Consider the following 57671-nt stretch of genomic DNA (forward strand, 5'->3'; position numbering starts at 1 on the left):
TGGTTCTTTCGGATCTTCCGGTTTCACTTCTGGTTCTTTCGGATCTTCCGGTTTCACTTCTGGTTCTTTCGGATCTTCCGGTTTCACTTCTGGTTCTTTCGGATCTTCCGGTTTCACTTCTGGTTCTTTCGGATCTTCCGGTTTCACTTCTGGTTCTTTCGGATCTTCCGGTTTCACTTCTGGTTCTTTCGGATCTTTCGGTTTTTCCGGTTCCTTCGGCTTAATGGAAACTGTCGGTTCAAGCGGTTTGTTTGTTGTATCTTCCACAATCGCTTTATTCACAATTTCCTCACCGATTTTAACCGTTGCTTTTACCTTCGCTTTAAAAATAATACTACGTTCTTGTGTATCCATAATGTCTAAATACGTAGCAGTTACTTTTCCAAACTCCATTTTTAACTCTATTGGATTTGGCTCAGCACCTTCAAATCTCAGGCTGTCTTGCACGTATTCTAAACCGGCTGGTATTTCATCTTTTATCTTCACCACAGCTAATTCTCCGTTTTCTACCGTATTGTTGAAACTAATTCGGTATTCCACTTCTTCTCCTAGCTTCGGTTCTTTATTACTTACTGTCTTCGTTGCTTTTAACTTACCATCTTTATATTCTGGCTTTATTGTCGCTGTCGGTTCTATAACTGGATGGTCCGGATCATCCACATGAATAATCGCTTTATTTGTTATTTCCTCTCCAACTTTTACTGTTTCTTTTACCTTCACTTTAAAGATGATACTTCTTTCTTGCGTATCCATAATATCTGGATACTTTACTATTACTTTTCCACTCTCTACTGTAAGCTCTGTTGGTGCAGGCTTGTCACCTACAGCCTTCAAACTATCTTGCACATATTCTAAACCAGCTGGGATTTTATCTTCAATTTTCACATCAACTAACTTCCCGCCATCTACTGTGCCGTTAAAAGTAATTCGATATTCGATTTCTTCTCCTAGCTTCGGTTCATGATTACTTACTTCTTTCCTTGCCTCTAGTTTCCCATCTTTATATTGCGGGGTAATTGGTATAAGTGACTCAACTGGCGGAGTCGTCGGATTATTATCATCCACAATTGCCTTGTTTACAATCTCTTTTCCTACTTGTACCGTTTCTTGTACTCGCACTTTAAAGATGATACTTCTTTTTTTCGTATCTGTAATTTCCGGATACTTTGCTGTTACTTTTCCATTCTCAACATGAAGTTCTACCGGATTTGGTTGTGGCCCATCAGACTTTATACTATCTTGTACATATTCTAAACCAGCTGGAATTTCATCTTCTACCTTTACCTCAGTTAGTTTTCCGTTCTCTACCGTATTTTCAAAGCTAATTCGGTATTCTACTTCTTCTCCTAACTTCGGTTCATGATTGCTTACTGTTTTTTCTGCTTGTAATGCACCATCTTTATATTGAGGCTGAATAGCGATATTCGGTTGCTCTGGTGGGTTTATTGTATCTTCCACAACCGCCTTATTCACAATTTCTTCGCCAACTTTAGCTTTTTCTTTCACCTTCACTTTAAAGACAATGCTTCTCTCTTTCGTATCCGTAATTTCTGGATATTCTGCAAGGACGATTCCATTTTTCACTTTCACATGCAACGGTTTCGGATTCTCTCCCTCAGCTCTTTCACTACCTTCTACAAACTCTAAGCCACTTGGTAATTCATCCTTAATCTTCACCTTCGCTACTTTTCCATGTTCAACTACGTTCCGGAATGTAATTCGATATTCTACTTCTTCTCCTAATTTTGGAGCTGGATTATTTACTGTTTTCTCAGCTTTTAGTTTTCCGTCTTTATACTCCGGTGTAATAATCGCTTCTGGTTTTTGCGGTGGATTCTTCGGATTATGATCATCCACAATTGCCTTATTCACAATTGTCTTACCGACTTTTGCTGCTTCCGTTACTTTCACCTTAAAGCTAACACTACGCTCCACTGTATCAGTAATGTTTTCATACTTCGCTGTAATTTTCCCAGCTTCTTCTTTTAACTCTACTGGACTCGGTTCATTACCTTCTGCTTTTAAACTATCCTTCACATACTCTAAACCAGTTGGTAATTGATCCTCAATTTTCACCTCTGCTAGTTTTCCGTTTTCTACCGTGTTTTTAAAACTAATTCGGTACTCCACTTCTTCTCCTAGCTTTGGACCTTTTTTACTTACCTTTTTACCAGCTTTCACTTTACCGTCTTTATACTGCGGGATAATTTCTACTTCTGGTTGCTCTACTGGATTTTGTGAATCATCCACAATCGCTTTATTCACAATTGCTTTGTCCACTTCCACATCATCTTTCACTTTAAAGACAATGTTTCTTTCTTTCCTATCAGTGATATTTTCATACTTTGCGATAATTTTGCCAGCTTCTTCTTTCAACTCTACTGGCTCTGGCTTATCACCTTCTGCTTTTAGACTACCCTTCACATATTCTAAACCAGACGGAATTTCATCTTCTATCTTCACCTCGGCTAGCTTTCCATCTTTCACCGTATTACTAAATGAAATGCGGTATTCGATTTCTTCCCCTAGCTTTGGATCTTTTTTACTTACTTTTTTATCAGCCTTAATTTTACCGTCTTTATATTGCAGGGTAATTTTAGCTGTCGGTTCAGTTATAGGATGGTTCGGATCATCCACATGAATAATCGCTTTATTTGTAATACCCTTTCCTATTGCAACTGAATCTTTCACCTTCACTTTAAAGACAATACTTCTTTCTTTCGTATCCATAATCTCTGAATACTTTGCCGTTACCTTGCCATTTTCTACTTTCAACTCCACTGGTGTTGGCTCTTCACCTTCAGCCTTTTCGCTTCCTTGCACAAACTCTAATCCAGCTGGAATTTCATCCTCTATCTTCACCTCGGCTAGTTTTCCATCTTTCACCGTATTATTAAAAATAATTCGATATTCGATTTCCTCACCTAGCTTCGGTTCATGATTACTTACTTCTTTTCTCGCCTCAATTTTTCCATCTTTATATTGCGGGGTAATCGGTACGTAAGGCTCTTCTGGCAGATTCTTTGTATCATCCACAATCGCCTCATTTACGATTTCTTCTCCCGCTTTTGCGCTTTCTTTTACCTTCGCTTTAAAGACAATGCTTCTTTCCTCTGTATCTGTAATTGCTGGATATTTTGCCATTACCTCATTATTTTTCACCTGTAGCTCTACTGGTTTCGGTTTAGAACCTTCTGCCGCGATGCTGCCTTCTACATACTCTAAACCATTTGGTAATGTATCCTTTATATTTACCTCTGCTAGTTTTCCGTTTTCTACCGTGTTTTTAAAACTAATTCGGTATTCTACTTCTTCTCCTAGTTTTGGTTTATGGTTATTCGCCATTTTCTGAGCAGCAATCTTGCCGTCTTTATATTGTGGGGTAATTGCAACATGAGGCTTTTCTGGCTCATGTGTTGTATCTACTACAATTGCCTTATTGACAATTTCCTTACCGATTTCTGCTTCTTCTTTTACCTTCACTTTAAAGACAATGCTTCTTTCTTTCGTATCCATAATCGCTGGATACTTTGCCATGACCTTGCCGTTTTCCACTTTCAGTTCTACTGGACCCGGTTTAGAACCTTCTGCCTTCACACTGTTCTCCACATACTCTAATCCAGCTGGAATTTCATCTTCTACTTTAACCTCGGCTAGCTTCCCGTTTTCTACCGTATTTTTAAAACTAATTCGGTATTCTACTTCTTCTCCTAACTTCGGCTTCTTATTGTTTACAACCTTCTCTGCTTTCAGCTTACCGTCTTTATATTCTGGTGTAATCGTTACTTCTGAGGTCGTTGGATCTTTCGTATCATCAACAACTACTTTATTGACAATACCTTCGCCAATTTTGAAGTTTTTTTTTACTTTCGCTTTAAAGACGATACTTCTTTCTTCTGTATCCGTAATCTCTGGATATTTAGCAATTACTTTTCCATCTTTCACTTGCAGTTCTACCGGCTCTGGCTTAGATCCTTCTGCTTTCACACTTTCTTTCACATACTCTAATCCATTCGGTAAATCATCTTCTATTTTTACCTCTGTTAGTTTTCCGCTTTCTACCGTGTTTTTAAAGCTAATTCGGTATTCTACTTCTTCTCCTAACTTCGGTGACGGGCTATTTACTACTTTTTTCGCTTCCACTTTTCCATCTTTATGTTGCGGAGTAATTTCTGCTTTTGGTGTTTCTGGTTTGTTTTTTGTATCATCAATAATTGCTTTATTGACGATTTTTTCGCCGATTTTCACTTCTTCTTTTACTTTCACTTTAAAAGTGATACTTCTTTCTTCTGTATCCGTAATCTCTGGATACTTCGCCAGTACCTTACCGTTTTCCACTTTCAACTCTACTGGATTTGGCTTAGAACCTTCTGCTTTCACACTGTTTTCTACATACTCTAAACCTTCTGGTAGAGTATCTTCTATTTTCACCTCTGCTAGTTTTCCGTTTTCTACCGTATTTTTAAAGCTAATTCGGTATTCTACTTCATCCCCTAACTTCGGCGTTTCATTATTTACGCTTTTCTTTGCTTTAATTTTTCCATCTTTGTGTAATGGAGTAATTTTTGCTTCTGGCTCTTTTGACTCTTTCGTATCATCAACAATTGCCTTATTGACGATTTCCTTGCCTACTTCCGCTTCTTCTTTCACCTTTACTTTAAAAACGATACTTCTTTCTTTCGTATCCGTAATATTTGCGTATTCAGCGATAACTTTTCCATTTTTCACATGTAACTTTACTGGAGCCGGTTTATCGCCTTCCGCTTTTTCACTACCTTTTACATACTCTAAACCGTTAGGGATTGTATCCTCTATTTTTACCTTTTCTAGTTTTCCGTTTTCTACCGTATTCTTAAAGCTAATTCGGTATTCTACTTCTTCTCCTAGTTTTGGTGATGGATTATCTACTGTCTTCTTCGAATCAATTATTCCATCTTTATATTGCGGAGTAATTCTTTCCTCCGGCTCAATCGGTGGATGTTTCGTATCATCAACAATTGCTTTATTGACGATCTCTTGACCTACTTTTACTTCTTCCTTCACCTTTACTTTAAAGACGATACTTCTTTCTTTCGTATCCGTAATATCAATATACTTCGCTTTAACTATCCCAGCTTCAACCTTTAATTCTACTGGACCCGGTGCTTCACCTTCAGCCTTAATACTATTTTCTACATATTCAAGACCGGTTGGAATTGTATCTTCTACTCGCACCTCTGCTAGTTTTCCGTTCTCTACCGTATTATGAAAACTAATTCGATATTCGATTTCTTCCCCTAGCTTCGGCTTTTCATTATTAACTACCTTTGTAGCGGCAATTTCACCTTTTTTACTTTGCGGTGTAATAACAACCTTTGCATCAGTCGGATCATGTTTCGGATCTTTTGCAACTGCTTTGTTTACAATTGCTTCTCCTACTTTTGCCGTCTCTTTTACTTTCACTTTAAAAACAATACTTCTTTGTTCCATATCCATAATTTCTGGATATGTTGCAGTTACCTTGCCATTCTCCATTTTTAGTTCTACTGGCTCTGGTTTTATACCTTCTGCTTTCAAACTATCTTTCACGTATTCAACACCTTCAGGCAACGTGTCTTCTATCATCACCTTTTCTAGCTTTCCGTTTTCTACCGTATTATGAAATGTAATGCGGTACTCTACTTCTTCTCCTAGTTTTGGTGTTTGATTCGTTACGCTTTTATCTATGGTTACTTTACCGTCTTTATAACCTGGCGTAATCTTTTCTTCTGGATGCTCCGGCTGAACATTCGGATCGCTCACAACTGCTTTATTAACAATTGTTTCTCCTGCTTTTGCTTCTTCTTTTACCTTCACTTTAAAAATGATGCTTCGCTCTTTTGTATCTGTAATCTCTGGATATTTTGCGATTACCTTACCATTTTCTACTTTTAACTCTACTGGATTTGGTCCAGCACCTTCAGCTCTCTCACTGCCTTGAACAAATTCTAAGTTAGCTGGAATTTCATCTTCTATTGTAACTGCCTCTAGTTTTCCGTTTTCCACCGTATTTTTGAAGCTAATTTGATATTCAACTTCTTCTCCTAGCTTCGGCTTCTTATTTGTTGCTTTTTTCTTTGCATCAATTTTGCCGACCTTATGCTGTGGTGTAATCTTTTCTTCTAGATTCTTTGGTGGATTTGTTTTATCACTAACAATTGCTTTGTTAACAATTTCTTCACCAATTTTTGCAGTTTCTTTTACTTTCGTTTTAAAGACGATACTTCTTTCTTCCATATCCATAATTTCTGGATACTTTGCAATTACTTTGCCATTTTCAAATTTCAGCTCTACTGGCTCTGGTTTTACACCTTCTGCTTTCAAACTATCTTTCACAAACTCAAGACTACTCGGTAATTCATCTTCAATCGTCAATACATCTAGACATCCATCTTTTACCTTGTTTTTAAACGTAATACGATACTCGACCTCGTCACCTAAACTCGGTGTTTTATTAGAAGCTATTTTTGTCGCTTCTATTTCTCCTGGAACTTCTTTTGGAGTCGTAACCGTAATATTTGCATCGTCTTCACTCTCATACTTTATCTCGGCACTATCTTGTCCCTTTACAGCAACGACATTTTTTACTGTTGTATCTGATTGTATAGATTCTTTCACTTTCACCTTAAATGTAATAACGGCACTTTCACCAGGCTGTAAAACACCACCGTCTGTAGCATCTGCCCCTTCACCAATACGGAAATCAATTTGATTATTTACAAATTCTGCTTCATCATCGTTTGCATCATCTGTTTTGTGTCCTTTATTGCTTCCACTAATATATTGGATTGATCCCGGGATATACTCTAAGCGAGTATCTAATTTATCAAAACCTTTTACATTAGACACTGGTGCTTGATTGTTCTTCGTATCATTCTTCACTTCAATTTGGTACGTAATCTCTTCGCCAACTTTAACTTCCTTAATTTCTTTTCCAGCACTATCCAACGCCTTTTTATCAACTTGTAAATTTGGTGCATTATGTTCTGTGACGAATGTAGTGTTGTTTAATACGTAAATATCACCGCCACCACCATATGCTCTAAAGCGCATTTTCCCTTCTTTTAAATCATTTTTCACTTGGTTTGGTCCCTCAAGATGATACGTATGAATATCTGTACTAAATGAATTTGTCCAATCTGGGTTATATCCCGGATATTTTTTTGTAACAAACTCGTTAGTGCCATCCACTTGTACTTCTGTCATAGACGAGTCATTAACATCATTATCTTTACCGTTAATATTTTTAAATTTTTGATAGTCTAATCCAAAGTCATACTCTCCATAATCATAGGCATATCCATCATGATCAGCAGGATCTCCTTGTGACGAGAAATAACTAAATTTCGCCTTAAAAGCCCCTTCTTTCGGTGTGTTTATTTTATTAACACTAATATCTGCCCAAGCTGTACTTTTTTGAGAAACTAAACCTTCCCAAATTTTCATATCTTTTACGGTTTCTTTATAGTTTTCATAAACTAATATAAGATTCCAGTTGCCCCAGTAGTAGCCACTGCCCTTTTCGAATTTAATTTGCGGTACATTTGCAACTGTCACTGTTCGAGAAAGGCCCTGTTTAGCAATTACATTTGTTACATCAGCAAATGCAACATATCCTGCGCCACTGCTATAGTGATTCGCAATATATGGTAAATGGTCCGCTTTTCGTATACTATCAGCACTTACTTCAGCGTATTGCTTATTTCCCATCTTCATTTTAACTGGCTGTCTTACATCTTCATCGCTAACTCTATAGTCGGTCCTTGCATCACTTGGAGTCCCCATAGCTGCTGTCCAAAATAAATACGCCTTTTTCACTTTACTTCCAGCAGGGATGTTAGGAAAAGCTCCTGTTGATGAATTAAATGTAGTGTCATCATTATCAATATCTACAGCCTGTTTATTTACTTTCCCCCCGACACTTTGCCTAGTATAGTGATTATCTGTTAGCCCAAGCGTCACATTACCAGTCTGCACTAAATCTCCAGCGGCAATTGTAGAATACAGTGGATCGCCAAACCCTTGCTTATCTCCTGTTTGGATTTGAACCTTTGAAGCATTTTCGGAGGCAGCTTGTACTTTTGCATCGCTCTGATTTTCCACTTCTTTTTCTAGCTGCTTCTCATCTTTAGCTACCGGTTGTTCTTCATTCTCTAGTTCTGTTTTTAATACAGGTTTATTTTTATCTTCTGCAGATACTTTTAATTTTCCATCCACTTCTTTAGTTTTAGCATCAGCCGGTGACCCAATTTTTTTCTTACTACTGTCACCCTCATCGTCGGCATTCGCTTCAACCTTATCTTCAGAAGGAATCCCTTCAACATCTACAGACATATTTCCTATTTGCACTTGATCTTTTTGCACACTAATTTTTTGTTTGTATTCTTTATTAAAATGCTGTGCACGGCTAGCTTTTATTAACACAGTCATTTTTTCGTGTGATTTTAAATCTTGAATTTTAATATTGGAAGAAAGAAGCTTTCCTCCCTTATCTTTTTCCTCTATATAGAAATCAGCTACCTTATTTTCAGGTAACTTCTCTCCGTTTACTTTCATAGATTGAGGAAGGAACATAATTTCATTGTCATTATTTTGTTTCATCACCAATTCTTGAATTGATGTATCTCCCGTATTTTCAATCGTATATTGAAATACGTGTTCCCTCTCAGCTACTTCTCCCCTATATATTTCAGCATTCACTTTCTCTGCCTTAATCTTCACATCATGCCCTTGTAACTCATCCCAGCTTTTTTCATTTATCTCTGTAGCAAAAGCGCTAGGTGAAGGTAATATGATGGATAGGAGAAGTGTAATCATTGTTACGACATTAAAACATTTCAACACTTTTTTCATATTTTCTACCTTTTCTCCTTTCTATATATTTGCTATCCGTCTACTTCATTTCATTTAGTAGCCGGAAACATAACAATATATATCCACTCGCAACAATCCGTCCTACGAAGATGCATCATTGAAATCCCCATTTCAACAATACAAATCTCATAGAATATTACTATTTTAATTTATCAAAAATAGCATATATATCGGATACCCATATAAACCCTTATCATTTTTTTAATATAGGAAAAACCCCCTATTATATAGGTTTATATGACAGTTAAAGGATACATAAAAATCTTAACATACTCGCTAATCTATTTATACAAGCAATAGGAAGTTTACCATTTTTTACTTATTTTAGTTCATTAATTATTATTTAAATTCCTGAAACATAGAAACCATTACATGTAAAAATATGTTATATTAATCAAGAACAAACGTTCTAATTTGAAGGAGGAATTTTTAATGATAAACGAACCTATTATCGTAAAAAAAGAAGCTTTCCAAGCAATCGGCGTTTCGATTACGACGACAAATGAAACAGAGGCATCTACTGAAGGAAAAATTCCAGAGCTTTGGAACCAATACTTCCAAGAACAAATGATGCATCACATCCCAAATCAACAAACGAAAGAAACATTCGCTTTCTACTCAAATTACGAATCAGATGAAACTGGTACATATCAATTTACAATCGGTATGCCCGTTTCTTCATTAGAAGACGTGCCTGAAAATATGACAACTTTAACAATACCTGCCGCTACGTATGCGGTATTTACAACGAGAAAGGGACCAGTTGCTGAAGTCGTTTGCGAAGCTTGGGAATATATTTGGAAATGGTCAAAAGAAAACAAACGTGCTTTTACAACAGACTTTGAGCTGTATGATGAAAAAGCAACCGATCCAACCAACGTACAATTGGATATTTATATTGCGTTAGCCTAAACGACAAAAAAGAAGATACCAACTGGTATCTTCTTTTTTGTCGTTAAATAGCCACTGTGCAAATTCAACATTATTGTCTACAATGAAAAAGTGCAGTATAGAAATATTAGAAACTGTATAAAACGATTGTTAACAGGTTTTTTAGTTTAAATTTGTCACATAGAAAGGAAGCAATATGGAGGAACTACAACAAAATAAATCTGCTTTAGAGGGAAGCGGAAAACCGTTATTAAAAAATACGAATTTCCTTTTTCTTTGGGCAGCTACACTCTTTTCAAGTTTTGCTTTAGCCTTTTTTACTTTTTCACAAACGTGGTACATAGCAAAAACATTAAACCTTGAGGCTTCACTCGGTGTTGTTTTCGTAGCTCTTAGTGTTCCAAGGCTTATTTTTATGATTATTGGCGGCGCTGTAGCTGATAAATTCCCGAAAAAAAACATTATGTTTTATTCTAATATTATTCGTGCTATTCTCGTCGCGACCATTCTTACATGGTTCATCGTAGGTGATGTAACACTGTATACATTTGCTTTATTCGCTTTATTCTTTGGGCTTGCTGATGCTTTTTTCTGGTCAGCTGATGGATCTATCTTACCTGAACTTGTAGAAAAAAGCCGTTTAACACAAGCAAACTCACTTACACAAATGACAAACCAAGCATCAGTCATCTTAGGCCCTGTACTTGGCGGAATTCTTATCAAATTTACGAACTATGAAACGATTTTTTCGATCACGATTTTATTACTGATCGTCGCAGCCATACTCGTTCAAAAAATACAATTTACGATGCCAGAGCAGCAAAATACAGACAAAGGCATGTTCACTTCTATTAAAGAAGGAATCTTATATGTAAAGGAATCACCATTCCTTTCAACTTTCCTTCTTTGTAGCGCCTTTTTAAACTTATTTTTAATTGGTCCGATGCAAGTCGGTTTCCCGCTTTTCGTTAAAAATGTTCTGCACGGTGATTCGCTTCAGTTTAGTTACTTAGAAGCATCTGTAGGTGGCGGAATGGCAATAGGCGCTGTCATTGTCGGTTTAAAAAATATTAATCGTAGACGTGGTCTATTTTGCATTATCATGATGCTACTGTCTGGTGTATTCTTCTTATCCATTAACTTTAGTACCGTACTTTGGCAAGCATTATTAGCTGGCATGTTTTACGGTATTACAATCGCAATGGCTATCGTTCCGCTTATGGCGATGATTCAATCGACAGTAAAAGAAGAAATGATGGGACGCGTAATGAGTTTACTTATGCTATCATCAATGGGCTTTATCCCGCTTTCTTATGCATTCACATCAATCGCACTTGCAATAGGAATTCCAATCGTAGCCGTTATGAAAAGCGGTGCAATCGCCGTTATCGTCTTCGTACTTTTTGTAGCGATTCGTGTTCCAGTTGTAAGAAAGTTTGATTAACCACTTGGAGTCATGTGTTATACGCATGGCTCCTTTTTAAATGGATCGAATAACGATATTCCCTTACTTCTTCTCACAGCTGCTCCTCATTCTAGTCCAACCTCTAAAAATAGATTCCGCACTGTACTATATAAAAGCGCCTTAACATTTTTACGGATTTCCCCGTATTTATACGCTCTCACAACACTCTTTACTCGCCAAATGAAATTTCCATACACTTCTTCATCGGCTAATATTTGCTCCAGTAACACACCTTGCTGTAGTAACCCGCTCTTTTTATATGCAAGTTCCACCTTACTCCAAAATATATTAATCTTCTTCGGATTACGCGTCATCGGCACAAGTGCGTATATAAAAGGCCTCGGTATATCGTGGCGGCAATACGTCTCATCAAGTTCGTACGTTTCTTTTCTATTCTCTTTTATTTGTGGAATGTTTTTAGAAAAAATTGTTTCCTCCTCATTTTTTTGCTCATTTTTACTACAGCCAGCTGCAAGATCATCACTTTCACATGCGGACATTTTCATACGGTCATCCATGCGGTCAATTGCAGATGTAAGAAATACATATAAGTTCGCACTATACCCACCGCGCCTATGTCTTTCTTTTGTCGCAACACGCTTTATAATTCCTAGTTCCTCTAACTTTGCAATTGAACGGCGTACTGTACGAATGCTCTTTCCAACATTCGTCGCAATCGTCTCCATTAACGGACAAGCAACTCCCACTGTTTTCTGTTTCTCATTCACTGCATACTTTCCTAAAAAATAAATGATGGTAGCATCCGTCTTATTTAATTGGAATCGATAGTACTTCAAAACTTGTTTTTGATATGTATTAAACTCTTCTTTACTTCGAAATTCACTGTATGGTTTCATTAAGTTATATAAGCTTCCCATTTTTATCACCTCATTTATAGGTAAGAGTCAGGAAGCAAAATTGGCGTGATATTTTAAATTTTTTTGGAGGTGACAATATGATCGTAATAAGTGCTTGTTTAGGTGGTATCGCTTGTCGGTATGATGGAAATGACAATCTCGTTTCAAAAATAGAAGATTTGCTGCAACAAGAAGATACGGTCCTCATTTGTCCTGAAGTATTAGGAGGATTACCAACACCTCGTCCTTCAGCTGAAATTATTGGCGGGAATGGCGATGATGTTTTAGATGGAAAAGCGAAAGTGATGACAAAAGACGGTGAAGATGTTACAGAAGCTTTCGTGAGCGGTGCTTATAAAGCTCTAGAACAAATTAAGAATTTACATCCAGAATATATTATTTTAAAGGAACGCAGTCCATCTTGTGGTAGTTCTACGATCTACACTGGAGAATTTAACGGGAATAAACAAACTGGTTACGGAGTAGCAACTGCTTTATTCAAAAAACATGGATTTAAAGTCATTTCGGAAGAGGATTTTGAGAATATAAAAAGGAATTGACCCTGTTCGTCAATTCCTTTTTTCTTTCTTATTTTGCACCTAGTTTTTCTTTCACTTTCGCAGGAAGCTCATCTTTCTTTACTTCTTCCCAAGCTGTTACACCTTTTTTATCTGAGTGATATACACGTAAGAATGCATCTTTACGTAAGTTTTTTTGTGCAATAAATTCTAATTCTTTTTCTTTTCCGTCTTTATCAAAACCAGTTAGTTTATATTCGTAATCTTTATAAGGCTGACCACTATCAGACTTACCATTATACTCTTTTCCATCTACCGTAATTTGAACGTAATACTCGTCTTTACCCATACGATTTAAATCACAGCCAACTAATAAGCTTGCAAATACAACTAAAATGCTAAAAAGTGCAATATATCTTTTCATTTCCTTCACCTCATGTGTTTTTCTTATATTGTTATCTTAAAGCCTAAGCTTTAAAGAAGAAATTCAAAAACATGACATGAACATTACACTTTTGTAAGATAATAATTATTTCTTTACTTTAGAAACCGTCATTCCGTCACCAATTGGAATGAGTACGGATTCTAAACTTGGATGCGTTGCTACTACTTCGTTATAAAAAGCCTTAAGGCTTTTTATCCTCTATCTCTTTACTGCCAATTTTTTATGTACCTATTACCGCCAATAACGTCTTTCACGCCAGTTTCGCCACTTATCACGGATTTTATCACGTAATCTCCTTATACCGTTTATTACACCTTCTATTATGCATTCTATTATAATATCTATCACAAGGTATCTTATAACTCTAAAAATAGAACCTATAACGTACTTCAATATAAATTCAAAAATATCTTCCAGCATATATCCCCCTCTTTCTATCCTTCCATTATAACTCTGGAAAACAGAGAACTTGAAGCTCAAATAAATGATAAAGAAATTAGAAGGCAATAGATGAAAAAGGATTTCTAAGTGATGAATTGAATATATATTTATTGTTCTCTAACTTTTGAGCGAAAGTTTTTTTACATACGTTTCATTCTGTCCTAATTTAAAGTTTTCGAGAGGTGAAATAATATGAACCCTATTTTATTAGATGTTCCGTTACAAATAGAAACAGGAAGACTCATTCTTCGAGCACCACTTCAAGCTGGTGAAGGGAATATAGTACAACAAGCTATTAAAGATTCCATTAATGAATTAAAGCAATGGCTGCTTTTATTCCAGTCAATTCCTACTGTTGAAGAAACGGAAATTCTCCTGAGAAATGCGCATATAGATTTTTTGAAAAGAGAAAGCTTTCGCTATCTTATCTACCATAAGGAGACGAATGATTTTATTGGAACTGCTAGCCTTCACGGAATCGATTGGAAGGTTTCTAAATGTGAAATTGGATACTGGATTAACACACAATTTAGTGGAAATGGATATATGACAGAAGTAGTAAATGCGTTAATAAGCCTTGGATTTCAGTTATTCAAATTTAGAAGGATTGAAATACGATGTGAACGTAATAACACGAAAAGTCGTGCAATCCCTGAAAAACTAGGTTTTGAGCTTGAAGGGATATTACGTAATGAAGATCTTACAGCTGACGGCAAACAACTAACTGATACTTGCATCTATGCAAAGATAAATTAGATTTTAACATTCGTTATGCAACATATCTTAGGGCCGGTTTCTAAATTGGGAAGGCGACGTTTTTGATTTTTTACAGCAAAAGAAAAGACCTCCTTAACGATTTTATTTCATCGCTAAAAAGGTCTTTCTCTATTTCTGCTAAAAACTTAGCACTCTTCTGGCTTACCAGCATTCGTCGCTGTACGGAAAGATGATCCACATCCGCATGATGCGATTGCGTTTGGATTGTCGATTGTGAATCCGCCGCCAAGCATAGATTGTTTATAATCAATTTTTACTCCTTTAACAATTGGAGCACTTTCTGTATCGATAACAAATTCAACACCGAAAAATTCAAGAACTGTGTCGTCTTCTTTTGGTTCTACTTCAAATCCTAAGCCGTAAGAAAGGCCAGTACATCCGCCGCCATGTACAGCAAGGCGCACGTACTTCTCTCCATCTTCAGCATCTTTTAACATATCTTTAATTTGAAAAGCTGCTTGTTCTGTTACTTCAATCATGAAATACACATCCTTTCTGTTCTCATTCTATTATACATCTTTACGCTTCTATCTTGTACTCATACACTCCGCGGCAAATTACTTCCGCTGGTCCTTTCATTAACACATTGCCTTCTTCTGTCCATGCAATCATTAAATCGCCACCAGCTAAATGAACTGTAATTTCCTTACCACGTTCCATCTTTCCATTTAAAATAGAGGCTACAACCGCAGCACACGCCCCTGTTCCGCAAGCTTGTGTTACACCAGATCCTCGTTCCCAAACGCGGAAGTTCATTTCTTCCTCATTCAAAATCTCGATGAATTCAACATTTACTCGCTCTGGGAACATTTCATGTGTCTCAAGGACTGGACCAAGTGTTGTAAGAGGTGCTTGTTCTACATCATCCACAAAAATAACCGCATGCGGATTCCCCATTGAAACAGCTGTAAATGCATAACGATGATTATTGTATAAGAAGTTTTCACGAATAAATGGTGTTTCACCTTCACCAAGCATCGGTATTTCTTCACGTGTTAAACGCGGTGCTCCCATATCGATTTTCGCCAATGTAACTTTTCCTTCTTCTACTGTTACTTCCGCCGTTACAATACCAGCTAACGTTTCAATTGTGAAAAATGTTTCTTCTACTAGTTTATGCTCATACGCATATTTCGCTACGCAGCGTAAACCGTTACCGCAGCTCTTTCCTTCTGATCCATCATTATTAAACATGCGCATTTTCACCGGAGCTACGTCAGATGGACAAATTAAAATCATTCCATCTGCTCCAATACCAGTATTAATATTTGAAACCTTTTCCGCCACAAGAGCTAAATCTTCTTCCGGAATTTGTTCTTCAAACATATTTACATATATATAACTATTGCCAAGACCATGCATTTTTGTAAAAGAAAATTGGCTCATTTGTATTCACTCCAAAAATAATTTGTTATTTCAAGTATAAAATGCATGCTTTTAGAACACAATATGAATGTCCCCCGTTTCTCATATTTGACAACATTTGGCGGTGAGCCATTCTTGCACAAATTGTGTAAGAAAAAAGCCCTTCTAAAAGGGCCTTTTTTTATTTATATTCAGTATTATCCTCCCCTGCTAAATAGGATTTTATCTAATAGAAAAAGAAAAAGGTGCTGCCGATTGCAACACCTTAAAACATTGGATTTTCATCCAAATAATCATATACATTATTGACTAGTTCTTCTACTGTAGCACCTTGTACTACTTCACCATTTACAAGTGCAAACGGTCCTTCAAAACAAATGCCACAATATCCTAAACAACCATACTCCATTACATCTAAATTCGGATCTTTTTCTAATTTCTCTAAAGCTGCTTGTGAACCACTCGCAAGGTTACCTACACAAAATTCAATTAATGGTTTAATCAAAATTCTCCCCCCTGTACTACAAAACAAATTACCTTCTGACTATCTATAAGAAGAAAACTAAGCTGTCTCTTGTTGTTTTTGTTATACATCCTAAACTATTTAGTTACTTCACTATTTCACTTCAAAGTAGATGGTCTTATTTTATATAACATGATACTTGCAATGAAATGGTAACTAAAAAGGCAAAACAGTTTACTTTACTTTTCTTCTTATTGTACAACAGAGTATTCATTCATGCATTGTTATTTGTTCACAAATTCGATATAATTTGATTGAGTAAAGTCAAAATATTTTATTAATATAAAATTGTATGATTAGGGGATATTTCAACAGAAAAGGGGTAATCCATCATGAAACACCTCGTAATACTAGGTGGCGGCTACGGTGGAATGAGAATTCTGCAGCGGCTACTTCCAAGCAACCAACTTCCAGATGATGTACAAGTGACATTAATCGACAAAGTACCATATCATTGCTTCAAAACTGAATATTATGCATTAGTTGCGGGTACTATTTCAGAAACGCATATTCGTATACCGTTTCCCGAGCACCCACGCCTCAATATTCAATACGGCACAATAACAAATATTGATCTCGAAGAAAAAGCTGTTCATCTCGATGGCGGCGAAGCGATCTCATATGATGATTTAATTATCGGTCTTGGCTGTGAGGATAAATATCATAACGTTCCTGGGGCGAAGGAATATACACATAGCCTACAATCGATTGAACAAACTCGTAAGACATATGAACAATTAAATAGTCTAGAACCAAATGCAACAGTAGCTGTCGTTGGCGCTGGATTAAGTGGCGTTGAAGTTGCAAGTGAACTTCGCGAAAGCCGTTCTGATTTAAAAATTCACTTATTTGATCGAAAAGATAGGATTCTATTCCCATATCCAGAGAAATTAAGTAGATACGTAGAAGAATGGTTCGTAAAACATAAAGTTACTATTATAAGAAACTCTAACATTACAAAAGTAGAACCAAATATTGTGTACAACCACGATGAACCACTTGAATGTGATGCAATCGTCTGGACAGCTGGTATTCAAGCAAATGAAGTTGTTCGAAACCTTCCAGTTGAACAAGATGGTAGCGGACGGGTTGTTTTAACAAAATATCACAATATTCCGAATAACGAGCACGTGTATGTTGTAGGAGATTGTGCAGCACTTCCACACGCACCATCTGCCCAACTTGCTGAAGGTCAAGGAGAACAAATTGTCCAAATATTATTAAAACGTTGGAATAATGAACCACTTCCTGACGAACTACCTGTAATTAAATTAAAAGGTGTTCTCGGTTCTCTTGGGAAGAAGCACGGCTTCGGTTTACTAGCAAACCAACCATTAATGGGACGTGTACCGAGATTATTAAAATCCGGTCTTCTTTGGATGTACAAGTATCATAAAGGTTAATACTTTACAGGCTGTCTACTAAGCAGGCAGCCTCTTTTATTCGTTAACATATAATTATCAGACACATCTTTCTCAATATGAATAATGATTTTTTTCATTTTTATATTAAAAACTATCGATAAACAGTGTATGCTATTTATAAGTTGTTTTATTTCCTTTAAGACCGAATTCATTCGGTCTTATTTTTTGTGTTGTAAATACTTTTACAGGAGGCATTCCATTTTACTTATGAACGTAACGAAACTAAACGATCGAATAGAAGCGAAGAAGAAAGAATTGATCTATCTCGTTGAAAAGTACGGATTCACTCATGATAAAGTGATTTCTTTCAGCCAAGAATTAGATCGTTTACTTAACTTATTAATAGAACTTAAGACGAAGAAAAAACGTTGCCCTTTATAACCGTTATCCTCCCTTTTTTGATACGATATAACTAGAATCAGAAAGGAGCCATCTATGTTTATATTAAAAGACGTTACATACAAAGATATACTACACATTCCTTATTTACAGATTCAAAAAGAAAAAATCACATGTATTATCGGTGAGAGTGGGAGCGGAAAAAGTACATTGCTCCGCATGCTAAATGATTTGCAATCTCCAACATCCGGTACAATTGAATACAACGGAAAGCTGATTTCTGATTATCCTCCTATTCAATTACGACGTGACGTAGTCATGCTTGGGCAAACGCCACCTATTTTTGATGGAACGATTAAAGACAATCTATTAATGGGACTTCGTCTTTCTGAAAAACCATTTCCAAATGATGATATTTTGCGAGGCGCACTAACGACTGTTAGCTTAGAAAAAAATTTAGAAGACAACGCCGATTCATTATCAGGCGGGGAAAAACAACGACTTGCTTTTGCACGTATCGTACTTATGGATCCACCTGTTTATTTATTAGATGAACCAACCTCGGCACTAGATAGCGATACAGAACGCCGCGTTATGAAACAATTTACTATGCTAGCAAGAGAAAAGAAAAAAACAGTTATCTTCATTACACACTCACAACAACTTCCAGAAGAAATTGCAGACGATATTATTGAACTTAGTAAAACAAACGGTGCAACTAGAAAGGAAGTGCTCTCAATTGAAGGGCGTTATTGAACTCCAAATTTGGCAACTTGCCGCTGCATATATTTTTATTCTTATTTTAATTGGACTTGTAAAATTAAAAGGAATACCGCGTGAGAAACAAATTGCGCTCGCAACATTCCGTATGACGATTCAGCTCGTACTTGTTGCCTATGTCCTGACATACGTATTTGAAAATAGTAATCCATTTTATACAATTGCTCTCATTACTTCTATTACTACCTTTGCAATTTTTAATATTTATAAACGAGTTAACATCCCAATGTCAAAAGACTTAAAACGAGTAGCCGCTCTTTCCATGGTTGCCGGATCAATTGGGCCACTTCTACTATTTATCTTTGTTATTATCGGGCACGATCCTTGGTATGCGCCGCAATACATCGTTCCGATTACGGGAATGTTAGTCGGGAATGCGATGACAGGTGTTTCTCTCGGTGCAAATACGTTCTTAAACAATATGAAATCGCAAAGAGGCCAAATTGAAGGTGCCCTTATGCTCGGCGCAGCACCGAAAGAAGCCGCCGCTCCTCTCATCCGTGACGCTTTTGACTCTGCTATTTTACCAACGATTAATTCTATGGTAGGAATGGGGATTATAAGCTTACCAGGCATGATGACTGGTCAAATCTTATCTGGTGTATCACCATTTACAGCTATTCAATATCAAATTGCTATCATACTTGGTATTTCAGGAAGCACTGCCTTTGCTGTTATTATCTTCTTACAGCTTGGATATAAAACATTCTTTAATAAGCGGTGTCAGTTGAAAGAGATTGACTATAGTGCGAGGTAAATCATGCTCTGTTCATCGTAAATGAAATTATATCGACTTACCGACCAAAAATGACAATAAAAAAAGAGGAGGCTACTCGCCTCCTCTTTTTACTTACGCCTTCTTAACGAATTGTGATTTTAACTTCATAGCTCCGAAACCGTCGATTTTACAATCAATATCGTGATCGCCATCAACTAGACGGATACTCTTTACTTTCGTACCGATCTTCACAACTGAAGAAGTCCCTTTTACTTTTAAATCTTTAATAACAGTAACAGCATCGCCGTCTTGAAGAACGTTTCCGTTCGCATCTTTTACAACTTTTGCACCATCATTATTTTCAGCTTCTGCTTCTTGGCCCCACTCATGAGCACATTCTGGACATACGAAAAGAACGCCATCCTCATACGTATATTCTGAATTACATTTTGGACAATTTGGTAAAGTAGCCATAAATTCATTTCCTCCGTTCATTATTTATACGTAAAAATCAAAATTGATGTTTACATCTCGATAAATAAAATTTGTATAGCATTTCTTTATAGTGCCACAGTCTTACGTTATTGACAAGCCTACCTCAAATTCTCATTTTTTATTGTATTTTACAAATTTTCAATTCGTATGGTGTTTTGTATTCACATTTTTCGATAATTAGTTTATTCGACGTGTACTTCTTCCATCCAGCTGCTTGTCTTGGATTTCACTACTATTAAGTGCTCATTTTCCCATTTTAGTTTTCCTAAAAATCTAGAATAGACTACTGCATTCCCTACTTCTTCTACGAGTAATTTATTTACTACCCTTAGCCCTTTATCGTTATACACTTCACACATTAGCTGGAATCCTTCCGAACGATGAATTCCTTTTAATATAGCCGTTTTCTTTCGGCTTGGGCTTTTCCTAGGCGTTTTATCCACTAAAAACACAATCTCGTAATTCTCTTTCTCTATTTCTTGAAGTGCTTCATTCACATACTCTTTAATCATTTCTAATGATATTTTTGAATGTTTTTCAATAGCTGGTACGACATAGAGATGAACCAACTCACAAAAATGCTTATATTTATCCTCAACTGATTCCAAATTTAAAAATTGCATATAATCATAAGGCACGAATATACGAATCTTCTCCAGAGCCTCCTGTAGTTCATAAGAAATATCTTCATTAGGGTTTGCTAGGCAATATATATCTATATTTTCTACAGTTTCTAATCCAAGATCCAAGCTACTTAACTTCTTCGAAAAAATTAATTCAAAAATTCTCATTTCATGTAATCGATTATAATGTTTTTTAGGACGTTTCTTAGCCCAATCATAAAAATGAACATCTATCATACTACCTTTTCCTCCTACTATTATTTGTTTTTCTAATATATAAAAAGAAGAACCTTCACAAGATTCTTCTTTTCAAAATGAACGAGTTTTCACTAGAAACTCCAACTATTTTCTTCAATATAAAATTGATACTCTTCCAACTCTTCTTCACTTAACTTCTTATTATTCTCATATACTTCTTGCCATTCAAAATAGTCTTCACTAAAATAAACAGCAAATTTTATTTTCACGTTTTTCTTCTCTGTATAATCATAACCAGTAAATTCTACTACATCATAATCTTTTTCTTTCTTTACAAGCTTCCACGTTGGATTATCCGTCATAATCTCTAAAGTAACACCTTCATCACTTGTACGAACAACATTTTTAATGTTCGGCTCAGTTGGTAAAAAGGAGAGTCCAAACATAGCTCCGCCAAATATTAGCGTCACTATAACTTGTAAACCAATCATACCAGCAAAACTAGCGCCACCCTTTGATTGTAAGTAATACGCCTTCTCATGATCAGGCATATTTTCTTCCTTATGTAAAATACGGACAGCGTGCTTATAGTATAAACGGTTTCCTTGCCATCCAGTAAATATCATCATTCCTAATTGAAAAACTAAACTAATTGATAAAAAAATCCCATCTGGAATGTCTATAAAAGGCGGTATAAGTATACTAGGAACCGATAATAACATAAGTATAATAAACAACTTATACATTTTACGATAAGCTAACCACAAAGGTGGGAAGAAAAAGGCTACCCAATTCCACGTATTTCTTTGCGCTGGATTTTCTACTTTCCCCCACTTAAAGTCATAATACGCCGTATTCTTTTGAACAACTGTATGTAACTGTTGCGGAGAAATTGATTCTTGTAAAACAGTTTCCTTCACGTACATCATCCTTTTCTTATTTCTACATACGTGTATTTTATCGAAATAAAAATAAGTATTCTAACAAAAAGTACATATATTTCATAAAAATAAACAGAATTCGAATATATTCCGACAATTACCTCTTTATTATTCTATTTTACTTTAAAATATATTAGAATACTTATGAATGATACGTTTAATACACTAAGTTAATCATTTTGTACATTTGATAATAAAAATGTTTCACATGAAACTATCTATATTTTGTACTACCTTGCCTCTACACAGTACATGTAAATCCATTTCTACAAAATACGAAAGACGCCCTTTTCAAAAAGCCGTCTTTTTACAATTGAAAATTTACTAATATAAAAAATGCATTATTTAATAAATGAATCCCCCATGGGACGAGTAAGTTATTTGTTTTCTTATACGTATAAGCTAAACATATACCGCCACCAAAAATATATAAAACACTCCCTACTGTAAGGGGATGACCTAAAGTAAATATAGAAGCACTTATAACGGCACTACTAAATATAGAGAAGCGCTGAGATAATTTCATAAAAAACATACCTCGGAATACAAGCTCTTCCCAAATCGGTGCAAAAACAGTGAGTACAACTACATATAAAATAATTTCATTTTTAGTAGGTTCTATTACTATATTAGGTTCGTCCACACGAAGTCCATGTGGTAAAACTAAATTTAATACCGCAAGATATATAAGCAGTACGATCATCGTCATTACTATCGTTACATAATGCTTAAAATTATTGAACTGTATTGATTTTACTAACTGCACACAGTAATTTCTTGCTGGTGCATATATTAAAATAATAGTAAGAAATGTTAAAGGTGGAATAAGATGATCTACATACCATGGATATAAGGAAGAGTCGAATAAAAGGTTCAAAAAGCCCATTCCATACATTACCCCAAAAATAATTATTATCATGCTAATTACTTTGAACATACTCATTTGTACATTCTTTTCTTCATAAGTAGCTAATTCTGTATTCATCCTATCTCCTCCAGTATAATTAAACCTTTTAAACCATTATATACCAATACCGACACAAAAACAGACGATACAATCTAATGTATCGTCTGTTTTTCCCTACCATTTCTCTCTACATATTTCAATTAAATGCAGTAAGTACTTCCTCGTCGTATCTGCTCTTCTCCATCTTGAGAGCATTCGCTTTTCTTTTGGATTCTGCCTTATTCTAGCTACTTCTTTTAATAAAAGCTCCCATTCTTCCCCCGAACGTTCTGACAAGTAGTGCAACCCTCTATCTTTTGAAACGATTGTTTTATGATCTAGTGTATATAAAATACGGCCCATCGTAACGACTGCTGATTCTACCCACTCTTCTATAAAAAATAAATATGGTTGCTTCGCCTTTTCACTCCAGTACTGTTCTACGTTGTATTTCATCGTATTGACTACATCATCCCACCTTATTTGAAACAGAAGATCTTCCGCTTCTTTCCCGGTAACTGTAATACCTTGATTTTTCAATGTCCACCATGTGACCGCATTAATATCCCAATGACCTACATTCGCTTTACCATCTGCACAATACACGTACTCATTCATTTCATCATTGTATTTCCCTAAATCAGCAAGCGGAATATACATACCGTCCATTCTTTGGCCTAACGTACTATTACTAAGTTTCTTATGAAGTTCTACCAGTTGCTGTTTTTCAGCTTCATTCGCGGAATCACTTATTACTGTAACAAAATCAACATCGCTCGTTTCTGCATGAAATGCACCGAGTGCGATGGAGCCATAAATATATACCCCGACTATTTTTTCGTCTAAAAAAATTTCTTTTAATTCTACTGTGTACTGCTCCATTAACTGTTGTACTTCCGTTGGTAACGCATGCTTCACTCCATTTTTCACATCTATCCCTCCATTAAAAAAAGCCTTTGCAAATTCGCAAAGGCTTCCTGCTTTATAAATATTTCTCGATTTCTTCGTAAACATCCTTCAAACGAGGATTTCCTTCTCCAACAATTTCTCCATTTACAAGAACAACTGGATAAAATAAATCTTCCTCCACTACGCGCTCTGCGAATGCTTTTTTATCTTCATCTTCCTGTTCTTCTTGAAAATCAATATACTCGAAATTAAATTTATTTTCTTGTCCTTCATATTTACGACCAATCGCCGCTTGTAACCACTCAAACGTTTCTGTTGAAGATGGCATTCCAACGCAGCTCGCACAAATTACTTTCGTCCCATACACTTGCACATTAACCATTTCTTCTCCCCCGCCTCTTGTTTCAACAGCATATTAAGATGTCTTATTACATAAGCACATCATTTTACAAACTTATTCCCTACCCCTATACTGAAAAAACACGATAAAATATTTCGACAATAAAACAAGAAGAGAAAAAATAGATTTTCCCCTCTATCTTGATTATAATAAAACTGATGAAAGGAGTCGATAAAAATGGAAAACCCACATATGGAAGAACAAGTATTAGAAGTATTAGATAAATTACGTCCATTCTTACTTCGCGATGGCGGAGACGTTGAATTAGTAGACATTGAAGAAGGTATCGTAAAATTACGCCTTATGGGTGCTTGCGGAAGCTGCCCAAGTTCTACAATCACACTAAAAGCTGGTATCGAACGCGCATTACTAGAAGAAGTACCAGGCGTTATTGAAGTAGAACAAGTATTTTAATTAAAAGCGGAAGCGGCTCGTTCAGAACAGGAGGTCATTGGAGCTCCTTCCTGCGAGGCGCTTTTTGCCTCGCAGGAAGGCGCGAAATGGCCGACTGTTCTAGCCGCTGGAGCTGGATATTAATCTAAAAGCGGAAGCGGCTCGTTCAGAATCGCTTCCTAGAGAGAGACCCAAATGGGTCTCTTTTTTTATTCAAATAGCACTTCTCCTTTAACATCATAAAACAAAATTGGAAATCCTTCTCAAAAAGTGAGATAATTAATACTATAGAATCGTTCACACATATAAAAGTAAAAAACATAGGGGGACGACACATGCCAAGAATGGGGAACACTTTTTTAACAATTCAAGAACTAGAGAAGAAAAAAGAATATTTATTAGACCTGTCATCTGTTATACCAACATGGAATGCGAGCTATCAATTTTTATTTAAAGAAATCCAGCAAGAATTATTGAGTAAAGTAAATGAAAAAATCGAACAACATCAATTCATTTTAAATATATGTGCAGATCAACAGGTAGGGGCATAATGTATTACATACAATTGTAGTATAAAAAAAGAGACCTCAATCGGTCTCTTTTTTATTTTAAGATAGCCAATCTAATTTTTTAATCCCTAACTTATCAACTGGTAAACGAAGTGAGCCATAAAAGTGCTTCATAAATTGCTCAGAGCGGTTCACATCGTGTAAAATGGCTTCTAAGCGATCTCTATATATGCTTTTTTGTTCTTCGTTTCCAGTTTGGTAATATCGTTCGACTGTTTCAAAGTAGTGAAGTGGGAACAGGAGCCTTGCAAATAATAAGCGCCAACCAAATGAGGATAGCGAATAATTTCGTTCATAGTCTGTAACAAATTGAACGATTGTTTGCTCCCAGTCTTTCTTTTTTTCTATCATCATATAGCGGATTAATTCTGCCATATCTCGAGTTGGGTGATCATACACCCAGTCAAAAGGAAGTTTGAGGCGCTTCGTTTGATGCCATAATAAGGGTGTGAATCGTTCTTGGCAAATTGTTGCCGCATCAGTCATTTGCGGCGTATCATCCATCTCTGTATCGACAACATACTGGATCGCATTTTCTGCAACTCCTAAGTAATACGGGAAGGATTCAATAAACAATTGATCGAATACGTCTGTAGGGTGGTTCATCACTTGTGATTGCCAAAACTTTTCTAATTGATCGAGCCTTTTTTCCCATAACGCTTTCCATTCACCAATGCGGCTTAATTGCTCGATTTCTTCTGGAAAGAATGCTCCTCGTTTATGGAATATAGAAAGCTCACTTCCTAATGATGTAGCATGTCGTTCTAACGCACGCATACCTTTTAATAAGCAGTAATTTTGTTCTTCTATCTCACATACATAGTAGCCGTGTATAGTCGGAACGAAAGTCGCTACAGTTATATCCCCTTGCTGGTTCATATAGTCACTGAGCTTTTTCATCTCTACAAGTACTTCTTCCTCCATTTCTCCAATTGGAACAAGTACATAAATTTTGTTGCGAATCCAAAAGCTTTTATAGGGGCCAAGGGGGATTAATTCTTTAACATGCATGTGATAATGCTCATAAATATGATGAATCATCGCAGTCGCCACCTATGGTTTTTCTTTATATATATGAGCTTGTGCTCGCCTTTCATTCCTATGCACATGATAAAGCAACGAAACGTATACAAATACTAAAAAGAAAAAAAGGTGATAAACATGAAAGAATCAAATCAACTACAAGAAAGAGCATTACAACTATTACAAGAGCGCGGTGTAACAATTGACGATATTGCTGAGCTTGTTCATTTTCTCCAAAAAAAATATCATCCAAATTTAGAGATGTCAGAATGCCGTTATAACGTTGAGCGTGTATTATCAAAACGTGAAGTACAAAACGCACTAATTACTGGTATCGAACTCGATGTTCTTGCTGAAAAAGGAATGTTAAGTGAGCCGTTACAAGATATCGTAAAACGTGATGAAGGCTTATACGGAATTGATGAAGTGATCGCACTTTCTATCGTTAATGTGTACGGCTCTATCGGTTTCACGAACTTTGGATATATCGATAAATTAAAACCTGGTATTTTAGAATACTTAAATGATAAATCAACTGGAAAGGTGCATACATTCCTTGATGATATCGTTGGCGGAATCGCTGCCGCTACTTCAAGCCGTTTAGCGCACCGAGCTGATCATTCGGAGTAAAATACGAGAGACCGTCAGTTTCATACTGACGGTCTTTCATATTCCATAATCATAAATTCTCTTCCGCGACTCAAAAAAATAGGACCTTGCTGAAAACCTATGTTTTTATATAGCGTAATCGCTCTTGTATTAAATGTCGCTACACTAAGTCGAAACGTCTTCGGCTTATATTCTTTCGCTGCAAAGGCTATCCCAGCTTGAAAAAACAGATTTCCCAGCCCTTTCCCTGTTAACACTGGCTTCATGCCAAGTCCGATATCAATTACATCTTCTCCACCATATAAATGAGCATCTCTTCCCTCTGGCACTTGTGCATTTTCCCCAAAACAAAAATAGCCGATAAACTCTCCCTTATCGTCACAACAGCCATAATACGTCCCATCTAATAATTCTTCTATTACTTCTTCCTCACCTGAAAAACTATACAAATCATAAGGTTCCTCATACGCCCACGTATTTATCTCATTTGCTTCTTCTACCGTTAACTTATATATATCCATCCTTCTCTCCCCTTATCAAATATTCTATATATACTCATTCATTTTTCACACCTCATTTCCCTCCAATCGAAATATACATAATTGCATACGCACACCTATGAAACAAATGGTACAATTTTATTTGAATCGCTGTTGCTACACTTCTTGATCAAAGAAAAGGCGTTAAAACGGATATTAGCGCCTTATCAAACTCAAGCAATTGGCACATTTTGTCATCATGTAAAACACTCGAAAGAGTGTCTTTTTTTTATATCTCACGAGGACTTACTCATTTCAACATATAAACACATAAAATAATGTAACTCTTTACATGCATGAATCCTTTCCTCAAAGTTTTGAAGCAGATTCAAAATAAAAAAGCACTCTTGGCTAGAGTGCTTTTTACTTTCAAATAAGGAGGTTCCATAGTATGGATAGTACTCTCGTATTTAACTTCGGCATTGGGATTGTTATCATTTTATTTGTTTTCTTTGTTCTTTGTATGAGCGGGGTATAGCAATCTTTTATGCTGATAACTCCTTTAAAGTATCACTTAATCTAAACTTTCTTAATTGTAATGACGCAATTAATGCTGCCCCTGCTCCAAGCATCACGCTAGCTAGAGCCAGTATGGCAACTTGGTTATATGGAATAATAATAACTGTTAACTCTAAGCTTGATAACACGATATAGCTAAACAAAATCCCACCAAAAATGCCAATACAACCAGCTATCGCTCCAAGTAAAGTTCCCTCTAATAAAACAATCCGTCTCATTTGCTTCGGAATAGCTCCTACCGCACGAATCATACTAATTTCAGCGCGTCTTTCATGCAAACTTGCGACAATCGCATTCATTAATCCTATACCAGAAATAATGAAAACAATTACAACTAACAAGCGAATTAACATCATCATTTGCGATAATAGCTGCTCTTGTTCTTTCAATAAATCATAACTATTTATAACCTCTACATTCTCTTTATTATTTGTAATCTCTTTTACTCGCTTCTTAATCGCTTCAAATGATTGATTAGAATTTGTCATGATTTGAATCGCTTCATATCCTTGTACGTGAAACTTATCGCGAGCCCATTGTTCATTCACAAAAATATCCAAACTCCTTAGCCTTAATCCTTGCTCAATAATCGAAACGACTTTAATTGTTTGTTTTTCTTTCCCTTTTCCTTGTACGTCAACCGTATCATGCAACTGAAGCCCTAAATTTTTAGCCACTTCCTTCGTAATGACTCCCTCACCATCCTGTAATGGCTTATTTAAAGCTTGTCCTGCAATCACTTTCGCCTTTGTTACTTTCTGGTACGCTACAATATCGTTACCTACAACTTCCATTGAATCATAGTTCAAGTTATTTTTTTTCATAAATTCATACCATTCTTGATTCGCTTTTTTAAAGTCATAATTCACAAGCTTTGTGGTAAAGTCAGTAGCATTCCCAACACTCGATTCCACACCATCAATTTTTCTAACCTTCTCCATCCAACTAAACGGTAATGTTTCTATTCCTTGTGACTCTACCGGAATTCTTACTACTAAGTCCGCTGGTAAATGTTTTTGTAATCCTTTTTTCATACCTTCATACATAGAATTTACATACATCGTTCCAACAAGTGCTAACATAAAACCAAATGCTAATATAGCAACCGACACAGCTGCCTTGTTTCGATAACGAATGACATTCCGGCTACTAATCGTCGTTTCAATTCGTAATATCATTTGAAACGGTTTTGCAATCACTGGTGCTATCATACGAATAAATAACGGAATCGCCAATAACAAGCCGATCGCAAATAAAAGCGCTCCTATCGCACTTGGATTAAAACCGATATACTGCTCTAATATGCTACCCGTGAGTCCAATAACGGTACCAATGATTAAAATGCTAAGGCTAAAAGCACTCCATCTTTTTTCTTTTTTCTCATTACTAGGAAGACCAGGCCGAAGTGCTTGAACTGGTGGAATCTTTCTAACCATGAAAGCTGGTATAATGGCCCCTATGATAGACATAACAATCCCTAGTAAAAAGGTAATGAGTAAAATCTCACCTGAAATCGAGAATGATGCTTTCCCTGCGCCCTCAATATTCACCCATTTATTAATGAATGATGCAGCGATTGTTTGCGTACCTGCTCCAAGAATAACTCCTGCTAGCGATCCGATTGCTCCGATGCATAAAGCCTCTAATAAAACGACTACTATAATTTGGTTTGGGTTACTACCGAGCGCACGTAATAATGCCCACTGCTTAAATCGACTTCTAACAGATAAGAAGAAACTTCCCATTATTAAAAGAGCTACAACAAATAAAGCAATACCACCTAAACTAAAAATTAAAGGCTTCATTACATTTAGTCGTTCAAACGCCTTATCAACATAAGTACGTTGATCCACCTTTATATTTTCTATCGTCTTATTTACATCAAGAGCAATTGCTCTTTTCACATTTACATCGGCTGTTTTAACTTGAACGAGGTTAAATTGATTTGGTAGATTTAATTCTTTTTGAAGCCAATGAATTGGAAAATACGCACTATGCCCCATTGCTGCCATTAGCGGCGGATTTAAAATACCGACGACTTTCACAGTCTTTTCTCCATGTTGCGGGAATGGCAAAAGAATCGTATCTCCTACCCGTATATTTTCACGATCTGTATATCCTTTTGTCAGTGCTACTTCAGCCCCTTCTTTCGGATATCGACCTTCTAATATTTTATAAGAATGCATTTCTGGAGAATCTTGCTCCACACCCCAATAGGACGGTTTCCCCGATAACTCTTTATAATTTGGAAAAGGATATGGTATAAGTACTTTTGATATTTTTTCAGCATTTTCTAAGCCATCTATTCCTTTTAAACTTTCATTATTTAAATACATATCATTTTTTATATAACCAAATTGCAAATTATAATCTCCATACCGGCTTACTACTTGTTCTTTCACACTTTTCTCTACTGATTGATTGCCTAGTAATAACATCGTCGCTAACATAACACCTAAAGCTGCACCGAGAGCAATCAACATATTTCGCAGCCAATTTTGTTTCATTGATTTTACTGCATACTTAATTACCCATCGCATCACCTTTACCCCCTACTTTAAAGTGACGATTCATAATCTCTTGAATGTGAGTAACTTGTTGCGGGATATTTCGAAACTTCCACCCTTTACTTTCAGCATGTTCATGTATCACTTCACCATCTAATAAAAAAACAACTTTATCCGCATGGGCCGCTACGAACGGATCGTGCGTTACAATGACAGCTGTTTGTCCTAATTCATCACACGCATTGCGAAGTGCCGCAATTATATTTTTGCTATTTTCTGAATCTAATGCTCCTGTTGGTTCATCAGCTAATATAATAGCCGGCTCATTTGCAAAAGCTCTTGCAATCGCGACCCTTTGCTGTTGTCCGCCTGATAACTGTGCTGGTAAATGTTTTTCTTTTCCCTTCAATCCGACAAGTTCTAATAATCGCGTTGCTGTCACCGTTGCCTTCTTTTGCGAGACATTATCTAACAGTAAAGGTAATCCTACATTTTCCTCCGCACTAAATACTGGAATCAAATTAAACTGCTGAAAAATAAAACCGATTTTATGCCTTCTAAATAAAGCGAGCTCTTTTTCTTTTAATGTTGAAATCTCTGTACCATCAACTCGAATACTACCTACCGATGGAATATCTAATCCACCTAATAGCTGCAATAAAGTCGTTTTCCCTGAACCACTTGCCCCCATAATACAAACAAAATCTCCTTTTTGAATTTGAAGATTAATGCCTTTTAATATCTTGACTTTACTATCCCCAATATCAAATGATTTTTCTAACCTTTCAATTTCAATAATATTCATCCCCATATCCCCTTCTCTCTCTATTTACCAATTTATATATTCTATTTAGAATGCAAAATCCCTACTTTTTTGTATTTTTTTGTCACATACTAACATGTATCCCATATTAGCCAATTACATTTTCACTTTTTTCTCACGTCAGAAAAGTTGACTCTCGCAACAGAAGTAACCATAATGGTTACATAAATGAAAAAAACTATTCACATATCCACAAATAGGAGGAAGAACAATGAAACATGTAATCGTTTATGCACACCCAAATACAGAAAGCTTCAACCATGCGATTTTAGAAACGGTAAAAAGTGAATTAGAAGAAAAAGGTCATGAAGTACGCGTTCGCGACCTATACGAATTAAACTTCAATCCCGTATTAGGCGCTTCCGATTTCATCTCATTTTCTCAAGGAAACATACCAGAAGATATTAAAGAAGAGCAAGAGCATATCTCTTGGGCTGATAGCATTACATTTATTTATCCAGTTTGGTGGGCGGGACTCCCTGCTATTTTAAAAGGATACGTTGACCGTGTATTTAGCCACGGCTTCGCTTATGCTTATGGTGAAAATGGTATTGAAAAGTTATTAAGCGGTAAAAAAGGCTTATTATTATCTACAATGGGAAATACGAAAGAAGTATACACAGCAGGCGGTATGTTTGACGCAATGAAGAAAACATCGGATGTTGGTATTTTTGAATTTACGGGCATTGAAACCATTGAACATTCATTCTATACAAGTGTTCCTTCTGTGGATGATAATGTGCGTAAACAATATCTTGAAGAAGTAAAAGCAGTAGTAAATCGTGCGTTTTAAATACAATGATAGCGGCGATTTTTAAGTTATCTCGACGCTATCCACAACTGAATAAAAAAAGCTGTTCCACAGTTCGGAACAGCTTTTTTTCATTACATCTTCTCAATCCACTCCGTCAAGTTATGCACAACTTGCGTTGGTTGTACTTCATATTCTGTTAACTTCTCCACAGTTGTGACTCCAGTGTGGACAAGAAGCGTATGCATGCCAGCATTTACTCCCGCTAAAATGTCTGTATCGTAGTTATCCCCAACCATTAATGCTTCATCTTTTCCCACACCAAGCACTTTTAACGCTTGTTCCATAATGATTGATTCTGGTTTTCCGATAAAGATTGGATCCACACCTGTTGATACTGCTACAACTGATGTTAATGAACCGTTACCTGGTAATAATCCGCGCTCAGTCGGAATGGCAATGTCTCCATTTGTAGAAATAAATGTTGCGCCGTTACGTACAGCAAGACAAGCTTTTGCTAATTTTTCATATGTGATGTCACGATCTAAACCGACAACAACGAAATCAGGATTTTCATCCACAAGTTCAAATCCTTTTTCCACAAGTGCATCATGTAAGCCCTCTTCACCAATCATATAAACAGTTGCGTCTTGTTTACGTTCATAAATGAAGTTCGCAGTCGCCATACTCGTTGTGAATACTTGCTCTGCTTTCGCTGGAATATCGAAACGAACAAGTTTTTCTGCCACTTGTTCTGGTTTACGCGTTGAGTTATTCGTAACGAATAAATAAGGAATGCCGCGCTCTCCTAATGCTTTTACGAAGTCGCTCGCTTCTTCAATTTGTTCTTCTCCGCGATACATCGTACCGTCTAAGTCAATTAAGTAACCTTTATACATCATTATGTCTCTCCTTCTATGCTAACGTTCTCACCTATCATACCACTCTTATATTACCCGCTTTTTCCAAAGAAAAAAACGCTTTACCTTAAAGCGCCCCATAACGTTCATTTTTTCTCTTTTACTTGGTAAGAACAACTACAATCGCCCTCACACATGTTTGCTAACGTCTTTACATCTGCTCCTGTAAATAAACGATTATACATCTCTTTTTCATCTTCACATACTTGCGGGAATCTCTCTGCGATTTCCTTTAACGGACAATTTTGTTTTTCAATTACAAAAGAGTTTTCTCCATCTCTCTTTATTTGAACCATATAACCATTTTTCTCTTGCATAGCTGCTATCTCTTGCACTTTATATGCTAAATTCTTTTGATTACTCACTCGCTTTTGCAACTGTTCTTCCATTCGCTTCGTTCTCTCTTTTAAAACGTAACGAAGTATTTTTTCATCACCCATTCGAGCTAAATCTTCTAGCATATCAATCGCAAATTGCTTATACTCCTTCGGGAATGTATCCTCTCCCTTTTCGCTTAATCCATACAAATAAGTTGGTCTTCCGACATGTTGTCTTACCATCTTGGAATAAATGAAACCATCTTTCTCAAGATTACTTAAATGTCTTCGGATCGCCATTTCGGTAATCTCTAAAACGTCAGCTAGTTCTGCTACTGTGTGCTCTCCCTTTACTTTCAACAATTGGACAATTTCATCTTTCGTCGTACGTGCTTCCCCCATGCTTAACCCTTCTCCCTTTTCCCTTACTTTCTCACATACAATATAAGATCCCCAAAAAGGCACCTTGGGGATCTTATAAGCATAATTATTCTGGTACAAATGCAGATACAGGTCCTAATTCCTTCTCTAAATAACTGCGAATATTTGCTGGGTATTTCTCTACCACTGCAATATGTTTTTGAATCGTCTTATATAATTCATCATGATTCATTTGAATATAATCTTGCGTAAGCATTTTTCGAAGAAGAATCACTTCTTTCATGCCTTGTCCTTCTTCTGCACTTATCACTCGCTCGTCCATCAAAATGTCGATAATATCTTCATAACTTCCTGGATCGCGCATAATAAATCCATCAATCATCGCATTCCCTACATCTAATACACTATCAATAATTAGATGAGTTATACGTTCTAATGCGTAAAATTCAAACTCGGTTTCATATATCTTTTTCTCTTGAAATGTACTTGTTGCTCGTTCTAAACATACTAGCATTTGTTCTATTTTCTTTCTGTCTACAAAATACATGAATGTCACCTACCTGGAAATTAAAGCATTTACATTTTAATTGTAACGCTTTCTTCTGAAAAAATCGACAATTTTTCGAATTCACCTTTTCTCCGTTATTTGTTATAGTTATATTTGTATGATTTTTGAAATTGGAGGAATGGAATCTTGGAACGTGAACTCGCACTAGAAATTGTCCGTGTAACAGAAGCAGCAGCATTAGCATCCGCACAGTGGATGGGCCGCGGAAAGAAAAACGAAGCAGATGATGCAGCAACTACAGCAATGCGTGATATGTTTGATTCAGTAAACATGGCAGGTACAGTTGTAATCGGTGAAGGAGAACTTGATGAAGCACCGATGTTGTATATTGGTGAAGAGCTAGGAACAGGTAACGGTCCAGAAGTAGACATCGCCGTTGACCCATTAGAAGGTACAAACATCGTTGCAAAAGGTCTTGCAAATGCAATGGCAGTTATCGCAATCGCAGATAAAGGAAACCTTCTTCATGCTCCTGATATGTACATGGAAAAAATCGCGGTTGGTCCAAAAGCAGCTGGTAAAATTAGCTTAGATGATCCAATTGAAAAAACAATTGAAATTGTAGCAGAAGCTAACAATAAAAAGATTCGTGATCTAACAGTTATCGTTCAAGAACGTGAACGTCATCAAGATATCATTGACCGTGTTCGTGCAAAAGGTGCACGCGTAAAATTATTTGGTGATGGTGATGTTGGTGCGTCAATCGCTACAGCACTACCTGGAACGGGTATTGATTTATTCGTAGGTATTGGTGGAGCTCCAGAAGGTGTTATTTCTGCAGCAGCATTAAAATGCCTTGAAGGTGAAATGCAAGCTCGCTTAGTTCCAATGAACGAAGAAGAAGAAGCTCGTTGTCGTGAAATGGGATTAGAAGACCCTCGTCAACTTCTTATGTTAGATGACTTAGTATCTGGGGATGATGCAATCTTCTCAGCAACTGGTGTATCTGCTGGTGAGTTATTAGACGGTGTGAAATTCCTTGGCGGAGATTTAGCTGAAACATATTCTATCGTTATGCGTTACAAAACAAGAACGGTACGATTCATTAAAACGCATCACCATTTAGATCATAAACCACACTTAAACTTAGATATTTAATAAAGGAGCCATGTGTATGGAAGAACGTTTCTTTCTGTACGACGATACAGTCGCTACAAGAACTCGTTTCGTTAGCTTTATGGGAGAAAATGAGCGTCATGATTTAGCGCTTTTATACTCCGATCGTCATTACGGTAAAACAATTGTCCTTGATATGCAGCGCAATAAATTTGCAATCATCGGTCCTGACGATTTAAACGAACCAGGCTACTTAGAGCATGCATTTTCTATGACTGAAGAAATTGCAGAAGAACTACGCTCATTTTTATTTGAACTTATATAATTTATCGTATGCACCAGCTATTTTAGCTGGTGTTTTTCCGCTTTAAGTATTTCGAATTTTCAAACCAATATGTTATAATTAAGAATAAATCTATTTGGATAGAAAGGACGTTATCTACGTATGCCAACATTTACTTTGTAATGGACCAGCAATTGGATAGCATTACTCTCAAAAAAGCACCTCGCTTTTTCAAGGGAGTAGTCTGCCCATTCCCATTACAAAGGAACGTAACGCATCTGTAGTATGATGTTTACGGAGGTTCCTCTTTGGGGAACCTCCTTTTATTTTTGTCTATTTCTCATGTCTTCATACTACAAGACATCCAAATAGCTGTATTACGTTCCTTTACCACTACTATAAGAGGTGAAGGAAAATGCAGAAAGTACAACTTTCTTGGAGTTTATATGAAAATGAACAAAACACAATCGAAAAGTATTGTAAAAATTGCAGCCGCACTACCCTATTTACTGACACGAATATTCGTAGGCATAACGCCAACGGAAAAAATATATACCGCTTTGCCATTTATAAATGTCCGAAAGATCATACGTGGAATCAAAAACTTCGTATTTATAAAGCATTTACTGATCACGTTGAAACAGTCGACATGACGCCGCAAGATCAAACAGAAACAACTACTACCATTTCCATTACGCAGCATAAGGAAAACGGCATAGCCGAAATCACGATCGTATTAGATATCGTTTTCGGTTCACACCGAATGGATAAAGCTTTATCCACATATATTTCCGACTGGAGCCGTACACGCATTGTGGATAAAATTAAAAATGGGGATATTCAATTGAACGGACAACATATGAAACCAAACGCAATACTTTCTGAAGGTGATTCTATTTCAATTTGTTTGTGAGCAAGTAAAAAAATCCTCTTACAATCGTAAGAGGATTTTTTTATTTCTTCACTTTTCGTAATACGAAGTGTGCACAACCGAAGTTACAGTACTCGTATAAATACTCTGATAAAGTACTAATTTTCGTATCATATGTCGAACGTTGATTACTATCATCAAAGAAACCGCGCAATCTAAGTTGCTCATAACCCCAGTCCCCAACGATGTAATCATATTTATTTAAAATTTCTGCGTAACGCTCTTTAAATGCTTCTTCACTAAAACCATCACGAAAGTTTTTAATTACTTCGTACTGAACATTATTAATGCTCACCGTAGCATGCATCTCTTGCTCTTGCTTTTGCTCCATCATTAACTTCCTCTCTAAGCATTCTTCTTTTTATCGTATCACAAAGCATACCAACCAACAATTTCAAATACAAAAAATTGAAAATTAGTGCATGCTATGGAGAAGGAGGTGATACATCGTGAAAAAACAAATTATACTCTCTCTCCTCACTCTTTCCTTATTTGCAGGCTGTCAATCAACGAATAAAGCCGAAATGGAACGTGAAGAAGGAAGTCGTGTTCTTGTTTCCAATAAAAACGACATGTATCATACGGAAAATACAAATACACGACTTACAAGAGTCGGTTATTCATCTAAACAAAAACATGAAGTATCTAACAAACAAGTAGGAGCCATTAACCGTGAGAAAGTCGCTGAAATGATTACAAGCATGACAGTCAAACTTCCCGACGTTACAAACGCTGCTACGCTCGTTACAGATGATGAAGTATTTGTTGTATACCGTGCAAACACAACTGATCCAAAACTCGTAGCAGATCAAGTATATAAAGCTGCTTTGTCCATCGTCCCTCGCTATTATAAAGCATATGTATCAACAGACCAAAAGTTGATTTCTCAAATTCAAGGCCTTCAATCTGGCGCTTTAAATGATACAGAATATACACAGAGCCTCGACATGCTAAAACGAGAAATGAGTAAAAATCCTCATTTAAACAATACAGGGGATCAGACTTTGAATGATATGATTAAAAAATAAAGAAGATGGAGAAAACCTCCACCTTCTTTATTTTTGACTATTTCTTACGATCCGCATAAACCGCCATCGTATCACACATAAACTGTGCTAATCCTTCGCCAAACTTATCAATATTTTTCGTGAAGCGCTCATCAGCGACGTACATTTGACCGAGTCCTTTAAAAGCATCTAATGAATATTCACCGAAGTTTTGCAAGTAATCGTACCATACTCCTATTGCTTCCTGTGCCTCTTTAGAATCTGGTGCGCCGTGTCTAAGCGCCGCTAAATTTCTGTAAATCGTATTGAACTCTTCTTGATTATCTTTTGACATACCTTTTGCATATTTGTTCGCTTTATCTACAGCTGCGTCTCCCCATCTTTCACGCGCTTCTTCTTCGTACGGATTATGGCTGAAATCGAAGCCTTCAAATTTCTCTTTGTTCGTCATTTCAATCTCTCCTTTTGTATGTTGAATTGTTTTATCAATCGTCGCAATCACTTTATCTAACCTGGCACGCTTTTCAATAAGCATTTTCTTATGAAGCTGTAGCGCTTCTTCTCGGTCAAATGATGGACTCATGATAATTTCTTTAATCTTCTTCAAAGGGAAGCCTAACTCTTTAAAAAATAAAATTTGCTGCAATGTCTCTAAATTTTCATTGGAATACAGACGATATCCAGACTCTGTCGTCTCATCTGGGGTTAACAACCCAATTTCATCATAATGATGCAGTGTGCGCACACTAATTCCAACTAAATTAGCTACTTCTTTTACCTTCATTGTCATCTGTATCTCCCCCTTAATACATACGATAAAGTATGACGCAACGTTAGAGTCAATAAATACATTCATTTTTTGTTAAAAGTTTCATCTCCACTATATTTCATGCATAATAGATATGTACATATATTAGAAAGCGGTGAAAGTATGGTTTCAAGTACGGTAATTGCCAGTATCACAATTCAACTTGTGCTTTCGATCCTGGTACCTATTATTGCGTTTGTTTATTTTCGTAAAAAATATCATATTAATTGGAAAGTAGTCGGCGTTGGTGTTCTTATTTTTATTGGGTTTACCCAAATTCTCGAAACACCGTTCCACCTATTTATGCGTGGTAATCCAGAAATCGCTCCAATTTTAGAAAATCCATTTGTCTTTGCACTTTATGGCGGACTAACTGCTGGTGTTTTTGAAGAACTAGGTCGTTTCGTTGCCTTTTACTACTTATTGAAAAAATATCGTGAGTATACAGACGGTCTTGCATACGGAATTGGCCACGGCGGTATTGAATCGATTTTAGTTGGCGGATTCGCGGGGCTTCAAACTCTTACCTTCGCAACATCTATTAATAACGGTAGCTTCGCTCAAATGGTTGATCAATATCCACAGTTAATCCATATTAAGGACTTGTTAATAGAGCAACCTGCTTATTTATACTTATTTGGTAGCCTAGAAAGAATTATGGCATTAGTACTGCAAATCGCCTTTACAATGCTTGTCTTATACGCAGTAAAACAGAAGAAATATATCTTCCTTGTTTACGCTATATTATTCCACGCATTTGTAGACTTTTTCGCGGCGCTTTACCAAACACAAACAATCAATATCTTTGTTGCAGAAGGAATTACCCTTCTCTTCACAATTGGTGCTGTCATTCTTATTCGTAAAATGAAAGAGAAATTAATGAGTGTGCCAGCGTAAAAATAACCCACCAGTTGGTGGGTTATTTTTATATGGATTATCATAATGATGATAGCTTTTTCCCTCTTGCAGCTTCCTCTTCGTTTCTGCATCTATAACAATATACTTATGAAATTCGTCTGCTTCGTTTTGAGAAAAGGACGCGAAAAAATAAACTTGGCGATCAGGGTGAATAAAAGAATCTTGAAACACCACACTACCCCGACAACCCACAGCTGTTTTTTGTAGGAAAGAAAATTCTTCATCAGGCACTTCTTTAAATGAGATTTTTTTTCGAACGCTATATGCTGCATTTTTATATTCTTTATACACCTTTTCATCTAACTGTTCATAAAACACATCTTCACTCACAAACGATTTATTTCGGTTGCTTGGATAATTTAATTTTGTATTCGATTCTGCATATGTTGTGGACAAGTGTATTAAAAAACACAAACTGAATACGATACATATCAATTTTTTCATCATTGCACCTCAAATGTTCATTATCCACATTACTTTTCCACATATTAAAATCATTATGCCGTTTCCAATAAAAAGGAATTTTTTCCACATTTGTCGAAGTATATAGCGTCAACTTGAAAGATGGGGATGAATTATGAAGAAATTAATTATAATACGACATTGTTCAGCAACTGGCCAAGAACGTGATGCCGAATTAACGATTGCAGGAAAAAACCAAGCCAGCACCCTTGCGACATTCCTCTTAGAAAACCAACTACAAATAGATCATATTATTTCAAGCCCATTTGTGCGAGCTATCGATTCTATTCGGCCCTATGCGCTCCAAGCTAACTTGTCTATCCAAGAAGATGAAAGATTAGCTGAACGCATACTAAGCGACGTTCCAATGGACGATTGGATGCAAAAACTAGAATCTACTTTTACAAATATAGATATTGCCTTTTCAGGCGGAGAGTCGACAAAACAAGCAACGGACCGTGCTATATCGCTTATCCAAGACGTTTTAAAATTAAACCATACTACAACACTACTCGTTACACATGGAAACTTACTTACGCTCATTTTAAAGCACTTTGATCATACGATTGGTTTTAATGAATGGAGAGCTCTAACGAATCCTGATATTTACGAAATTACAATTGATGAACAATATGTCCTAAAACGATTATGGGAAGCACCGCCCGAGTAATATCTCTTTCCAACACATTCAGTTGACGCCACGAGAAGAAACTGTACTAACAATAGAAAGGGGTATCACTCCATATGTACGAAGATGTACTTGCTTTACTACATAAAACAAATGCTTCTTACGAAAAGTTTGAACACGAACCAGTACTCAATTATGAAACAGATCGTATCGTACGTGAAAGGCTTGGCTTACACGGCACTCCAAGTAAAAGCTTATTTTTAAAATCAAAGTCGGGAAATTATTACGTATTTTTTACGTTAGAGGGCACAAGACTCAACCGAGGAGAGATGAAAGAAATAACAGGAGAAAGCTTATCTCTCTGTTCTCCCGATGAGCTAAGAGAAGAAACTGGCTGTACGCCAGGATGTGTCGCTCCTTTCGGTTATTCACAGCATGTAACGCTTATTGTGGATTGTGCGATTTATACTTACGACAAAATTTTAATTACACCTGGTGTACCTGAATTTACAATTGAATTATCCACAGAGGAATTAAAGAAAATCTTATTAACATGCCCGAATACTGTTTTAGAATATAAACAAAAAGAGAGCCAATGATCGGCTCTCTTTTTTCATTATTTTGCTTCTGCTGTTTTTTCTTTTGCAGAACGAACCTGCTCGTCCGCATGGTAAGAAGAACGCACAAGTGGACCAGCTTCACAGTGGCTAAAGCCTTTGCTAAGTGCAATTTCTTTAAGCTCTGCAAATTCTGCTGGTGGGTAATATTTAAGAACTGGTAAATGCTTCTTAGATGGTTGTAGGTATTGTCCAAGAGTTAAAATATCCACATTGTTTGCACGTAAGTCATCCATTGCTTCAATTAAATCTTCTCTCGTTTCACCTAAGCCCACCATAATGCTCGATTTAGTTGGAATATCAGGCTGCATTTCTTTCGCTCGACGTAAAAACTCTAATGAACGGTCATATTTTGCTCTAGCGCGAACTCGGTTAGATAATCGACGTACTGTTTCAATGTTATGGTTTAAAATATCTGGTTTTGCATCCATTAACATTTTTAAGTTTTCTTCTACTCCACCCATATCAGATGGTAATACTTCGATTGACGTAAATGGATTTTTACGACGTACAGCGCGTACTGTTTCAGCAAAAACAGCTGCTCCCCCGTCTTTTAAATCATCACGTGCAACCGCTGTTATAACAACGTGCTTTAAGCCCATTTGTACTACAGAATCTGCTACGCGTTCTGGCTCTTGTAAATCAAGCTCAGTTGGTAAGCCTGTTTTAACCGCACAAAAACGACAAGCACGTGTACAAACCGCACCTAAAATCATAAATGTTGCTGTTTTTCTTACAGCCCAGCATTCATGAATATTCGGACATTTTGCTTCTTCACAAACTGTATGAAGATTCTTAGAACGCATCATTTTCTTTAAGCCTGTATAGTTTTCATTCGTGTTTAACTTAATTTTCAACCATTCGGGCTTGCGCTTATATTCTGTTTGTTTTGTCATGGTTATCAACTCCGCACAATATGAAATAGTTTACCGTGTTCGCTTCTTTCAATGTAACATATCTATTCTAACGTATGAAAGCGATTTGCTCAAATGAAGATTCTAAGATTTTTTCCAATCGTTCCCTATAATGAAATACTCCGTATATCCCACACTAAAAAGAGTGATGTTGTGAAAGGAGTCTATTTCATGCTTCGAAAAATTTCTCTTTTGCTTTCGATTTGCTTTCTTCTCCACCAAAACATCGCTTACGGTGAAGATAATCAGCAAAGCATATACGAAAAGCGCATGGCACTATATAAAGAAACCGAGCAATCTTCAGGCATTCCGTGGTATTACTTAGCTGCAATGGATCAATATGAAAGAAATATACGGAGCGTAAGAAAAGATATTCCGAAAAAACCAGATGCCATCATTTCCCTTTATTTCAAACCCGAAATATGGGCTGGACCTGTTAATGGTAACGACACTCTCCCCCATACAATTTCTTTATTTGGCGGGATGGGTTTAGATGGTGACAAAGATGGATTTGCAAATGCAAATAACGACCGTGATCTTTTGCATACAGCAGCAACGATTTTAAAGAAACAAGGAACGTCCGAAGACCGTGTTCACATTATGCTTTGGGAGTATTATAGACGTGCGAAAACAGTTGAATTAATTACCGAATACGCCCAAATTTATAAACATTATGGACGTATTAATTTAGAAGGAAATGCTTTCCCACTTCCAATTCGTAGCGACCATAGCTACCGTAGTACTTTTGGCGCTGGAAGAAGTTTTGGTGGAAGAAGAGTTCATGAAGGAACCGATATTTTTGCAGGCTATGGCGTACCAGTAAGATCCACTTGCTATGGCATCATTGAAACAAAAGGCTGGAACCGCCTTGGTGGATGGCGTATCGGTATTCGCGACCTACACAACAATTACCATTATTACGCTCATTTAGGCGGATTCTCAAAAGAGATACAACTTGGACAAATTGTTGAACCCGGAAAAGTAATCGGATTTGTCGGTAGCACCGGTTATGGACCTCCCGGTACAGCGGGAAAATTTCCTCCTCACTTACATTTCGGCATGTATAAAGACAATGGCTATACAGAATGGGCTTTCGATCCATACATGCATTTAAGTCTTTGGGAGCGAAAAGAACGCGCGAATACAAAACGATAACCGTAGCAATATGCTACGGTTATTTTTTATATTTGGCTAACTATCCGTTTTCTTTTTATCAGGTACAACAACACTTCCGCTTCCGTAATACGTAGGCACTTCCCCTTGAACAATGCGCGTTGCAATCGGAACATCTTGTTTTACTTTTATTTCTTTCGTATGAAATGGAATAATCACTTGCAACGTGACTTCCATCTCCATAATAATTTGAATCGCTGTCGTATTGATCCCGTGCGGTTCAATTTTTTGTTTAATATCCGTATTCACATGACCAATCGTCGTGAAATCAATTGGAATATCAGGTCCTATATTTCCAAGAAGCGCATTATCCGTTACACGACCAAAAGGAACTGCCATCGTTGCTCCATTTTTTTCAGAAATACCTAGCCCCTTCAAATCACCTTGTTCTACTTGCTGTAAATATTTTTCTATGTATGTGGTCGTTGACGTTACGATTTCATTTACTTGCTTCGTATTTAAATTAATTGTGGATACTTTCCCGTTTTTATCATTTTGTACTTTCATTAATGAATCGACATCGAATCCTTCATTCATTCTATCTTTTACCGCCTTCGTCATAATCGCTGTCGCCATTTTATGCGTCTCTACTTCTCCATATTTAAGTAATGTCGGCTGAATGCTACTATTCACAATCCATAATCCTTGCACGAGTAATATAACAAAAAGAATAAACGACATAAGCAGTATGTACCGAAAGGAAATAGGTCCCCTTCGAAACCGCGAATTTTTCGAACGAAATATACTCATAAAAAAACCTCCTTCTTATATCATTTCTATGCAAGAAGGAGGGACGATATATGCTTATCTCATTTTTAATAATGCTTCTTTTCCGATTGTACCGGCCGTAATACCTAAAGCTTCGGCTTCAATCGTTACTGATTCTAGCGGTGCTTCAAGAAGTTGTTCAATCGTTCTTACACCAACCGCACGGCCAGCAATAATTCCTCGATCCCCTAACTTCTCATTTAAAAGACCTACATCTAATGCACCGCACATAATATATCCTTTATCGCTCATTACAGCTAGCAAATTTGTCTTTGGAAGTTTGACGCTAACCGCAATAAACGTATAATTATCGATTATAATTGGCTCCACATTAACCATAGTTCACACTCCTCTCTTTCTTATCTGTATGACAAGAGAAAAATGAGTGTTACAAGTAACTAGCCTATAGTTTGACGGAAGATGTATGAGTTATCAACACGTCTGTTAACACATCTCTGAGTAACTCTGGCATATAATATTGTTTGTCAGAAAGTGTGGATAGCTCTGGGTATAAGTAGCCGAATGTAAACATATCAATCGTTCCTACTGTATATATACGATCTAATTCCAGCGATTGCCCGTTAATCAATACATCTTCGAGTAAAATTTTATTCCCAGGAATCGTATCTGGAATAACTTCTACACCAGCGTAAATCATTTTCCCCATCACTTTCCCGCGAAATCCAAATCCCTTTACCTCAAGGTTCTCCATATTCGGACGACGCGCTTTCAAAATAACTTCTCTTAACGTTTTTCCTGGCACTTTTAATAAACATGGATTAATGGGATGTGGACAAATTCTGTGAATATCTCCGCGCGTCACAACACCTTCATTTAATCCCTCTAATAGCACACCAGCGTTCACCATGCCGATTTCTGCACCACACCACGTTTTCAGCGCACTTGCTAACATGTGCGAAAATGATGTCTCCTGAAACCAATCGACCGGTAATGCTTCCTTTACATGAACGACAGGCTCGGCCATAATCTGTTTACTTTCTTCCTGCAGCAATTCAATTGTGGATAACGGTTTGCTATAAGCACCTAAACGTTCTGTCTTAATCGCTCTACCGTCTTTTTTCAACAGCTTCTTCGTCTCTTTATCCACAGTAAGCTGGACGTGCCCAACGTAACGTCCCCACTTTTCACAACAACAAAGTAACGTATTATTCATAAGAACGCCACGCTCAAATAAATGGTGCGTATGTGCCCCTAAAATAACATCTACATCATAATGCTCTGCCATATACTCATCCATGCTTTTTCCAAGATGAGAAAGGACAACTGTAACATGAGCCTCATCTCGCACTTCTTCTAAAATAGACTCTAAATGGATAAGCGGATCTTCAATATGCCAATCGAGCATTTGATAAAACTCTGGATAAGCTACCGTTAATCCGATAAAAGCAATCGTAATCCCGTCTGTCGTCGTATGTAATTTATAAGGCTTCGCCCACGCTGGACGTACCCCTTCTTTTTCAAATAAATTCGCAACGAGCACCTCAAATCCAGCATCATCATATAGACGATTCAAATGCTCCTTCGCTAACGTAATGCCTTCATTATTTCCGATCGTTATATAATCATATAACGCCTCATTTAAAAGCTTCGTATTCCCAAGGCCATTTGTCGCTTCCGAAATACTATGAAAACGATCCACATGATCACCGATATCAACCGTCAAAACAGTCTCTCCCGCTTCCTGTCTTCGCTTTTTCTCCCCTAGAACAAACCGAGAAATTTGCGGCCAATTTTCAAAATGACTATGTATATCGTTTGTATGATAAAGATGGATGATTGTTTCTTTATTTATATTCAGAGAAAAAACCTCCTCTCAGTTCCTTACTGCCATTTACGCTATGCGTACGCAATAATCCTGTAAATACTTTTCGTCTTTTCTTGCTATTTTACATTGTACTCGCATTGAGAGAAAAAGCAAAAGATTGCCCTTTTTGATAGGAAAACTTTTTCTAGTTTGTGTAAGGGTTTTAGGTGGAGGAGGTGTTTTTTTGTGGTTGGGGTTCGGGAGGGGGATTTGTCAAAAAGTTTAACCGAGTTTTTTATGGTTATTTTTCTGAGTGGTTTAGCAAGCAATTTGTTGGATTCTCCAATCGGATTTGTCAGTATCTTTTCCTTACTTCCAGTCGTTCTCTTTTCATATAAAATGTTGCGGGGTATATGAAGAATTTCTTTTGTCTTACTTTGTCGATAAGTCGATATTCCTTGTCGAATCGTCGATATATTTGAAAAATCGCTGATATATTTAACTGAACACCCGCCTGGGTATCCGATCCTGAACTAACCTAAACTGAATCGACCCAAACACAACATAAAAAAGCGCCCTGCATAGCAGGGCGCTTCCACTTTATATATTATCCAGTTCCAGCGGCTAGAATGTTCGGTGGCTTCACTTCTTCCTATGAGGCAAAAAGCGCCTCTACGTCAGAAGCTCCATCCCCCTCACATTCTGAACGAGCCGCTTCCACTTTAAATATTAACCAATAGAACCTTCCATCTCAAACTTGATTAGGCGGTTCATTTCAACTGCGTATTCCATTGGAAGTTCGCGTGTGAATGGCTCGATGAAGCCCATTACGATCATTTCTGTAGCTTCTTGCTCAGAAATACCGCGGCTCATTAGGTAGAATAATTGTTCTTCTGATACTTTCGATACTTTTGCTTCGTGCTCAAGTGAAACGTAATCGTTTTTGATTTCGTTGTAAGGAATTGTATCAGATGTAGATTGGTTATCCATGATTAACGTGTCACACTCGATGTTAGAGCGAGAGTTTTTCGCTTTTGGTCCGAAGTGTACGATACCACGGTAAGTTACTTTACCACCATGCTTCGCAATCGATTTAGAAACGATTGTTGAAGACGTGTTTGGTGCTAAGTGAATCATTTTCGCACCAGCATCTTGGTGTTGGCCTTTACCAGCAATCGCGATAGATAATGTTAAACCACGAGCGCCTTCGCCTTTTAAGATAACTGCTGGGTACTTCATCGTTAATTTAGATCCGATGTTACCGTCAATCCATTCCATCGTTGCGTTTTCTTCACAAACCGCACGTTTTGTAACTAGGTTGTATACGTTGTTCGCCCAGTTTTGGATTGTTGTATAACGACAATACGCATCTTTCTTAATGATGATTTCTACTACCGCACTGTGAAGTGAGTTAGTAGTGTAAACAGGTGCTGTACAACCTTCTACGTAGTGTACGTGTGCGCCTTCGTCTACGATGATAAGCGTACGCTCGAATTGTCCCATATTTTCAGAGTTAATACGGAAATACGCTTGAAGTGGTGTATCCACTTTAATACCTTTTGGAACGTAGATGAATGATCCACCAGACCAAACTGCAGAGTTTAATGCAGAGAATTTGTTGTCTGTTGGTGGGATTACTTTTCCGAAATGCTCACGGAAAATATCTTCGTTCTCTTTTAATGCGCTATCTGTATCTTTGAAGACGATTCCTAGAGCTTCTAGGTCTTCTTTCATGTTGTGGTATACAACCTCAGATTCGTACTGTGCAGATACACCAGCTAAATATTTTTGCTCAGCTTCTGGAATACCTAATTTATCAAATGTTGCTTTAATTTCATCAGGTACTTCATCCCAAGACTTCTCAGATTTCTCAGATGGTTTTACGTAGTACGTAATTTCATCGAAATCTAAGTCGTTTAAGTCGCCGCCCCATTGTGGCATTGGCATTTCATAGAACTTATCCAGTGATTTTAAACGGAAGTCTAACATCCACTGTGGTTCTTCTTTCATACGTGAAATCTCTTCAACGATCTCTTTTGTTAAACCGCGTCCAGCACGGAAAATCGAAACGTCTTTGTCTTTGAAACCATATTTATAATCGCCGATATCTGGCAGTTGCTTCGCCATGTTGGTGTGTCCCTCCTTAGATAACCTCGTTTTTAGGAACCTTTAACATTACTTATCTTCGTTTAAGCCCTTTTCTAACGCTTTCCACGCTAATGTTGCACATTTAATACGTGCCGGGAACTTGCATACGCCTTGTAATGCTTCAATATCTCCTAAATCAATGCTGTCATCGTACTCTTTTCCTAGCATCATGTCAGAGAAAATTTTAGAAAGCTGAAGTGCCTCTTCAATTTTCTTACCTTTTACTGCTTGTGTCATCATTGAAGCTGAAGACATTGAGATGGAACATCCTTCTCCTTCAAACTTCGCTTCTTGCACAATACCTTCTTCTACTTTCATCGTAAGTTGAATACGATCGCCGCAAGTTGGATTGTTCAAGTTAACTGTAACACTATCTTCTAACACGCCATTGTTACGAGGATTCTTATAATGATCCATAATAACTTGACGATATAACGTATCTAAATTATTAAATGACATTTGTGAAATACTCCTTTGTCTTGATTAGCGATTCAACAAATGTATCAATTTCTTCTTTTGTATTATATAAATAGAAGCTCGCACGTGCTGTAGAAGAAGCTTTCAGCCACTTCATAAGCGGTTGTGCACAGTGGTGTCCTGCGCGAACCGCAATGCCTTCTACATCTAATACTGTCGCTACATCGTGAGGATGTACGTCTTCAATATTAAATGTAACAAGACCAGCGCGATGCTTTGGACCATAAATTGTAACGCCATCTACTTCTGATAGTCTTTCTAAAGCATATTGCGCTAATTCATGTTCATGCTTTTCAATATTATCAAGACCGATTTCTTGTAGGAAATCAATTGCCGCTCCAAGTCCAATTGCATTACCGATAATCGGTGTACCTGCTTCAAACTTCCACGGAAGCTCTTTCCAAGTAGATTCTTGTAAATCTACGAAATCAATCATTTCACCGCCAAATTCAATTGGCTCCATATTGTTCAGCAATTCTTTTTTACCATATAATACGCCGATACCTGTAGGTCCGCACATCTTATGAGCAGATAATGCATAGAAATCACAGTTCAAATCTTGTACATCCACTTTCATATGAGGTGTACTTTGTGCACCGTCAACGACCATAATTGCGCCGTTTTCGTGTGCGATTGCTCCGATTTCTTTTACAGGGTTAATCGTTCCAAGCACGTTTGAAACTTGCATAATAGAAACGATTTTTGTATTCGATGTAACTGTTTGACGAACATCTTCTAAAGAAATTGTACCGTCTGGTTGAAGCGGAAGGTATTTTAAAGTTGCACCAGTTTTCTTCGCAACTTGTTGCCACGGAATGATGTTACTATGGTGCTCCATGTAAGAAATAACGATTTCATCGCCTTCTTTTACATTTTCAAGACCATAGCTAGCCGCTACTGTATTTAATGCAGTTGTCGTTCCGCGCGTGAAAATAATCTCTTCCATTGATTTCGCATTAATAAACTTGCGAACTTTCTCGCGTGCACCTTCATACGCGTCGGTAGCTTTCGTACCGAGCGTATGAACACCGCGATGCACGTTAGAATTATATTCTTTATAGTAACGTTCTAACGTTTCAATGACTTGAATTGGTTTTTGAGAAGTTGCTGCACTATCGAAATATACAAGTTGTTTGCCGTTCACTTTTTGATCAAGAATTGGAAACTGTTTGCGTATTTCATGAATATTCATTAGCGAACTTTCCTTTCAATTACCTCAACAAGCTGTGCTTTTACTCCTTCAATTGGAAGCTCATTTACTACAGGTGCTAAGAATCCATGGATGACTAAACGTTCTGCTTCGCGTTTTGGAATACCACGGCTCATCAAGTAGTATAATTGGTACGGATCTACGCGGCCTACTGAAGCTGCGTGACCTGCCATTACATCATCTTCGTCGATTAAAAGAATTGGGTTTGCATCACCGCGTGCTTTTTCATCTAACATAAGAACGCGAGAAGATTGTTGTGCATTTGATTTAGATGCACCGTGTTCAATCTTACCAATTCCGTTAAAGATAGATGTTGCACTATCTTTTTGTACACCGTGTTTTAAAATCCAACCTTCAGAGTGTTTACCGAAGTGAACAACTTTAGTTGTAAAGTTTTGCGTTTGGTTACCACGGCCAATTGTTACTGTTTTCGTATCAGCATATGAACCGTCGCCCATTAAGTTTGTAACGTTCTCTGAAATTGTGTTTCCGTCATTCATAAGGCCTAGAGCCCAATCAATGCGGCCGTCGCGTCCTACAACACCGCGGCGGTTAACGTAAGTTGTTACGTCTTTCGCTAATAGATCAACCGCACCGAATTTCACTTGTGCGCCTTGTTCCACAATTACTTCTGCTACGATATTTGCAATACCTTTAGCATTTTCATTTGCAACGTAGTTTTCTACATAAGTTGCAGTACTGTTCGCATCAGCTACGAATAATACGTGGTTATATACGTTAGCTTCTTCGCCGTCTACTAAGAATACAGCTTGAAGTGGAGTTTCAAGAACAACGTTTTTCGGAACATATACGAATGCACCGCCGTTGATTAATGCAGCATGAAGTGCAGTTAAACGATGCTCGTCTACCTTCACGCCGTCTTTCATTAAATACTTTTGTAATAGTTCAGCATGCTCTGTTGCAGCTGTTACGATATCTGTAAAAATAACACCTTTTTCTTTTGCTTCGTCTGCTAAAGAAACGAACGCAGTTGTACCAGTACGTTGTACTAATACGCTGTTATTTTCATCGATTAAGTTTTTCACTGCCTCTGGAAGCTCTGTTAAAGAACTTACAGGCTCTTGCTTAGCAGCGTCGCCTTTTCCGATAAAGTCCCATTTCTCAATTTTCGTTTTATCAGGCGTTGGCATTGGAAGTTCAGTTGCTTGTGCAAGAGCTTGTAAGCGGAACTCAGTCAACCAAGCAGCTTCGTTTACTTCGCTTGCGCGTTGACGGATTGTTTCTTGATCGAAAGGTAATGTACCGATTGTCATGTTTATGCTCCTCTCTTACGCTTCTTGCTCTGTTGTTTCGTCTTCAATACCTAATTCTTTTTTAATCCAGTCATAACCTTCAGCTTCTAGACGTTGTGCAAGCTCAGGGCCACCAGATTTAACGATACGACCGTTCATCATAACGTGAACGAAGTCTGGAGTGATGTAGTTTAATAAACGTTGGTAATGCGTAATCATTAGGCAACCGAACTCTTCGCCACGCATTTGGTTAATACCTTTAGATACAACTTTTAATGCATCGATATCAAGACCTGAGTCGATTTCATCTAAGATTGCGATTTTTGGCTCAATCATCATTAATTGAAGAATTTCGTTACGTTTTTTCTCTCCACCAGAGAAACCTTCGTTTAAGTAACGTTGTGCCATTTCTGGATCCATTTCTAGGAATTCCATGTTTTTATCTAATGTACGGATAAATTTCATAAGAGAAATTTCATCGCCTTCTTCACGACGTGCGTTAATTGCAGAACGTAAGAAGTCAGCGTTTGTTACTCCGCTAATTTCACTTGGATATTGCATTGCTAGGAATAGACCTGCTTGTGCGCGCTCGTCTACTTCCATTTCTAATACATCTTCACCGTCGATGATGATGCTACCTTCTGTTACTTCATACTTTGGGTGACCCATAATCGCAGAAGATAAAGTTGATTTACCTGTTCCGTTAGGTCCCATAATTGCGTGGATTTCTCCACCTTTTACTTCAAGGTTTACACCTTTTAAAATTTCTTTGCCATCAATTGATACCTGTAAGTCTTTAACCGTTAATGTAGAACCAGCCATCTCAATACCTCCATTAATCCTATATATACATTTTAAAAATTCCTAAAACGTTCATATTCTCATTTTATTCTCATTCTAATCTTATATCAAATAAAATGATATCGCAAACGACGAAAAAAAGTAACAATTTTTTCACAAATGTATATAAGTATTTCCCTTGCATCCTTATATAATACACCTTTCTTCTTATTTATATAAAGAAAAAAGGACTGGAAATTTTCCAGTCCTTTCCTTGTGTTTATTCACTTACCGGAAGCACAGCACCTTTATATTCTTTATTAATAAAGTCTTGAATTTCTTTTGAATGCAATACTTCTACTAACTCTTTAATTTCTTTTTTCTTCTCGTCACCTTTACGAACTGCAATAATATTTGCATAAGGAGAGTCTGATCCTTCAATCGCAATTGCATCCTTTGTTGGATTTAATTTTGCATCAATTGCGTAGTTTGAATTAATAAATAAAGCATCGCCTTCATTATTTTCATACAGCTTTGGTGACAATCCAGGCTCTACATCTGTTTTAAACTTTAAGTTTTTCGGGTTTTCTACAACATCCTTTACTGTTGCCTTAACAACATCTACGCCATCTTTTAATTTAATAACGCCGCCTTTTTGTAACAATGCGAGCATACGGCCACGCTCCGCTACGTTATTACTCATAATAACTGTTCCGCCATCTGGAAGTTCTTTTAAGCTTTTATATTTCTTAGAATAAATGCCCATTGGCTCTAAATGGATTTTTCCTGCGTTTACAATTTTATATCCCTTTTCTTGAATTTCTTTATCTAAGTAAGGAATGTGCTGGAAGTAGTTCGCATCAATTTCCTTATCCGCTAACGCTTTATTCGGCAACACATAATCTTGGAATTTTTTAATTTCTAATTTAATACCCTTTTTCTCTAATATCGGCTGTGCCTTTTCTAAAATAACAGCGTGCGGCACGTTAGAAGCTCCCACAACAAGCTTATTCTCTTCTTTCCCTCCGCAAGCAGCTAATGTAAATACAGACAGCGCTGTAACAACTGACAGTAGAACCTTTTTCATATGATGTCCCCTTCTCTCCTATAGTTATGTAGTTATAAAAAGAGCCGGCATACACCAGCCCTTTTTCAGCAATTATTCTTTTACAGGAACAACCGCTCCTTTATATTCTTTAGTAATAAAGTCTTCGATTTCTTTAGAATGTAATACTTCTACAAGCTCCTTAATCGCTTTTTTATCTTTATCACCTTTACGAACAGCTACTACGTTTGCGTATGGAGAATCATCGCCTTCAATTGCAATTGCATCTTTTTCTGGGTTTAATTTCGCATCAATCGCATAGTTCGAGTTAATTAAAACAGCATCGCCTTCTTTATTGTTATACACTTGTGGCAACAAACCAGGCTCGATATCTGTTTTGAATTTTAAGTGTTTCGGATTATCTGCAATATCTTTTGGAGTTGCACTAACTGGATCTACTCCATCTTTAATTTTTAAAATGCCTCCTTTTTGTAAAATTGCTAAACCACGTCCATGGTCAGTAACGGAATTACTCATAATAATTGTCGCTCCGTCTGGAAGTTCTTTTAAACTCTTATATTTTTGAGAGTATACACCAATTGGTTCTAAATGAATTTTCCCTGCTATTTCAAAGTCATATTTTTTATCTTTAATTTCTTTTTCTAAATACGGAATGTGCTGGAAGTAGTTTGCATCCAACTCCTTATCCGCTAACGATTTATTTGGCAACACGTAATCTTGGAACTTTTTCACTTCTAATTCAATTCCTTTTTTCTCAAGTAACGGTTTTGCCTTTTCTAAAATTTCAGCGTGCGGTACGTTAGAAGCACCAACAACAAGTTTCTTTTCATCTTTATCTTTCCCGCCACAAGCAGCTAACCCAAAAATTGAAGTTGAAATAAGTGCTGTAAGTAATAGTTTTTTCATTTGAAACATCCTCCCGTTTTTTATTATCGTTTATCTATTCGAACCGTTACACGATCACCAATCCACTGAATGAAAAATACAACTAGTAATACACAAATTGTCGCAACGATTGTTACATCGTTATTTCCTCGTTGGAATCCTTCTAAATATGCAAGTGTTCCAAGACCACCAGCACCAACAACTCCCGCCATTGCTGTATAGCCTACTAAAGCAATTGTCGTAACCGTAATACCAGATACTAACGCTGGTAACGATTCTGGAATTAACACTTTCAAAATAATTGTGCTTGTTTTTGCTCCCATTGCTTTTGAAGCTTCAATTACACCTTTATCAATTTCACGAAGTGCAATTTCAACCATTCTCGCGTAGAATGGTGCCGCTCCAATAATTAAAGCCGGCAGTGCTGCACTCGCTCCAAGAATTGTTCCAAGCAAAATCTTTGTGAATGGGATTAATAAAATGATTAAAATGATGAACGGTATCGAACGGAAAATGTTTACGAACGCTCCAATCGCCGTGTTAACCGCTTTGTTTTCCCATAAATTATCTTTCGCTGTCATAAAGAGTAACAATCCTAAAATTAGTCCTAAAACAAATGTAGCAAGAGCTGCGATTGCCGTCATATATAACGTTTCACCAGTTGCTTCTAACATTTGATTCCAATCAACATTTGTGAGTAACTTATCCATGTGCAATCACCTCCAGCTCTACTTGATCTTGATGTATTCCCTCTATTGCTTGCTGAATCGCTGTTTCCTCACCATTTAAATGAACAACTAAAGTACCGTAAGAGCCGTTATTTGTTTGGGCGATATTTCCTTGCAAAATGCTAACTTCTATATCACTGCGTTGCATTAACCTTTGAAGTACTGGTCTTTCTACAGCTTCACCGATAAACTGCAAACGAACGACTTTACCATCTGGATACTTTTCAATTAAGCTTTCAATCGTTTCATTTGTATCTTCAGAATCCGTTAACTGCTGTACAAATCGTTTCGTAATGTCTTTCTGCGGATTGCGGAATACATCAAGCACTGGACCCGTTTCTACAATCTTTCCTTTCTCCATTACCGCCACTCGATTACAAATCTTTCGAATCACGTGCATCTCGTGTGTAATGAGTACAATTGTTAAACCGAGACGCTTATTAATATCTAATAATAAATCTAAAATTTGATCTGTCGTTTCTGGATCAAGAGCTGATGTTGCTTCATCACATAAAAGCACTTGTGGGTTGTTAGCTAATGCTCTTGCAATACCAACGCGTTGCTTTTGTCCTCCACTCAGCTGAGATGGATATGCATCTCCTCTTCCTTCTAATCCAACAAGATGAATTAACTCATCTACGCGTTTTCTTCTCTTCGCCTTATCAACACCTGCAATTTCAAGTGGGAATTCGATATTTTCACGTACAGTTCGTGACCAAAGTAAGTTGAAATGCTGAAAAATCATTCCGATTTCTTGCCTTGCCTTACGAAGTTCACTTCCTGTAATAGCTGAAATCACACGATTTGCAATTGTAATTTGGCCTGAAGTTGGTTTCTCTAGCTGATTGAATAATCTGATTAACGAACTTTTCCCAGCGCCACTATATCCGATAACACCAAATATTTCGCCTTTGTCTATTTTTAAATTGGCATTATCTACAGCAGTGACATCACCGCTTTTTGCTTTATATATTTTCTTTACATTCTCTAATAGAATCATGGTGTATCACCCCTTTTTTGTTTGGTTCGACTCCGCAATTTTTTATGTTTAATGCGTGTAGTCCACCGTTATCACTACTTTTATTATTTGAATGTCCTCCACATTCAAACAATAAAAAAACCTTTCCGCTTTAGAGAAGCAGAAAGGTTTATATGCGTATATAACAACATTATCCCTCTCTCTCATCTCTCAAAGCATTTGCTTTGCAGGAATTGGCACCATTTCAACATAAGTTGACGGTTGCCGGGCTTCACAGGGCACAGTCCCTCCACCTCTCTTGATAAGAGAAATCAGATTACATTTTCGTCTGATTTGTAATTTATGAAATTGTCTATATTTTATGAATTGAATTGTATCAATATCCACACACCATGTCAACAGAAATTTTCGCAAAAAATGAACCTTCAGAATTTTAAGCACCTACTGACATCGGTTTACATATATGAAACATCGATTCGACTAATAGCATCGTTCGGTACGTTCCCGAATAGTGTACACGTCCATCGTTCATTAACATTTGCAACCTTACATTGCCGTTCACCAATTGTTTTACATCTTCTTCATCTACACAAACGATTTGCTCCGTTCCTCTTTCCTCATGTAGCAGCTCTATATAATCCCTTGAAATTTGTAGCGAACAACTTTCATCTCCAAAGCGGAAATTAACAGTTTTTTCTCCTTGTCTTAAAAGCGGCTCTAAATGATATTGACCATTAGCGTAATTTACAAATGATTGCAGCAAAGAATATAATTTCATCCTAAATCACATCCTTCATATCACTTTCTATTACACATACCATTCCCTCTCACTAAAGAGCAATCCTGTTACTTTCGCTCGACAAATACTGTAACCACACTGCATCTCGACATATTTCCCGAGAAATATGTCGAGGCGGCAAAAACTTTGCCGCCTACTTTAATTCCGTATATAAATATTCAACCGAATGAAATGCATATATCTTCTTCATGAGTGTCCCATTTTCAAAAACAAGTAAACACGGTACACTTTCGATTCCATACTCTTTCGCTAAATGCGGAGCATAATTTAAATCTAACATTCCAATTTGGAGGTCTCCAATTGTCATCTCAACGACTGTTAACATCTTTTTTGCTAATTGGCATGTTCCACACATTGGAGTATATACATATAACACTGTTTTTTCTTCGTTCTCTATTAGGGCTGTTGCTTCGGCTCCTGTCCAGTCAATCACTTCTATCATTCCTTACCGTAAATATTCTGTATAAACGTCAATGTCAGCTCCCCATAATACATTTGCTAAGTGTGAAGATGGCGCAGTTGCCACTTCTCGGTACGAGCGATCAATATAAATATGCTCTGCTTGCGGAAATTCTTTTCGAAACTGTTTCCTTAACTTTTCTCCAGCATCATCAGCATCCACTAGTACATACACTTCCTTATCAAAAAACTGATCAATGAGCTCATCCATTTTCGACAAACCAATTGTACCATTTGTACAAACAATTTCCACCGGTTCACGAATAATAGATTCAATCTTTCTTCTATCTGATTTACCTTCTACAATAATGACTTTTTCCACATAAATCATATGTCATCACCCGATCACCATATACTATACAACCTTTAACTTAGTATATAGTATATTCGTTATTTTCATGTTGTTTCCTGTTTATTTTTGCAAAAGAAAAGCAGAAGCGGCTCGCTCAGATTGTGAGGGGGATGGAGCTTCTGACGTAAAGGCGCTTTTTGCCTTGTAGGAAGAAGCGAAGCCACCGAGCAATCTAGCCGCTGGAGCTGGACAATAAAGAAAAGCGGAACCGGCTCGTTCAGAACAAGAGGGCATTGGAACGCTTGAACTAGAGGCGCTTTTTGCCTCAAGTTCAAGAGTGAAATGACCGACTCTTTAGCCACGAGATGGAGCTAGACAATAAAAACTTAAACGAAAAAGTTTTTTCAAAAAACGTTCTCCTACACAATAATTAGTATATGATTCTACATTCATTATTTTACACAAAATAAAAAAGGACAGCACAAAGGCTGTCCTTTAGTCGACTATAATTAGTCTTGGTTTGTCATTTCTGCATATTTTTCAGCAGTTAATAACTTCTCAACTTGGCTTGCATCAGAAAGTTCAACTTTAACCATCCATGCACCCTCGTATGGAGATTCGTTAACAAGTTCTGGTTGGTCACTTAATTCTTCGTTTACTGCTACAACTTTACCACTTACAGGTGCGTATAACTCAGAAACTGTTTTAACAGATTCTACGCTTCCGAATGGCTCGTCAGCTTCGATTGTTGCACCTACTTCAGGAAGTTCAACGAATACGATATCGCCTAGCTCACCTTGTGCAAAGTGAGTAATACCGATAACAACTTCATTACCTTCAGTTTTTACCCATTCGTGTTCTTCAGAGTAACGTAAATTATTTGGAATGCTCATGACTGTACCTCCAGTGAATGTATTAATTATGTAAAAATACCTTATTGGTACTTTTTCCACACACTTTCAAACTGCTCTTCGTTAAAACCAAGTGTTACATTCGTTCCATTTGTTACGATTGGACGTTTAATCAACATGCCATCAGATGCTAAAAGCTCGTACATTGCGTCTTCACTTGCATCCTTTAACTTATCTTTCAGACCAAGTTCGCGGTAACGCATTCCACTTGTATTAAAGAATTTTTTTAATGGTAATTCACTTTTTTCATGTAAATTACGTAAATCTTCTTTTGACGGTGGATTTTCAACAATATGAATCATCTCATATGCTACATCGTTTGCCTCAAACCATTTCTTCGCTTTTTGACATGTGCCACACTTTGGATATGAATAAAATGTTACTGTCATAAATTCACCTACTTTTTTACTAACCTTTACCTTTATCATATAGAAAACGTTTTATTATTTCAAACGATTATTCGCTAAACTTTTACTTATTTCGTGATA

Annotated in this window: 60 protein-coding genes, 2 pseudogenes and 1 riboswitch; of the genes and pseudogenes, 20 read left to right on the plus strand and 42 right to left on the minus strand. The window is 36.9% G+C overall.

The window, feature by feature from the left end; genetic code table 11:
• Positions 1-8871: isopeptide-forming domain-containing fimbrial protein (locus PDL00_RS28530; RefSeq protein ID WP_270732844.1), on the minus strand; the 8871-nt coding region annotated here is incomplete at its 3' end.
• Positions 8872-9324: 453 nt separating this feature from the next.
• Between PDL00_RS28530 and PDL00_RS28535 the strand changes: the two genes are divergently transcribed.
• Both PDL00_RS28535 and PDL00_RS28540 read left to right on the plus strand, forming a co-directional pair.
• Positions 9325-9804 (plus strand): GyrI-like domain-containing protein, encoded by a 480-nt coding sequence (locus PDL00_RS28535; protein WP_242256888.1) that lies wholly within the window; start codon positions 9325-9327, stop codon positions 9802-9804.
• Positions 9805-9979: 175 nt separating this feature from the next.
• Positions 9980-11227 carry an MFS transporter gene (locus PDL00_RS28540; protein ID WP_242256887.1) on the plus strand — a complete coding sequence of 416 codons (1248 nt, stop codon included), beginning with the start codon at positions 9980-9982 and terminating at the stop codon, positions 11225-11227.
• Between the two features lie 17 nt (positions 11228-11244).
• On the opposite strand, the pseudogene PDL00_RS28545 reads toward PDL00_RS28540, so the two are convergent.
• Positions 11245-12126, minus strand: a pseudogene (locus PDL00_RS28545) (helix-turn-helix domain-containing protein).
• A 77-nt stretch (positions 12127-12203) separates the two neighbouring features.
• Here PDL00_RS28545 and PDL00_RS28550 point away from each other — a divergent pair.
• Positions 12204-12665, plus strand: a complete 462-nt coding sequence (locus PDL00_RS28550) for a DUF523 domain-containing protein (protein ID WP_242256885.1) — start codon at positions 12204-12206, stop codon at positions 12663-12665.
• Positions 12666-12693: 28 nt separating this feature from the next.
• On the opposite strand, the gene PDL00_RS28555 is transcribed toward PDL00_RS28550, so the two are convergent.
• The 3 genes and pseudogenes from PDL00_RS28555 to PDL00_RS28560 all read right to left on the minus strand — a co-directional run bounded on the left by PDL00_RS28555 (position 12694) and on the right by PDL00_RS28560 (position 13488).
• Positions 12694-13047 (minus strand): YxeA family protein, encoded by a 354-nt coding sequence (locus tag PDL00_RS28555; RefSeq protein ID WP_242256884.1) that lies wholly within the window; start codon positions 13045-13047, stop codon positions 12694-12696.
• A 105-nt stretch (positions 13048-13152) separates the two neighbouring features.
• Positions 13153-13242, minus strand: a pseudogene (locus PDL00_RS34790) (O-methyltransferase); the annotation flags it as partial.
• Between the two features lie 57 nt (positions 13243-13299).
• Positions 13300-13488: a hypothetical protein gene (locus PDL00_RS28560; protein ID WP_061679574.1), complete on the minus strand. Its 189-nt coding sequence runs from the start codon at positions 13486-13488 to the stop codon at positions 13300-13302.
• 213 nt (positions 13489-13701) lie between these two features.
• On the opposite strand from PDL00_RS28560, the gene PDL00_RS28565 reads away from it, so the two are divergent.
• Entirely contained in the window at positions 13702-14265 is a 564-nt protein-coding gene (locus PDL00_RS28565) for a GNAT family N-acetyltransferase (protein WP_242256883.1), read from the plus strand.
• A gap of 146 nt (positions 14266-14411) precedes the next feature.
• On the opposite strand, the gene PDL00_RS28570 is transcribed toward PDL00_RS28565, so the two are convergent.
• The 3 genes from PDL00_RS28570 to PDL00_RS28580 all read right to left on the minus strand — a co-directional run bounded on the left by PDL00_RS28570 (position 14412) and on the right by PDL00_RS28580 (position 16156).
• Entirely contained in the window at positions 14412-14765 is a 354-nt protein-coding gene (locus PDL00_RS28570; RefSeq protein WP_000573830.1) for a HesB/IscA family protein, read from the minus strand.
• Between the two features lie 40 nt (positions 14766-14805).
• Positions 14806-15672 carry a diaminopimelate epimerase gene (gene dapF, locus PDL00_RS28575; RefSeq protein ID WP_242256882.1) on the minus strand — a complete coding sequence of 289 codons (867 nt, stop codon included), beginning with the start codon at positions 15670-15672 and terminating at the stop codon, positions 14806-14808.
• Between the two features lie 244 nt (positions 15673-15916).
• The gene (locus PDL00_RS28580; RefSeq protein WP_000595025.1) at positions 15917-16156 is read right to left on the minus strand and encodes a YuzB family protein; all 240 of its coding nucleotides are present in this window, start codon (positions 16154-16156) and stop codon (positions 15917-15919) included.
• A 350-nt stretch (positions 16157-16506) separates the two neighbouring features.
• On the opposite strand from PDL00_RS28580, the gene PDL00_RS28585 reads away from it, so the two are divergent.
• From PDL00_RS28585 to PDL00_RS28600, 4 genes are all read left to right on the plus strand, one after another.
• On the plus strand, positions 16507-17577 hold the full coding sequence (locus PDL00_RS28585; protein WP_071724908.1) for an NAD(P)/FAD-dependent oxidoreductase: 1071 nt from the start codon (positions 16507-16509) through the stop codon (positions 17575-17577).
• A 228-nt stretch (positions 17578-17805) separates the two neighbouring features.
• Entirely contained in the window at positions 17806-17979 is a 174-nt protein-coding gene (locus PDL00_RS28590) for an aspartyl-phosphate phosphatase Spo0E family protein (protein ID WP_270732855.1), read from the plus strand.
• 54 nt (positions 17980-18033) lie between these two features.
• On the plus strand, positions 18034-18693 hold the full coding sequence (locus PDL00_RS28595) for an ABC transporter ATP-binding protein (protein WP_270732858.1): 660 nt from the start codon (positions 18034-18036) through the stop codon (positions 18691-18693).
• The gene (locus PDL00_RS28600) at positions 18677-19474 is read left to right on the plus strand and encodes an ABC transporter permease (protein WP_270732861.1); all 798 of its coding nucleotides are present in this window, start codon (positions 18677-18679) and stop codon (positions 19472-19474) included. The genes PDL00_RS28595 and PDL00_RS28600 overlap by 17 nt, the downstream gene beginning before the upstream one ends.
• A gap of 93 nt (positions 19475-19567) precedes the next feature.
• Here PDL00_RS28600 and phnA read toward each other — a convergent pair whose 3' ends face one another.
• The 6 genes from phnA to PDL00_RS28630 form a co-directional block, all read right to left on the minus strand.
• On the minus strand, positions 19568-19909 hold the full coding sequence (gene phnA / locus PDL00_RS28605) for an alkylphosphonate utilization operon protein PhnA (protein ID WP_000212737.1): 342 nt from the start codon (positions 19907-19909) through the stop codon (positions 19568-19570).
• A 203-nt stretch (positions 19910-20112) separates the two neighbouring features.
• Positions 20113-20790: a hypothetical protein gene (locus PDL00_RS28610; protein WP_270732863.1), complete on the minus strand. Its 678-nt coding sequence runs from the start codon at positions 20788-20790 to the stop codon at positions 20113-20115.
• A gap of 92 nt (positions 20791-20882) precedes the next feature.
• On the minus strand, positions 20883-21677 hold the full coding sequence (locus PDL00_RS28615; protein ID WP_270732865.1) for a DUF2628 domain-containing protein: 795 nt from the start codon (positions 21675-21677) through the stop codon (positions 20883-20885).
• Between the two features lie 322 nt (positions 21678-21999).
• Positions 22000-22677 (minus strand): CPBP family intramembrane glutamic endopeptidase, encoded by a 678-nt coding sequence (locus PDL00_RS28620; protein WP_242256872.1) that lies wholly within the window; start codon positions 22675-22677, stop codon positions 22000-22002.
• A 96-nt stretch (positions 22678-22773) separates the two neighbouring features.
• Positions 22774-23652, minus strand: coding sequence for a nucleotidyltransferase domain-containing protein (locus PDL00_RS28625; RefSeq protein WP_270732871.1), 879 nt, complete (start codon positions 23650-23652; stop codon positions 22774-22776).
• Positions 23621-23929, minus strand: coding sequence for a YuzD family protein (locus PDL00_RS28630; protein ID WP_000248590.1), 309 nt, complete (start codon positions 23927-23929; stop codon positions 23621-23623). Before PDL00_RS28630 ends, PDL00_RS28625 begins: the two co-directional genes overlap by 32 nt.
• Positions 23930-24124: 195 nt before the next feature.
• On the opposite strand from PDL00_RS28630, the gene PDL00_RS28635 reads away from it, so the two are divergent.
• Both PDL00_RS28635 and PDL00_RS28640 read left to right on the plus strand, forming a co-directional pair.
• Positions 24125-24361 carry a NifU family protein gene (locus PDL00_RS28635; protein ID WP_000431158.1) on the plus strand — a complete coding sequence of 79 codons (237 nt, stop codon included), beginning with the start codon at positions 24125-24127 and terminating at the stop codon, positions 24359-24361.
• Between the two features lie 314 nt (positions 24362-24675).
• On the plus strand, positions 24676-24891 hold the full coding sequence (locus PDL00_RS28640) for a hypothetical protein (protein ID WP_001137787.1): 216 nt from the start codon (positions 24676-24678) through the stop codon (positions 24889-24891).
• Positions 24892-24948: 57 nt separating this feature from the next.
• Here the strand turns inward: PDL00_RS28640 and yutH are convergent, their stop codons facing one another.
• Positions 24949-25950, minus strand: a complete 1002-nt coding sequence (gene yutH / locus PDL00_RS28645) for a spore coat putative kinase YutH (protein ID WP_270732875.1) — start codon at positions 25948-25950, stop codon at positions 24949-24951.
• Positions 25951-26070: 120 nt separating this feature from the next.
• Here yutH and PDL00_RS28650 point away from each other — a divergent pair, with 120 nt between their 5' ends.
• A complete protein-coding gene (locus tag PDL00_RS28650; protein WP_270732878.1) occupies positions 26071-26562 on the plus strand; it encodes a phosphatidylglycerophosphatase A family protein in 492 nt (163 codons plus the stop codon).
• Positions 26563-26582: 20 nt separating this feature from the next.
• Here the strand turns inward: PDL00_RS28650 and PDL00_RS28655 are convergent, their stop codons facing one another.
• The 3 genes from PDL00_RS28655 to PDL00_RS28665 form a co-directional block, all read right to left on the minus strand.
• Complete coding sequence (locus tag PDL00_RS28655; protein ID WP_270732881.1) at positions 26583-27062, minus strand: GNAT family N-acetyltransferase; 480 nt, start codon at positions 27060-27062, stop codon at positions 26583-26585.
• Positions 27063-27565: 503 nt separating this feature from the next.
• Positions 27566-30139, minus strand: a complete 2574-nt coding sequence (locus PDL00_RS28660) for an FtsX-like permease family protein (RefSeq protein WP_270732884.1) — start codon at positions 30137-30139, stop codon at positions 27566-27568.
• Entirely contained in the window at positions 30123-30911 is a 789-nt protein-coding gene (locus PDL00_RS28665) for an ABC transporter ATP-binding protein (protein WP_001021173.1), read from the minus strand. The genes PDL00_RS28660 and PDL00_RS28665 overlap by 17 nt, the downstream gene beginning before the upstream one ends.
• Positions 30912-31140: 229 nt before the next feature.
• Between PDL00_RS28665 and PDL00_RS28670 the strand changes: the two genes are divergently transcribed.
• Positions 31141-31722, plus strand: a complete 582-nt coding sequence (locus PDL00_RS28670) for an NAD(P)H-dependent oxidoreductase (protein ID WP_270732887.1) — start codon at positions 31141-31143, stop codon at positions 31720-31722.
• Between the two features lie 92 nt (positions 31723-31814).
• Here PDL00_RS28670 and PDL00_RS28675 read toward each other — a convergent pair whose 3' ends face one another.
• From PDL00_RS28675 to PDL00_RS28685, 3 genes are all read right to left on the minus strand, one after another.
• Positions 31815-32579: a TIGR01457 family HAD-type hydrolase gene (locus PDL00_RS28675; protein WP_242256821.1), complete on the minus strand. Its 765-nt coding sequence runs from the start codon at positions 32577-32579 to the stop codon at positions 31815-31817.
• A 107-nt stretch (positions 32580-32686) separates the two neighbouring features.
• Complete coding sequence (locus tag PDL00_RS28680) at positions 32687-33319, minus strand: helix-turn-helix transcriptional regulator (protein ID WP_270732889.1); 633 nt, start codon at positions 33317-33319, stop codon at positions 32687-32689.
• Positions 33320-33404: 85 nt separating this feature from the next.
• Complete coding sequence (locus PDL00_RS28685; protein WP_061678031.1) at positions 33405-33845, minus strand: DUF86 domain-containing protein; 441 nt, start codon at positions 33843-33845, stop codon at positions 33405-33407.
• Positions 33846-33992: 147 nt separating this feature from the next.
• On the opposite strand from PDL00_RS28685, the gene glpX reads away from it, so the two are divergent.
• From glpX to PDL00_RS28700, 3 genes are all read left to right on the plus strand, one after another.
• Positions 33993-34964, plus strand: a complete 972-nt coding sequence (glpX, locus tag PDL00_RS28690; protein WP_000439090.1) for a class II fructose-bisphosphatase — start codon at positions 33993-33995, stop codon at positions 34962-34964.
• A gap of 16 nt (positions 34965-34980) precedes the next feature.
• Positions 34981-35247: a DUF3055 domain-containing protein gene (locus PDL00_RS28695; protein ID WP_000392615.1), complete on the plus strand. Its 267-nt coding sequence runs from the start codon at positions 34981-34983 to the stop codon at positions 35245-35247.
• A 373-nt stretch (positions 35248-35620) separates the two neighbouring features.
• A complete protein-coding gene (locus tag PDL00_RS28700) occupies positions 35621-36118 on the plus strand; it encodes a cytoplasmic protein (protein WP_270732892.1) in 498 nt (165 codons plus the stop codon).
• Between the two features lie 40 nt (positions 36119-36158).
• On the opposite strand, the gene PDL00_RS28705 is transcribed toward PDL00_RS28700, so the two are convergent.
• A complete protein-coding gene (locus PDL00_RS28705; RefSeq protein WP_002003766.1) occupies positions 36159-36470 on the minus strand; it encodes a YutD family protein in 312 nt (103 codons plus the stop codon).
• 115 nt (positions 36471-36585) lie between these two features.
• Here PDL00_RS28705 and PDL00_RS28710 point away from each other — a divergent pair, with 115 nt between their 5' ends.
• Entirely contained in the window at positions 36586-37164 is a 579-nt protein-coding gene (locus PDL00_RS28710; RefSeq protein ID WP_002191082.1) for a YhcN/YlaJ family sporulation lipoprotein, read from the plus strand.
• 37 nt (positions 37165-37201) lie between these two features.
• Here PDL00_RS28710 and PDL00_RS28715 read toward each other — a convergent pair whose 3' ends face one another.
• A complete protein-coding gene (locus PDL00_RS28715) occupies positions 37202-37933 on the minus strand; it encodes a MerR family transcriptional regulator (protein WP_270732895.1) in 732 nt (243 codons plus the stop codon).
• 99 nt (positions 37934-38032) lie between these two features.
• Between PDL00_RS28715 and PDL00_RS28720 the strand changes: the two genes are divergently transcribed.
• Positions 38033-38848, plus strand: coding sequence for a YhfC family intramembrane metalloprotease (locus PDL00_RS28720; RefSeq protein WP_270732898.1), 816 nt, complete (start codon positions 38033-38035; stop codon positions 38846-38848).
• On the opposite strand, the gene PDL00_RS28725 is transcribed toward PDL00_RS28720, so the two are convergent.
• Positions 38828-39313, minus strand: a complete 486-nt coding sequence (locus PDL00_RS28725) for a hypothetical protein (RefSeq protein WP_270732901.1) — start codon at positions 39311-39313, stop codon at positions 38828-38830. The genes PDL00_RS28720 and PDL00_RS28725 overlap by 21 nt on opposite strands.
• 133 nt (positions 39314-39446) lie before the next feature.
• Here PDL00_RS28725 and PDL00_RS28730 point away from each other — a divergent pair, with 133 nt between their 5' ends.
• Both PDL00_RS28730 and PDL00_RS28735 read left to right on the plus strand, forming a co-directional pair.
• Positions 39447-40001 (plus strand): histidine phosphatase family protein, encoded by a 555-nt coding sequence (locus PDL00_RS28730; RefSeq protein WP_270732904.1) that lies wholly within the window; start codon positions 39447-39449, stop codon positions 39999-40001.
• A 74-nt stretch (positions 40002-40075) separates the two neighbouring features.
• Entirely contained in the window at positions 40076-40558 is a 483-nt protein-coding gene (locus PDL00_RS28735; RefSeq protein WP_242256803.1) for a YbaK/EbsC family protein, read from the plus strand.
• Positions 40559-40575: 17 nt separating this feature from the next.
• Here PDL00_RS28735 and lipA read toward each other — a convergent pair whose 3' ends face one another.
• The gene (gene lipA, locus PDL00_RS28740; protein ID WP_000166375.1) at positions 40576-41472 is read right to left on the minus strand and encodes a lipoyl synthase; all 897 of its coding nucleotides are present in this window, start codon (positions 41470-41472) and stop codon (positions 40576-40578) included.
• A gap of 189 nt (positions 41473-41661) precedes the next feature.
• On the opposite strand from lipA, the gene PDL00_RS28745 reads away from it, so the two are divergent.
• Positions 41662-42645: a M23 family metallopeptidase gene (locus PDL00_RS28745; RefSeq protein ID WP_270732906.1), complete on the plus strand. Its 984-nt coding sequence runs from the start codon at positions 41662-41664 to the stop codon at positions 42643-42645.
• 36 nt (positions 42646-42681) lie between these two features.
• On the opposite strand, the gene yunB is transcribed toward PDL00_RS28745, so the two are convergent.
• The 17 genes from yunB to PDL00_RS28830 form a co-directional block, all read right to left on the minus strand.
• Positions 42682-43413, minus strand: a complete 732-nt coding sequence (gene yunB / locus PDL00_RS28750; RefSeq protein WP_270732908.1) for a sporulation protein YunB — start codon at positions 43411-43413, stop codon at positions 42682-42684.
• A gap of 54 nt (positions 43414-43467) precedes the next feature.
• Positions 43468-43770 (minus strand): YunC family protein, encoded by a 303-nt coding sequence (locus PDL00_RS28755; protein WP_000248463.1) that lies wholly within the window; start codon positions 43768-43770, stop codon positions 43468-43470.
• Positions 43771-43834: 64 nt separating this feature from the next.
• Positions 43835-45250 carry a bifunctional metallophosphatase/5'-nucleotidase gene (locus PDL00_RS28760; protein WP_333563542.1) on the minus strand — a complete coding sequence of 472 codons (1416 nt, stop codon included), beginning with the start codon at positions 45248-45250 and terminating at the stop codon, positions 43835-43837.
• A 675-nt stretch (positions 45251-45925) separates the two neighbouring features.
• On the minus strand, positions 45926-47323 hold the full coding sequence (sufB, locus tag PDL00_RS28765) for a Fe-S cluster assembly protein SufB (protein WP_001118824.1): 1398 nt from the start codon (positions 47321-47323) through the stop codon (positions 45926-45928).
• 48 nt (positions 47324-47371) lie between these two features.
• Entirely contained in the window at positions 47372-47803 is a 432-nt protein-coding gene (sufU, locus tag PDL00_RS28770; protein ID WP_000009525.1) for a Fe-S cluster assembly sulfur transfer protein SufU, read from the minus strand.
• On the minus strand, positions 47793-49013 hold the full coding sequence (gene sufS, locus PDL00_RS28775) for a cysteine desulfurase SufS (protein WP_270732913.1): 1221 nt from the start codon (positions 49011-49013) through the stop codon (positions 47793-47795). Before sufS ends, sufU begins: the two co-directional genes overlap by 11 nt.
• Positions 49013-50305 carry a Fe-S cluster assembly protein SufD gene (sufD, locus tag PDL00_RS28780; RefSeq protein WP_000152177.1) on the minus strand — a complete coding sequence of 431 codons (1293 nt, stop codon included), beginning with the start codon at positions 50303-50305 and terminating at the stop codon, positions 49013-49015. Before sufD ends, sufS begins: the two co-directional genes overlap by 1 nt.
• Positions 50306-50320: 15 nt before the next feature.
• Entirely contained in the window at positions 50321-51106 is a 786-nt protein-coding gene (gene sufC, locus PDL00_RS28785; protein WP_270732917.1) for a Fe-S cluster assembly ATPase SufC, read from the minus strand.
• A gap of 238 nt (positions 51107-51344) precedes the next feature.
• The gene (gene metQ, locus PDL00_RS28790) at positions 51345-52151 is read right to left on the minus strand and encodes a methionine ABC transporter substrate-binding lipoprotein MetQ (RefSeq protein WP_097815410.1); all 807 of its coding nucleotides are present in this window, start codon (positions 52149-52151) and stop codon (positions 51345-51347) included.
• Positions 52152-52223: 72 nt separating this feature from the next.
• Positions 52224-53036 carry a methionine ABC transporter substrate-binding lipoprotein MetQ gene (metQ, locus tag PDL00_RS28795; RefSeq protein ID WP_270732924.1) on the minus strand — a complete coding sequence of 271 codons (813 nt, stop codon included), beginning with the start codon at positions 53034-53036 and terminating at the stop codon, positions 52224-52226.
• A 23-nt stretch (positions 53037-53059) separates the two neighbouring features.
• Positions 53060-53725, minus strand: coding sequence for a methionine ABC transporter permease (locus tag PDL00_RS28800; protein WP_061657782.1), 666 nt, complete (start codon positions 53723-53725; stop codon positions 53060-53062).
• Positions 53718-54743 carry a methionine ABC transporter ATP-binding protein gene (locus PDL00_RS28805; protein WP_097844284.1) on the minus strand — a complete coding sequence of 342 codons (1026 nt, stop codon included), beginning with the start codon at positions 54741-54743 and terminating at the stop codon, positions 53718-53720. Before PDL00_RS28805 ends, PDL00_RS28800 begins: the two co-directional genes overlap by 8 nt.
• Before the next feature lie 179 nt (positions 54744-54922).
• Positions 54923-55030: riboswitch (SAM riboswitch) on the minus strand.
• 125 nt (positions 55031-55155) lie between these two features.
• Positions 55156-55500 (minus strand): hypothetical protein, encoded by a 345-nt coding sequence (locus PDL00_RS28810; RefSeq protein WP_242257418.1) that lies wholly within the window; start codon positions 55498-55500, stop codon positions 55156-55158.
• A gap of 154 nt (positions 55501-55654) precedes the next feature.
• Positions 55655-55963 (minus strand): thioredoxin family protein, encoded by a 309-nt coding sequence (locus PDL00_RS28815; RefSeq protein ID WP_080467534.1) that lies wholly within the window; start codon positions 55961-55963, stop codon positions 55655-55657.
• Between the two features lie 3 nt (positions 55964-55966).
• A complete protein-coding gene (locus tag PDL00_RS28820) occupies positions 55967-56311 on the minus strand; it encodes a toprim domain-containing protein (protein ID WP_000640866.1) in 345 nt (114 codons plus the stop codon).
• Positions 56312-56781: 470 nt separating this feature from the next.
• Positions 56782-57165 carry a glycine cleavage system protein GcvH gene (gene gcvH / locus PDL00_RS28825; RefSeq protein WP_000026896.1) on the minus strand — a complete coding sequence of 128 codons (384 nt, stop codon included), beginning with the start codon at positions 57163-57165 and terminating at the stop codon, positions 56782-56784.
• Between the two features lie 41 nt (positions 57166-57206).
• Positions 57207-57572 carry an arsenate reductase family protein gene (locus PDL00_RS28830; RefSeq protein WP_270732934.1) on the minus strand — a complete coding sequence of 122 codons (366 nt, stop codon included), beginning with the start codon at positions 57570-57572 and terminating at the stop codon, positions 57207-57209.
• Positions 57573-57671 lie beyond the last annotated feature (99 nt).

The organism is Bacillus cereus group sp. TH152-1LC (genome assembly GCF_027710505.1).
GTDB lineage: Bacteria > Bacillota > Bacilli > Bacillales > Bacillaceae_G > Bacillus_A > Bacillus_A mobilis.

Coding starts and splice junctions, on each gene's coding strand:
- PDL00_RS28650 (WP_270732878.1), top strand. CDS start 26,071: ATGAAAGAATCAAATCAACTACAAGAAAGAGCATTACAACTATTACAA.
- PDL00_RS28570 (WP_000573830.1), bottom strand. CDS start 14,765: ATGATTGAAGTAACAGAACAAGCAGCTTTTCAAATTAAAGATATGTTA.
- gcvH (WP_000026896.1), bottom strand. CDS start 57,165: ATGAGCATTCCAAATAATTTACGTTACTCTGAAGAACACGAATGGGTA.
- PDL00_RS28590 (WP_270732855.1), top strand. CDS start 17,806: ATGAACGTAACGAAACTAAACGATCGAATAGAAGCGAAGAAGAAAGAA.
- PDL00_RS28680 (WP_270732889.1), bottom strand. CDS start 33,319: ATGGGGGAAGCACGTACGACGAAAGATGAAATTGTCCAATTGTTGAAA.
- PDL00_RS28655 (WP_270732881.1), bottom strand. CDS start 27,062: ATGGATATATATAAGTTAACGGTAGAAGAAGCAAATGAGATAAATACG.
- sufB (WP_001118824.1), bottom strand. CDS start 47,323: ATGGCGAAGCAACTGCCAGATATCGGCGATTATAAATATGGTTTCAAA.
- PDL00_RS28665 (WP_001021173.1), bottom strand. CDS start 30,911: ATGAATATTATTGAAATTGAAAGGTTAGAAAAATCATTTGATATTGGG.
- PDL00_RS28535 (WP_242256888.1), top strand. CDS start 9,325: ATGATAAACGAACCTATTATCGTAAAAAAAGAAGCTTTCCAAGCAATC.
- PDL00_RS28630 (WP_000248590.1), bottom strand. CDS start 23,929: ATGGTTAATGTGCAAGTGTATGGGACGAAAGTAATTTGTGCGAGCTGC.
- PDL00_RS28670 (WP_270732887.1), top strand. CDS start 31,141: ATGAAACATGTAATCGTTTATGCACACCCAAATACAGAAAGCTTCAAC.
- PDL00_RS28560 (WP_061679574.1), bottom strand. CDS start 13,488: ATGCTGGAAGATATTTTTGAATTTATATTGAAGTACGTTATAGGTTCT.
- PDL00_RS28610 (WP_270732863.1), bottom strand. CDS start 20,790: ATGATAGATGTTCATTTTTATGATTGGGCTAAGAAACGTCCTAAAAAA.
- PDL00_RS28810 (WP_242257418.1), bottom strand. CDS start 55,500: ATGAAATTATATTCTTTGCTGCAATCATTTGTAAATTACGCTAATGGT.
- lipA (WP_000166375.1), bottom strand. CDS start 41,472: ATGACAAAACAAACAGAATATAAGCGCAAGCCCGAATGGTTGAAAATT.
- sufU (WP_000009525.1), bottom strand. CDS start 47,803: ATGTCATTTAATAATTTAGATACGTTATATCGTCAAGTTATTATGGAT.
- PDL00_RS28700 (WP_270732892.1), top strand. CDS start 35,621: ATGCAGAAAGTACAACTTTCTTGGAGTTTATATGAAAATGAACAAAAC.
- PDL00_RS28755 (WP_000248463.1), bottom strand. CDS start 43,770: ATGGTTAATGTGGAGCCAATTATAATCGATAATTATACGTTTATTGCG.
- yunB (WP_270732908.1), bottom strand. CDS start 43,413: ATGAGTATATTTCGTTCGAAAAATTCGCGGTTTCGAAGGGGACCTATT.
- PDL00_RS28695 (WP_000392615.1), top strand. CDS start 34,981: ATGGAAGAACGTTTCTTTCTGTACGACGATACAGTCGCTACAAGAACT.
- PDL00_RS28715 (WP_270732895.1), bottom strand. CDS start 37,933: ATGACAATGAAGGTAAAAGAAGTAGCTAATTTAGTTGGAATTAGTGTG.
- PDL00_RS28820 (WP_000640866.1), bottom strand. CDS start 56,311: ATGATTTATGTGGAAAAAGTCATTATTGTAGAAGGTAAATCAGATAGA.
- PDL00_RS28555 (WP_242256884.1), bottom strand. CDS start 13,047: ATGAAAAGATATATTGCACTTTTTAGCATTTTAGTTGTATTTGCAAGC.
- PDL00_RS28585 (WP_071724908.1), top strand. CDS start 16,507: ATGAAACACCTCGTAATACTAGGTGGCGGCTACGGTGGAATGAGAATT.
- PDL00_RS28595 (WP_270732858.1), top strand. CDS start 18,034: ATGTTTATATTAAAAGACGTTACATACAAAGATATACTACACATTCCT.
- PDL00_RS28620 (WP_242256872.1), bottom strand. CDS start 22,677: ATGAATACAGAATTAGCTACTTATGAAGAAAAGAATGTACAAATGAGT.
- PDL00_RS28725 (WP_270732901.1), bottom strand. CDS start 39,313: ATGAAAAAATTGATATGTATCGTATTCAGTTTGTGTTTTTTAATACAC.
- PDL00_RS28615 (WP_270732865.1), bottom strand. CDS start 21,677: ATGTACGTGAAGGAAACTGTTTTACAAGAATCAATTTCTCCGCAACAG.
- PDL00_RS28550 (WP_242256885.1), top strand. CDS start 12,204: ATGATCGTAATAAGTGCTTGTTTAGGTGGTATCGCTTGTCGGTATGAT.
- PDL00_RS28705 (WP_002003766.1), bottom strand. CDS start 36,470: ATGATGGAGCAAAAGCAAGAGCAAGAGATGCATGCTACGGTGAGCATT.
- PDL00_RS28720 (WP_270732898.1), top strand. CDS start 38,033: ATGCATAATAGATATGTACATATATTAGAAAGCGGTGAAAGTATGGTT.
- PDL00_RS28660 (WP_270732884.1), bottom strand. CDS start 30,139: ATGCGATGGGTAATTAAGTATGCAGTAAAATCAATGAAACAAAATTGG.
- sufC (WP_270732917.1), bottom strand. CDS start 51,106: ATGGCTGGTTCTACATTAACGGTTAAAGACTTACAGGTATCAATTGAT.
- sufS (WP_270732913.1), bottom strand. CDS start 49,013: ATGAATATTCATGAAATACGCAAACAGTTTCCAATTCTTGATCAAAAA.
- PDL00_RS28805 (WP_097844284.1), bottom strand. CDS start 54,743: ATGATTCTATTAGAGAATGTAAAGAAAATATATAAAGCAAAAAGCGGT.
- PDL00_RS28830 (WP_270732934.1), bottom strand. CDS start 57,572: ATGACAGTAACATTTTATTCATATCCAAAGTGTGGCACATGTCAAAAA.
- PDL00_RS28640 (WP_001137787.1), top strand. CDS start 24,676: ATGCCAAGAATGGGGAACACTTTTTTAACAATTCAAGAACTAGAGAAG.
- PDL00_RS28685 (WP_061678031.1), bottom strand. CDS start 33,845: ATGTATTTTGTAGACAGAAAGAAAATAGAACAAATGCTAGTATGTTTA.
- metQ (WP_097815410.1), bottom strand. CDS start 52,151: ATGAAAAAGGTTCTACTGTCAGTTGTTACAGCGCTGTCTGTATTTACA.
- PDL00_RS28730 (WP_270732904.1), top strand. CDS start 39,447: ATGAAGAAATTAATTATAATACGACATTGTTCAGCAACTGGCCAAGAA.
- PDL00_RS28745 (WP_270732906.1), top strand. CDS start 41,662: ATGCTTCGAAAAATTTCTCTTTTGCTTTCGATTTGCTTTCTTCTCCAC.
- PDL00_RS28815 (WP_080467534.1), bottom strand. CDS start 55,963: ATGATAGAAGTGATTGACTGGACAGGAGCCGAAGCAACAGCCCTAATA.
- PDL00_RS28675 (WP_242256821.1), bottom strand. CDS start 32,579: ATGTATAAAGGTTACTTAATTGACTTAGACGGTACGATGTATCGCGGA.
- dapF (WP_242256882.1), bottom strand. CDS start 15,672: ATGAGCCAATTTTCTTTTACAAAAATGCATGGTCTTGGCAATAGTTAT.
- PDL00_RS28625 (WP_270732871.1), bottom strand. CDS start 23,652: ATGTTTACGAAGAAATCGAGAAATATTTATAAAGCAGGAAGCCTTTGC.
- sufD (WP_000152177.1), bottom strand. CDS start 50,305: ATGACAATCGGTACATTACCTTTCGATCAAGAAACAATCCGTCAACGC.
- PDL00_RS28540 (WP_242256887.1), top strand. CDS start 9,980: ATGGAGGAACTACAACAAAATAAATCTGCTTTAGAGGGAAGCGGAAAA.
- PDL00_RS28800 (WP_061657782.1), bottom strand. CDS start 53,725: ATGGATAAGTTACTCACAAATGTTGATTGGAATCAAATGTTAGAAGCA.
- yutH (WP_270732875.1), bottom strand. CDS start 25,950: ATGATTCATCATATTTATGAGCATTATCACATGCATGTTAAAGAATTA.
- metQ (WP_270732924.1), bottom strand. CDS start 53,036: ATGAAAAAACTATTACTTACAGCACTTATTTCAACTTCAATTTTTGGG.
- PDL00_RS28565 (WP_242256883.1), top strand. CDS start 13,702: ATGAACCCTATTTTATTAGATGTTCCGTTACAAATAGAAACAGGAAGA.
- PDL00_RS28735 (WP_242256803.1), top strand. CDS start 40,076: ATGTACGAAGATGTACTTGCTTTACTACATAAAACAAATGCTTCTTAC.
- phnA (WP_000212737.1), bottom strand. CDS start 19,909: ATGGCTACTTTACCAAATTGTCCAAAATGTAATTCAGAATATACGTAT.
- PDL00_RS28635 (WP_000431158.1), top strand. CDS start 24,125: ATGGAAAACCCACATATGGAAGAACAAGTATTAGAAGTATTAGATAAA.